Source organism: Enterobacter sp. 186315, assembly GCF_053290175.1.
In genome coordinates, this window is sequence record NZ_JBPTTK010000027.1 from 1 (window position 1) to 43,459 (window position 43,459).

38 protein-coding genes and 1 tRNA gene are annotated in these 43,459 nt (G+C 56.7%); 10 read left to right on the top strand and 29 right to left on the bottom strand.

Features of this window, described 5'->3' with window-relative positions:
• The 5 genes from ACSVHP_RS20915 to mdoG all read right to left on the bottom strand — a co-directional run.
• On the bottom strand, positions 1–2,113 hold a 2,113-nt coding region (locus tag ACSVHP_RS20915; protein WP_447552863.1), incomplete at its 3' end, for a PAAR-like domain-containing protein.
• A complete protein-coding gene (locus tag ACSVHP_RS20920; RefSeq protein ID WP_447552864.1) occupies positions 2,110–3,288 on the bottom strand; it encodes a DUF2169 family type VI secretion system accessory protein in 1,179 nt (392 codons plus the stop codon). The genes ACSVHP_RS20920 and ACSVHP_RS20915, both read right to left, overlap by 4 nt.
• Positions 3,289–3,881: 593 nt before the next feature.
• Positions 3,882–4,109: a YceK/YidQ family lipoprotein gene (locus ACSVHP_RS20925; RefSeq protein ID WP_234675532.1), complete on the bottom strand. Its 228-nt coding sequence runs from the start codon at positions 4,107–4,109 to the stop codon at positions 3,882–3,884.
• 89 nt (positions 4,110–4,198) lie between these two features.
• Positions 4,199–6,727, bottom strand: coding sequence for a glucans biosynthesis glucosyltransferase MdoH (mdoH, locus tag ACSVHP_RS20930; RefSeq protein WP_234675531.1), 2,529 nt, complete (start codon positions 6,725–6,727; stop codon positions 4,199–4,201).
• Complete coding sequence (mdoG, locus tag ACSVHP_RS20935) at positions 6,720–8,273, bottom strand: glucans biosynthesis protein MdoG (protein ID WP_234675530.1); 1,554 nt, start codon at positions 8,271–8,273, stop codon at positions 6,720–6,722. Before mdoG ends, mdoH begins: the two co-directional genes overlap by 8 nt.
• 254 nt (positions 8,274–8,527) lie before the next feature.
• On the opposite strand from mdoG, the gene mdoC reads away from it, so the two are divergent.
• Complete coding sequence (gene mdoC, locus ACSVHP_RS20940) at positions 8,528–9,667, top strand: glucans biosynthesis protein MdoC (RefSeq protein WP_417315334.1); 1,140 nt, start codon at positions 8,528–8,530, stop codon at positions 9,665–9,667.
• 36 nt (positions 9,668–9,703) lie between these two features.
• Here the strand turns inward: mdoC and ymdB are convergent, their stop codons facing one another.
• The 5 genes from ymdB to csgB form a co-directional block, all read right to left on the bottom strand.
• The gene (gene ymdB / locus ACSVHP_RS20945; RefSeq protein WP_447552865.1) at positions 9,704–10,246 is read right to left on the bottom strand and encodes an O-acetyl-ADP-ribose deacetylase; all 543 of its coding nucleotides are present in this window, start codon (positions 10,244–10,246) and stop codon (positions 9,704–9,706) included.
• A gap of 106 nt (positions 10,247–10,352) precedes the next feature.
• Positions 10,353–10,673: a type 1 fimbrial protein gene (locus ACSVHP_RS20950; RefSeq protein WP_447552866.1), complete on the bottom strand. Its 321-nt coding sequence runs from the start codon at positions 10,671–10,673 to the stop codon at positions 10,353–10,355.
• Positions 10,674–10,848: 175 nt separating this feature from the next.
• A complete protein-coding gene (csgC, locus tag ACSVHP_RS20955) occupies positions 10,849–11,181 on the bottom strand; it encodes a curli assembly chaperone CsgC (RefSeq protein ID WP_447552867.1) in 333 nt (110 codons plus the stop codon).
• 62 nt (positions 11,182–11,243) lie between these two features.
• Positions 11,244–11,696: a curli major subunit CsgA gene (gene csgA, locus ACSVHP_RS20960; protein ID WP_234675525.1), complete on the bottom strand. Its 453-nt coding sequence runs from the start codon at positions 11,694–11,696 to the stop codon at positions 11,244–11,246.
• A gap of 41 nt (positions 11,697–11,737) precedes the next feature.
• On the bottom strand, positions 11,738–12,193 hold the full coding sequence (gene csgB, locus ACSVHP_RS20965; RefSeq protein WP_234675524.1) for a curli minor subunit CsgB: 456 nt from the start codon (positions 12,191–12,193) through the stop codon (positions 11,738–11,740).
• A 754-nt stretch (positions 12,194–12,947) separates the two neighbouring features.
• On the opposite strand from csgB, the gene csgD reads away from it, so the two are divergent.
• From csgD to csgG, 4 genes are read left to right on the top strand one after another with little or no spacing between them, the layout of a single operon-like run.
• Entirely contained in the window at positions 12,948–13,598 is a 651-nt protein-coding gene (csgD, locus tag ACSVHP_RS20970; protein ID WP_234675523.1) for a biofilm master transcriptional regulator CsgD, read from the top strand.
• A gap of 4 nt (positions 13,599–13,602) precedes the next feature.
• The gene (gene csgE / locus ACSVHP_RS20975; RefSeq protein ID WP_234675522.1) at positions 13,603–13,992 is read left to right on the top strand and encodes a curli production assembly/transport protein CsgE; all 390 of its coding nucleotides are present in this window, start codon (positions 13,603–13,605) and stop codon (positions 13,990–13,992) included.
• Positions 13,993–14,017: 25 nt separating this feature from the next.
• The gene (gene csgF, locus ACSVHP_RS20980; protein WP_447552868.1) at positions 14,018–14,431 is read left to right on the top strand and encodes a curli production assembly/transport protein CsgF; all 414 of its coding nucleotides are present in this window, start codon (positions 14,018–14,020) and stop codon (positions 14,429–14,431) included.
• 26 nt (positions 14,432–14,457) lie between these two features.
• A complete protein-coding gene (csgG, locus tag ACSVHP_RS20985; RefSeq protein WP_234675520.1) occupies positions 14,458–15,291 on the top strand; it encodes a curli production assembly/transport protein CsgG in 834 nt (277 codons plus the stop codon).
• A 43-nt stretch (positions 15,292–15,334) separates the two neighbouring features.
• Here csgG and ACSVHP_RS20990 read toward each other — a convergent pair whose 3' ends face one another.
• The 4 genes from ACSVHP_RS20990 to ghrA all read right to left on the bottom strand — a co-directional run bounded on the left by ACSVHP_RS20990 (position 15,335) and on the right by ghrA (position 18,249).
• The gene (locus ACSVHP_RS20990; protein ID WP_447552869.1) at positions 15,335–15,817 is read right to left on the bottom strand and encodes a DUF1097 domain-containing protein; all 483 of its coding nucleotides are present in this window, start codon (positions 15,815–15,817) and stop codon (positions 15,335–15,337) included.
• A 96-nt stretch (positions 15,818–15,913) separates the two neighbouring features.
• Positions 15,914–16,468 carry a TorD/DmsD family molecular chaperone gene (locus tag ACSVHP_RS20995; protein ID WP_447552870.1) on the bottom strand — a complete coding sequence of 185 codons (555 nt, stop codon included), beginning with the start codon at positions 16,466–16,468 and terminating at the stop codon, positions 15,914–15,916.
• Positions 16,469–16,488: 20 nt separating this feature from the next.
• Positions 16,489–17,226 carry a PHP domain-containing protein gene (locus ACSVHP_RS21000; RefSeq protein ID WP_447552871.1) on the bottom strand — a complete coding sequence of 246 codons (738 nt, stop codon included), beginning with the start codon at positions 17,224–17,226 and terminating at the stop codon, positions 16,489–16,491.
• Between the two features lie 84 nt (positions 17,227–17,310).
• Positions 17,311–18,249, bottom strand: coding sequence for a glyoxylate/hydroxypyruvate reductase GhrA (gene ghrA, locus ACSVHP_RS21005; RefSeq protein WP_447552872.1), 939 nt, complete (start codon positions 18,247–18,249; stop codon positions 17,311–17,313).
• Between the two features lie 231 nt (positions 18,250–18,480).
• Here ghrA and ACSVHP_RS21010 point away from each other — a divergent pair.
• Both ACSVHP_RS21010 and ACSVHP_RS21015 read left to right on the top strand, forming a co-directional pair.
• A tRNA-Ser gene (locus ACSVHP_RS21010) sits at positions 18,481–18,568 on the top strand.
• Positions 18,569–18,987: 419 nt separating this feature from the next.
• Positions 18,988–19,752, top strand: coding sequence for a hypothetical protein (locus tag ACSVHP_RS21015; protein WP_447552885.1), 765 nt, complete (start codon positions 18,988–18,990; stop codon positions 19,750–19,752).
• A gap of 55 nt (positions 19,753–19,807) precedes the next feature.
• Here ACSVHP_RS21015 and ACSVHP_RS21020 read toward each other — a convergent pair whose 3' ends face one another.
• Genes ACSVHP_RS21020 through tssB form a run of 15 tightly spaced genes read right to left on the bottom strand, consistent with a single transcriptional unit; the run spans position 19,808 to position 38,741 of the window.
• A complete protein-coding gene (locus tag ACSVHP_RS21020; RefSeq protein ID WP_447552873.1) occupies positions 19,808–20,287 on the bottom strand; it encodes an Hcp family type VI secretion system effector in 480 nt (159 codons plus the stop codon).
• Between the two features lie 12 nt (positions 20,288–20,299).
• Positions 20,300–21,400, bottom strand: coding sequence for a type VI secretion system ImpA family N-terminal domain-containing protein (locus tag ACSVHP_RS21025; RefSeq protein WP_447552874.1), 1,101 nt, complete (start codon positions 21,398–21,400; stop codon positions 20,300–20,302).
• Between the two features lie 10 nt (positions 21,401–21,410).
• A complete protein-coding gene (gene tssM, locus ACSVHP_RS21030; RefSeq protein ID WP_447552875.1) occupies positions 21,411–24,935 on the bottom strand; it encodes a type VI secretion system membrane subunit TssM in 3,525 nt (1,174 codons plus the stop codon).
• 12 nt (positions 24,936–24,947) lie between these two features.
• A complete protein-coding gene (tssA, locus tag ACSVHP_RS21035; protein ID WP_447552876.1) occupies positions 24,948–26,306 on the bottom strand; it encodes a type VI secretion system protein TssA in 1,359 nt (452 codons plus the stop codon).
• Positions 26,307–26,310: 4 nt separating this feature from the next.
• Positions 26,311–26,979 (bottom strand): type VI secretion system-associated protein VasI, encoded by a 669-nt coding sequence (vasI, locus tag ACSVHP_RS21040; RefSeq protein WP_447552877.1) that lies wholly within the window; start codon positions 26,977–26,979, stop codon positions 26,311–26,313.
• The gene (gene tssH / locus ACSVHP_RS21045; protein ID WP_447552878.1) at positions 26,976–29,579 is read right to left on the bottom strand and encodes a type VI secretion system ATPase TssH; all 2,604 of its coding nucleotides are present in this window, start codon (positions 29,577–29,579) and stop codon (positions 26,976–26,978) included. Before tssH ends, vasI begins: the two co-directional genes overlap by 4 nt.
• 9 nt (positions 29,580–29,588) lie before the next feature.
• Complete coding sequence (gene icmH / locus ACSVHP_RS21050) at positions 29,589–30,326, bottom strand: type IVB secretion system protein IcmH/DotU (protein ID WP_447552879.1); 738 nt, start codon at positions 30,324–30,326, stop codon at positions 29,589–29,591.
• A 4-nt stretch (positions 30,327–30,330) separates the two neighbouring features.
• Complete coding sequence (gene tssK, locus ACSVHP_RS21055; protein ID WP_234673634.1) at positions 30,331–31,674, bottom strand: type VI secretion system baseplate subunit TssK; 1,344 nt, start codon at positions 31,672–31,674, stop codon at positions 30,331–30,333.
• 2 nt (positions 31,675–31,676) lie between these two features.
• Positions 31,677–32,201: a type VI secretion system lipoprotein TssJ gene (gene tssJ / locus ACSVHP_RS21060; RefSeq protein ID WP_417314907.1), complete on the bottom strand. Its 525-nt coding sequence runs from the start codon at positions 32,199–32,201 to the stop codon at positions 31,677–31,679.
• Entirely contained in the window at positions 32,198–33,493 is a 1,296-nt protein-coding gene (gene tagH, locus ACSVHP_RS21065) for a type VI secretion system-associated FHA domain protein TagH (protein WP_447552880.1), read from the bottom strand. Before tagH ends, tssJ begins: the two co-directional genes overlap by 4 nt.
• 4 nt (positions 33,494–33,497) lie before the next feature.
• Complete coding sequence (gene tssG / locus ACSVHP_RS21070) at positions 33,498–34,532, bottom strand: type VI secretion system baseplate subunit TssG (RefSeq protein ID WP_417314910.1); 1,035 nt, start codon at positions 34,530–34,532, stop codon at positions 33,498–33,500.
• Positions 34,499–36,319: a type VI secretion system baseplate subunit TssF gene (gene tssF, locus ACSVHP_RS21075; RefSeq protein WP_447552881.1), complete on the bottom strand. Its 1,821-nt coding sequence runs from the start codon at positions 36,317–36,319 to the stop codon at positions 34,499–34,501. The genes tssG and tssF overlap by 34 nt, the downstream gene beginning before the upstream one ends.
• A 3-nt stretch (positions 36,320–36,322) precedes the next feature.
• The gene (tssE, locus tag ACSVHP_RS21080; protein WP_417313386.1) at positions 36,323–36,742 is read right to left on the bottom strand and encodes a type VI secretion system baseplate subunit TssE; all 420 of its coding nucleotides are present in this window, start codon (positions 36,740–36,742) and stop codon (positions 36,323–36,325) included.
• A 5-nt stretch (positions 36,743–36,747) separates the two neighbouring features.
• Positions 36,748–38,223 (bottom strand): type VI secretion system contractile sheath large subunit, encoded by a 1,476-nt coding sequence (tssC, locus tag ACSVHP_RS21085; protein WP_447552882.1) that lies wholly within the window; start codon positions 38,221–38,223, stop codon positions 36,748–36,750.
• A gap of 20 nt (positions 38,224–38,243) precedes the next feature.
• On the bottom strand, positions 38,244–38,741 hold the full coding sequence (tssB, locus tag ACSVHP_RS21090) for a type VI secretion system contractile sheath small subunit (protein ID WP_417313384.1): 498 nt from the start codon (positions 38,739–38,741) through the stop codon (positions 38,244–38,246).
• Between the two features lie 248 nt (positions 38,742–38,989).
• On the opposite strand from tssB, the gene ACSVHP_RS21095 reads away from it, so the two are divergent.
• The 3 genes from ACSVHP_RS21095 to tssI form a co-directional block, all read left to right on the top strand.
• Positions 38,990–39,847, top strand: coding sequence for a DUF4225 domain-containing protein (locus ACSVHP_RS21095; RefSeq protein ID WP_447552883.1), 858 nt, complete (start codon positions 38,990–38,992; stop codon positions 39,845–39,847).
• A 1,788-nt stretch (positions 39,848–41,635) separates the two neighbouring features.
• Positions 41,636–42,154, top strand: a complete 519-nt coding sequence (locus ACSVHP_RS21100; RefSeq protein WP_417313383.1) for an Hcp family type VI secretion system effector — start codon at positions 41,636–41,638, stop codon at positions 42,152–42,154.
• 66 nt (positions 42,155–42,220) lie between these two features.
• A partial coding sequence (gene tssI, locus ACSVHP_RS21105; RefSeq protein WP_447552884.1) for a type VI secretion system tip protein TssI/VgrG occupies positions 42,221–43,459 on the top strand: 1,239 nt, incomplete at its 3' end.

A 43,459-nucleotide genomic window follows, 5' to 3' on the forward strand; every position in this document is an offset into this window, starting at 1 on the left:
GGCGGCCGAGGAAATCCAGCTCCGTCTGCGTCACCCCGCCGTCCGGGGCGATGGTTTCCCGCAGGCGGTGCAGGGCGTCGTAATCCCACTGCCAGGCGGCACCGCCCGGCATTATCCGGCGGAGCAGGTCGCCCTGTGCGCTGTAGCTGAACCGCTGCTGGCGGCCCTGCGGGTCGGTCAGGCAGACCATGCTGCCGTGGTCGTCATAGTCCCACTGCCAGACCTGGCTGCCCGGTGTGGTCAGGCGGGTGAGCTGGCCCCGTTCGTTGTAGTCGTACAGCAGGCTGAAGCCGCCGGGCAGGGAGACCTGGCGGATATCGCCGTCGTCGCTGTAGCGGTACTCCGTTTTGCGCCCCAGCGCATCGGTCCGGGACTGAAGCTGCGTGTTTTCCCAGACCGAGAGTTCTTCCCGCCCCAGCGGGTCGAGGCTGCGGGTGACCAGACCGTCGTCGTTATACCAGAAGCGGGACTCCCCGCCTTCCGCATCCAGATAGGTGGTGCACTGCTCTGCTTCGTTATAAAGGAAACGGTCGTTGTAGTAGCCTTCCGTTGACCGGGTTCCGGTTGCCCTGCCCTGCGCGTCATAATGGATATCCACGCAGGTTTTATCCGTGTCCCGCCAGCGGGTCATCAAGCCTTCCGGGGAATATTCATGCCACAGATGGGTGAACTGGAAGGTATTACACTCCGCCAGATAGCCATTATCATCGTACTGACAGGTGACGAGGCGCTGCTGTTGCGGTTCGCTCAGGTCAATGCTCATCAGTTGCTGCTGGTGCCAGCTGAGCGAAAGCGCGTAGCCGTCGCTGTGGCGGACCTCAGTCAGCAGGCCATCCGTGCGCAGGAAATCGATGCGGTTGTGATAGCTGTCGTGAATGGCGGACAGCAGGTACATTCCGTTGCCCGCCGGAGAAAATATCTGCGTCTGCTGCGAGCGGCGTTCAAATAGCGCCAGTCCTTCTCGCATATTGCCCGTCAGCCGGTAATGTGGCTGGCGGAAGTTGACGGCCTCATTAAAAATACCGTCCTGCGGGATCGGGTAATAGAGAACCACGCCTTCGCGATCGATAAAGTGCAGATCCCTGCCCTGTACGATAAGTGAAACGGACCATTCATCGCTCCATTTCGGACCGAATATCCCGCCGCTTTCAGCCTGTGAGCGGTAAAATCGGGAAAGAGTGAAGGGCAGAGTTCCTGGAAGGTGTAGTACGCTCAGCTCCTGGAGAAAATCACCGGTTCCCGCATCTATGGGCTCTCCTATTTTCGTGCATCTCTTGCCCTCCGCTCCTTTACCCACTCCTTTCTTGACGTTATCAAAGCCTTTGACAATCCCACCCTTGAGCCGGGCCGCTGCCTCTCTGGCCGCCTTTGCTGCCGCTTTTGCCGCAGCCTTCGCGGCAGCCCTGGCCGCTTTCGCTGCCTTGCCTGTTTTCGCTGCTTTTGCCGCTTTGGCCCCCTTAGCCAGCATTTTTCCAGCCGCAGCGGCATCGCCTATTCCGGGTATAGATGCCACCAGCGAAATAGCCGCCTCTGCATAATTCCCCCTGGCTACACTGATGCCCGCGTTAACCAGATCAGCAAAAGCACCAAAACCGGGTATAAATCCGGCAATGTCCAGTCCGAGTTGCAACTTATCCAGCCAGCTACTGCCCTCTTCTTCCTCTTCTTCAGTCTCCGGCTCATCCGGCGGATCGGCGTCATCCGCAGATACGTTAGCCGCCGGCGGCTGACCCACTATCAGGCCGATGGTGTTCCGGTTGTTCATCCAGAACTCATCGTTATGCCGCAGCATGGGCTTGCCGCCAAAAAACACGGTCTCACTGTGGCCCAGCGGCTCGCAAACATCACCGACGGTACCGCTACCGATCCCCTTTGCTGCACCCGCTTTGTCGCCAGTCGTCTGTGGGATAGTGCTCTGATCCAGCACAACGGCCGGAAAACCGTTAAGTTTCACCGATGGCACCACCATCACCGCCGCACCCAAATTTGCGGTCACGGGATAAGGGACCGGGGGACAAGAATCTCCGCGGGGGGTTTTACAGACATCCGGTTTGGTACTCACGACTTTCCATTGTCCGCTCTGACGCGCCGTATAGTTATCGGCCATCCTCATACACTCCTTGTTCTGTAACGTGCTTCCATTACCCGTACCGGGGTGCTGCCCGGCAGCAGAAAACGCCAGGTCAGCGCCACGGTCAACGCGTCAGAATTAATTTCCAGAGTGTCCAGCCACATCGGTAGCGGCACACGTTGCCCGGTCGGCACGCGTAACAGAATGCGTCCCTGATGTGCGGGAAGGGTGAAATGAATATCGCCATCTGGACGGAATCCCGTCAGCACACACTCAGGCCCCGGCTCCGGATACAGGATTTGCTGGTCATGCGGGGCACAGTTCCAGTAGCCAAAATCAAAGTCATCCGGCAGATCGGGATATTGCGTGTCGAGCCACTCCCGATCCCAGGTTCCTGCCAGCAGCAACCGTGGCCACCAGGTGCGCCCAATAGCGCCGAAACCCGCAGGCTGAAATGCCGGAGAAAACCAGTCGGCCTGTCCGTCAAGAGTGTGAAGAAAATGCTGAAGGGTGAACGGGCTGTCTGCTGCGGTAATTCGGGGAGCCTCAACCTGCTTTATTTCACAGGACCGCAGATACCAGCGCTGCGCGTAACCGCGTCCCAGCGGATTCACCGGGCAGGTAATGTGCGCCAGTGGAGGGCTGTCTTTATCGGGATGCTCGCCACGCTGTGCATCGCTCAGACGAAATTCATTCGGGATACGTCCAGCAAATTCGCTGTCTTCTTCCACCCGACACTCGCCGCCAAAAGCGTAACGATAATCCAGCGGCAAAGAAGTGAAGGGTTCAGGCTCAGTTTCGTACCACTGTCCGGTTACCCCGTGTTGCCGGTAAAAACGCGGGCCGGTTATCCGCAGCTTCTTGTCGAGTAATACCTCACCGGAAGGGGCACGCATGAAAACACCCGCGGTCATCTCCGTCAGAGCAATACCATCCGGCGTATAAGCCGTGCCATTGACGATGATATCGCAGGCAGGTTTAAGGGGAGCGAGATCGCTTTCACGCAGTACCGGGGAACTGTTCAGTTCTGCGGAAAATTCATCCTCCACGCACAGCGGTAAAACCGGGTTCTCCATCAGCTGTGCTTGCCACCTGCCGCAGGCATCCTTTACCAGTCGGAAACCCGTTTTCATGGCGACCACCCGATGTCGCTCGTTCTGTTTGTCGTCCATTGCATATTCCATCACTGAGAATGGCGTCAGATTACGAAATTCCATTTTTCGCACCTTAGTTGATATGTTGCTTAAGAAGGCGTTTTGCAGCCCGGTACAGAGAGGGGGCCGACGGTCCTCGCAATATATAGACCATCGAAATTAAAACATTGGGAATATTGCTTATTAAAATATAACGCGGCATTGCCAGGTATACTTCCTTTCCCCATGCATTTGTTCCGCATGGAGATCGCTGTCATAAGTAATTGAATCACATAATGATGTCAGATTACGCTTTATCCGCGCTACCGTTCTGGAATTAAAGTCTGGAATCGTATTTTTCAACTTTAATTAATGGAGGGATTTGAAAGAATATTATACTATTTTGTATTGGCTAATTTTTTTGATACTTAATTCCCGTGAATAAAATACTGTCGCGTATTATTTTTTCTTTCACTGGCATTCGTATATTAATATTGTAAACGGGCATAGCGGTTCAGGTTGTGACATTCCGTTATCACAACGTTTTTAACAGTTAAAATTCCGCCATGTATTCAGTTGGTAAACATAAACCTTGAAGAATTCGTTACGGTCTTGCAGGGATATGTTGCTAAGAAGGCCAGACCGCAGCAGATGAGTGGGACGAGCGGTAAGGCCGTTTATTCGTATGGGCCGTGCTGTGCGTCGATGGGCAGCAGGAGCGTGTCGAATACCAGCGAGAAGGGTAAATCGAGCACGGTCAGGTAGCGCCAGGCTGAATCGCGGACATCCCACTTCACCCCGGGGTAGTACTGGTTTCCGTGACCTTGCCCGGGAATGGTGCGACTGATGATGCTGCCGCAGCCGCTAAGCAAACAGGCCATGAGCGCAACGATAATAATTCTCATTAATTACCTCTGAGAAAAAAATACCGGCGATTAAGCCGGTATTTTTATTTATTGGCCCGGGCAAGCGCACTGCCGCCGGGCCAGGGCGCTTATTCCGACTTCAATGCCAGCGGATTCAGCTTCAGCGTTTTATAGTAGTTCACCCACGAAGAGTATTTCTCCGGCGCGGACCACACGCGGTAATGCAGTCTGGACATAGTAACCGGATCGCTTAACAGCACCAGACGGCGGTCTCGGTTAAGTTTTTCCGGCGTTTCGTTCAGCGCCTGCTCAACGTGGCGGTCGCGGGCAATTTCCAGCACCTGACTTGCACGGTGACGGGCGGTTGCCATTGCGGTTGCCAGCGCGTTGAACGACGGGTTAAACACCGCGTGCATAAAGCCATCTTCCAGCGAACGCTTGCGGTTCATCTCCAGGAAGCGATCGGTATCCACCAGCACCTGCGGCGGCGAATACTCTTCCGGGATCAGGAACAGCTTCCAGCGTTTGGTCCGCAGCCCCACCGTTGAACGGCTGGAGATCACGGAGACAAACGGCGACAGGATCAGCGAGAAGACGATCGGTGCCAGCCAGAACAGGAAGCGCAGATCCAGCCACGCCATCCCCGCCGCCCACACCAGGCCCAGCAGCAGCTGAGAACCGTGACGCATAAAAGCCTCGCTCCACGGGGTCGAGTCATCATCACGCTGCGGCGAGTTCCAGACCACTTCCCAGCCGAGGAACGCGCTCACCACAAATACGGTGTGGAAGAGCATACGCACCGGCGCAAGCAGCACGGAGAACAGCACTTCGAGCAGCAGAGAAAGCGTGACGCGCCAGAAACCACCGTACTCTTTCGAGCCTTTGCACCAGATCAGCACGATACTGAGCAGCTTCGGCAGGAACAGCAGCACCATCGTCGAGGCAAACAGCGCAATCGCCAGTTCAGGACGCCACTGCGGCCATACCGGGAACAGCTGGCGCGGTTGCAGGAAGTACTGCGGCTCGGTCAGCGCGTGAACCACCTGCAACGCGGTGGAGAGCGCGAGGAACATAAACCACAGCGGTGCGGACAGGTAAGACATCACCCCCGTCAGGAACACCGCGCGGTGTACCGGGTGCATCCCTTTAACCAGGAACAGACGGAAGTTCATCAGGTTACCGTGACACCAGCGGCGGTCACGCTTAAGCTCGTCCAGCAGGTTCGGCGGCAGCTCTTCATACGATCCCGGCAGGTCGTAGGCGATCCAGACGCCCCACCCTGCACGACGCATCAGCGCGGCTTCCACAAAGTCATGCGACAGAATCGACCCAGCAAATGACCCTTCACCCGGCAGCGGCGCCAGCGCACAGTGCTCAATGAACGGCTTCACGCGGATGATGGCGTTGTGACCCCAGTAGTGGGACTCACCCAGCTGCCAGAAGTGCAGACCGGCGGTAAACAGCGGCCCGTACACGCGGGTCGCGAACTGCTGGCAGCGCGCGTACAGCGTATCCATGCCCGACGCTTTTGGCGAAGACTGGATAATCCCGGCGTTCGGGTTCGCTTCCATCAGGCGCACCAGCCCCGTAAGACAGTCCCCCGTCATCACGGAGTCCGCATCCAGCACCACCATGTAGCTATACTGGTTGCCCCAGCGACGGCAGAAGTCATCAATATTACCGCTTTTACGCTTCACGCGACGACGACGACGACGGTAGAAAATCTGCCCTTCGCCCTGCACTTCGGCAATCAGCTCCATCCAGGCTTTTTGCTCTGCCACGCAGATATCCGGGTTGTAGCTGTCGCTGAGGATATAGACGTCGAAATGCGCAGCGTTACCGGTCGCCTTTACGGACTCCCAGGTGGCGCGCAGACCCGCGAATACGCGGTCAACGTCTTCGTTACAGATAGGCATAATCAGCGCGGTACGGTGCTCGGGATTTAGGGGTTCATCCCCCACCGTCGACGCAGAAATGCTGTATTTGTCACGCCCCATCAGCAGTTGCAGGAAGCCCATCAGCGCCGTCCAGAAACCGGCGGAGACCCAACAGAACAGCACCGCGAACAGCAGCAGGATGCCGCTTTGCAGAATATACGGCAGCAGCTGCATGAAGGAGACCCACAGATCCTGGCCCACCATGTCAGCCGGGTTGATCAGCGCCCAGCCCTGATAGGGCAGGATGGTCTTCATGTACCAGGTTGCCACCACGGTCTGTGCCAGCGTCAGCAGCAAAAGGATGTAACGACGAATGGTGCCGACGGTACGCCATTTTTGCTCGGAGGCCTGCTGCTCTTTCGTCAGACGAGAGAGGTAGCGCGGTGCGACTTCGCGTCCGCGCAGACGATCCCAGAAGCGACCCACCGGGTTGGTGCGCCACGGATCCGGGAACATCGACGAACGCGTGGCTTTCGGCATCGCCTGAAGCTGATCGCGCCCTTCGTCGTCTTTAACCAGTTGACCTTCCGCCAGCGCGTCTGGCCATGCTCGCTCCAGGCGCGCCTTCACTGACCCGAGCGGGGTGTCATCATCACGGGTAAAGTGACGATGTTCCCCATCCAGCGCGGTTTGCACCGCGCGGATGTCGCTCTTGGGCAGTGCCGCTTTTTCGATATCCGTCAGCGGCATGGCATCAATGTATTCAGTTGTATTATTCATTAGCAGGTAACTGATAGCTCCAGGTTTCGCTTAGCGGCTGATCGTTACTGACCAGCGCAGCGCGCATTTCCGTCGTCTGTTTCGGATCTTTCACCTTCACGCGCAGGGTTAAACGCCACCCTTTGGTTACCGGATTGTAGCGCACGGCATTTTCGACGATTTCGCCGTTGTCACCGATGCTCGCCTGCGCGGTTACCGCCGTGTCCGGCGCCAGTTTTTTCATGTCCTGACCGGTGAAGTCCACCACAAACGCCACCGTACCATCCGGCTGACGGATAAGGTTCGACTGCTTCACGTCGCCCGTTGAGCGTCGCGTCTGCATGACGTAAGCGTTATCCGGCGCGTGAAGTTTGTCTTCATCGCGGCTGAAGGTAATGGTGTACTTGAAGTTCATCTCTTTACCCGCGTCCGGCAGCTGATCCGGCGTCCAGTAAGCGACGATGTTATCGTTGGTTTCATCGTTGGTCGGAATTTCAACCAGCTCAACCTTGCCTTTACCCCAGTCCCCTTTCGGCGTTACCCACGCGCTTGGACGCAGATCGTAACGGTCGTCGAGATCCTCAAAGCGAGAGAACTGACGGCCGCGCTGCAACAGGCCAAAGCCCTGCGGGTTTTCCATGGCGAAGCTGCTGACCGCCAGGTGTTTCGGGTTATTCAGCGGACGCCAGATCCACTCGCCGTTACCGGCATGAATCGAAAGACCGTTGGAGTCGTGCAGTTCCGGACGGAAGTTGGTCGCCGGAGAAGGCTGGTTAGGCCCGAAGAGGAACATACTGGTTAACGGTGCCACACCCAGTTTGCCTACTTTGTCGCGCAGGTAAACTTTGGACTGCACGTCAACCACCGTGTCACGTCCAGGCATGATGACGAAGCGGTACGCGCCCGTCGCACGTGGGGAATCCAGCAATGCATAAATAGTCAGACGTTTGTCCGCAGGTTTTGGACGTTCAATCCAGAACTCGCGAAAACGCGGGAACTCTTCGCCGGAAGGCAGCGCGGTATCAATTGCCAGACCACGGGCAGACAGGCCATACACCTGACCCGCACCGATGACGCGGAAATAGCTCGCGCCGAGCATACTGACGATTTCGTCGTTTTTGTCTTTGCTGTTGATCGGGTAAAGGACCTTGAAGCCTGCAAAGCCTAAATCTTTAACCGTATCTTTATCGTGCTGCACATCGCCAAAATTAAAGTAATCCGGGCTGTACTTGATTTTACGCACCGCGCTTGCCGTCACTTCGTTGATGGCAACAGGCGTATCGAAGTACATACCCTGATGATAAAACTCAAGCTTGAATGGGGTTTTAATGTTGTTCCAGTACGCTTTGTCATGGTTGAACTGGATCTGTTGATAGTCCGCGTACTTCATGTCGCGGAAAACGGAGGGCAGGTTACTTTTTGGCGCTTCGTAGCTCTTGCCAGCCATCGATTTCGCCTGTTTTGCGACATCATCGATGTTAAAGGACCAGGCCGATGAGGTATACAGGGATAACAACACCGCAGCACCCAACCAACGCATTTTCATCATTTGTGGTTTATGTTTCATAATAAGTAAGCACTTCCCCCTTTGTGTGCTTATATCGATCCGATCCATTTTAATGGAAACTCAGGCAATCCGACAACATAATCACCGCTTTGTTCGCTCGCTGGCTCAGGTATTAAGCAAGTGAAAGAACCCGCTTTTCACTTTGCGTGCTTATCCTGGAGACAGGGTGTCGGTCTTCGTGTAGGGTTGGCTCCGAATGTAACCATTATGAGTCTTAGGGATAAGGCGAAAAGTCTGAGAATGCACAAAGTTATATGAGCACAACGATACCCGCACAACGTGAATATTTCCTCGACTCGATCCGGGCATGGCTGATGCTATTGGGGATCCCCTTTCACATTTCACTGATTTACTCCAGCCACACCTGGCACGTTAACAGCCTTGAGCCCTCCTGGTGGCTGACGCTATTTAACGACTTTATTCATGCCTTCCGGATGCAGGTCTTTTTTGTCATCTCCGGCTATTTCTCCTACATGCTGTTTTTGCGCTATCCGCTTAAACGCTGGTGGAAGGTACGCGTGGAGCGCGTCGGTATTCCGATGCTAACCGCCATCCCGCTGCTGACGCTGCCGCAATTCATCATGCTGCAATACGTCAAAGGAAAAGCCGAAAACTGGCCGAACCTGTCGCTGTATGAAAAATACAATACCCTGGCCTGGGAGCTTATCTCGCACCTGTGGTTCCTGCTGGTGCTGGTGGTGCTGACTACCGTAAGCCTGTTCCTCTTTAGCCGCCTGCGTCGCCATCTCAGTGAAAAATCAGACACCTACTTTGCCAACATTACCTTAGGCAAACTGTCGCTGCTCTTCCTGGGTCTGGGGATCCTGTATGCGGCCATCAGACGCACGCTCTTTATCGTCTACCCGCCCATTCTGAGCGACGGGTTGTTCAACTTCGTGGTGATGCAGACGCTGTTCTATATTCCTTTCTTTATGATTGGCGCGCTGGCGTTTGTCTATCCGAAGCTTAAAGATCTGTTCACCACCCCTTCTCTCGGGTGCGCGGTTGGCTCAGCGCTGGCCTTTATCGCCTATCTGCTGAACCAGCGTTACGGCAGCGGCGAGGCGTGGATGTATGAAACCGAAAGCGTGATTACCATGCTGATGGGGCTGTGGATGGTGAACGTGGTGTTTGCCCTCGGCCACCGCCTGCTGAACTTCAAATCCAGCCGCGTGACCTATTTCGTGAATGCCTCATTATTCATCTATCTGGTGCATCACCCGCTGACGCTGTTCTTCGGGGCGTACATTACGCCGCATATCGCCTCTAATACGCTGGGCTTCTTTACCGGGCTGGTGTTTGTGGTGGGTCTGGCGATTATTCTCTACGAGATCCATCTGCGGATCCCGCTTCTGCGCTTCCTGTTCTCCGGCAAGCCGCAGACGAAAGCCTGACGATTCAGCGGCGCATTATCTGCGCCGCTGCTCTCTTCAGACGTCAAATTCCTGCTCGCGTACCGTCAGCCGCTGGCGATAGAGCTGCGCGGTTTCCTCATCAAAGCAGACAAAAATGACCTGCTCAGGCATCGGCTTCAGGGAGAGATACCGGTAGACGGTATCCACCGCAATCGCCGCGGCTTCTGCCTTCGGATAGCCATACACGCCCGTACTGATAGCCGGAAATGCCATCGTTTTATAGCCGTTGTCCGCCGCCAGGCGCAGGCAGTTACGATAGGCGTCTTCCAGGATCCGGGCTTCGTGATGCTCCCCGCCGTGCCACACCGGGCCAACGGTATGGATCACCGCTTTGGCAGGCAGGTTGCCCGCGATGGTAATCACCGCGTGCCCCGGCGGGCACTCGCCCTGCTGCTGGCGCACAACCTTACACGCCTCAAGTAACTGTGGCCCGGCCGCACGATGGATCGCGCCATCCACGCCGCCGCCCCCCATTAAGGAAGAGTTTGCGGCGTTAACGATGACGTCAACGTGAAGGGTCGTGATATCGCCCTGAAAGATGTCGATTTGCGGTTTCATAAATACCCTCTGCTACCCGCCTTTTTGTTAAGTGTATCGCAGAGGGAATGGGAGAAAAAACTATTGCGAGGAAACCTCTCCCGCCGGATGACGGGAGAGCGTCTGTTTAGCGGTAATCAACCTGCACTACGGCCAGCGATTTTTCGGGATTCATATACTTCATGCTGACGGATGCGAGGTTCGGATAGGCGCTACGGCCGTTCAGCGCATCGTTGTAACTGACCGTACGTGCCTGCATTCGGTTATTTTCCGGACATGACATCACCAGATGATTCGCACCGGAAGAGATCTCGCAGGGATCGGAAACAATCGCACCGCGAAAGTGGATGACGCCGCCCGGGACGGTGGTTGCGGCAAAAGCAGGCGTAAACGCAACCGCGAAAACGAAGCCCAGACCCGAAATGAATTGAACGGTGGATTTGCTCATTATAGGTACTCCTCAATGAAAATCGTCCTTGAGGGGTAAAAGCGCTGCGTGGAGCCCGGCAACGTATAAATCAGTTTATGTGCAACACCAATTCATCTTTAATAACATCATAGTGCTAAGTTTTACGTGTTGCCACATGTTTCAACACATTTCAACATATTGATTTCATGAATGTTTATAGCACACTGTCGGACGGGGTCCACTGCCGTGAAAGGTGGAGCGATTTGCCGTCTGACACCGTTACCACCACCTTTACGTTGTCCCCGTTTCCGATATTTAAACTGAGCCGCGCAATATCAATCGTCTGATTAGCGGGCAAAGTGAGGCTGTTTTGCTGCTGTGAGGTACTTTGGCCGCCCTGCCCTTCCCGAATGGACAGCACGCGCACCTGGCAATCACAGGGTTCACTTAGGGTGACCTGCGGAATAAGGGTGGTCATATTGCCTTCACGGGAGGTGTGAAACGTAATCTGTCCGGAGAGCGCGGCGAGGAGTATTAAGGTATTCATGATGAACCCCCGAAAAAAAACAGGGCTTATGCCCTGTTTTTTCGTAGCACAGATAATCGGTATCAATACTGATGCGCGGTCGCGTGGTTGCCGAAGCCAACCTGCTGAACGGTAACAGTTGAGCCGGATGCAGTCTGGTCAACAGACGCGCCGTTACCGCCACCGAACTGGCTAACGTTCATAGTGGAGTTTTTACCGTTCCACTGATCAAGTGTTGCACTGTTGCCAAAACCGTTCTGAGACAGGGTAATTGTGCTGTCGTCGGAACCTTGTCCTACATCTGCGCCGTTACCGCCACCGCTCTGCGAAATACTCAGACTTGATTCTCTGGCATCCGATTGCAGGGCAACAGCAGAGTTACCGCCACCGTACTGATAAATACTCAGCGTTGAATTTGGACCGCTGTTATTACCGCCATGACCCCAACCGAGAGAACTGCTTTGATCAATAAGACCGGCCATAGCACTACCAGAAACGACGATTGCTGCAAGCGCTGCCACTTTGATAAATTTCATGGTAAAACCCCCATCGGATTGATTAAAGTCGCCGCGAATAACTAGCGTTGAATAACGCGAATGGCCATTTGCGACTGTTTTTGCACTACAACTGCGGTTTTCTGCGTACCGTACTGCGTAATACTGGCCCTGTTACCCGACCCTTTCTGAATAATCATTGCCGTATTACCAAAAGCCCCTTGCGAAATACTCGCATCATTCGCGCTTCCGCTTTGAGCGATATAAGCAAAGTTATAAGTCCCTGATTGATCAACTCTGGCTCGGTTCCCGACGCCTTCCTGGGACACCACGGACAGTAATTTAGAACCGCCCTGCCGAACCTGAGCGTCATTATTTACGCCCTGTTGACCAATAATGGCTGCCTGATTTAATGAGGAACGACTTAATTCATTAACCGCGAGGTTATATTCGGTATGTGCCATATCTGGCCCCGTCGCGGTTACAAACCCAGGCGCACCCAGTAATGTAAACATCATAAATAACGATCTGTTTTTCATGTTGTCACCCTGGACCTGGTTAAATACCTTTTGTCATGTGACTCCGTGTTAACTTTGCTGATTTCGTGTTAACGCGTCGTTACGGTGAAGAGTATGTCCGCCGACACATTTTAAATATCTCACCCGCGAGACTTATTTTTATTTTTTGTTTCACCTCAAAGTATTAATTAATGCCAAAAAACGCTGAAATCAGCGCGGTTTAGTTTTTTAAAAAATTATTTCCTTCACCGAGGTTGAACAGCGAAGCGAGGGCTTGCCCAGCCTTTTCCGTCGCGATTTTTAGAGGGAATGAAATGCCTGCCTTTCACAACGCGTGACACGCGGCGTGTTTTCTTAAGAAAGCGATGGAGTGAGTGAGAGGCTTAGTTTTTTTGTACGACTCATACTTGAAAAGGCCCCCAAAGAAATAATAAATACACTATAAAATCATGCTGATATAATTATTTGTATGATTTTTAAAATGTGTGCACGGTTATTACCCTGTACAACTTTATTATCAAAATCCCGCTATAGAAATCGATGATTTACACAAATTAATATTGATTTTTACATCTTGTTACACGATTAACACTTGCTTTAAAATTCGTAATAGCTAGATTGAAATCAGATGTACGAAATTCGTTTTATATTCACCTCCTCCTGGAGGTTATGGTCTGATTCTACACACAGCAGTGCAACATCTGTCAGTACTTCTGGTGCCCCTTATCTTATTAAGGGGCAGCTGCCGGGTGTTATAAAAAAGTGGGGTTTCATCATGTTTAATGAAGTCCATAGTTTACATGGTCATACATTATTGTTGATCACCAAACCTTCTTTACAAGCGACGGCGTTATTACAGCATTTAAAGCAATCATTATCACTGAACGGGAAACTGCATAATATTCAACGTTCTTTTGATGATATTGCACCTGGCAGTATCATTCTTCTCGATATGATGGAAGCGGATAAAAAGCTTATTCATTACTGGCAGGACACTTTAAGCAGGAAAAACAATAATATCCGCGTGTTATTATTGAATACGCCTGACGAGTATCCCTTCAGGGATATCGAGAGCTGGCCGCATATCAATGGCGTGTTCTACGTCACGGAAGAAGAAGAGCGCGTAGTGGAAGGGTTGCAGGGCATTCTGCGCGGCGAGTGTTATTTCTCGCAGAAGCTGGCCAGCTACCTCATCACGCACTCCGGAAATTATCGCTACAACAGTTCAGAGTCCGCCCTGCTAACGCATCGCGAGAAAGAGATCCTGAACAAGTTGCGCATCGGTGCTTCAAATATTGAAATCGCCCGTTCGTTATTTATCAGCGAAAATACGGTCAAGACGCACCTGTATAATCTTTTCAAGAAAATCGCTGTTAAAAATCGCACTCAGGCGGTTTCATGGGCAAACGATAACCTCAGGCGTTAACACCATGAAACGCACGTTGAGTTGGATTGCCGCAGCAGGCTTTGCGCTTGCTGCCGGGAGTCTCCACGCCGTTGAGGTGGAAGTTCCCGGATTGTTAACCGACCATACGGTGTCATCTGTCGGCCACAATTTTTACCGTGCCTTCAGTGACAAGTGGGAAAGCACTTACCCAGGTAATATAACAATCAATGAACGTCCCAGCGCACGGTGGGGAAGTTGGATAACCATAACGGCCAATCAGGACGTTATTTATCAAACGTTTTTATTCCCCACGAAAATAGACTTCGATAAAAACGTAGCCTTAGCACTGGCACAAACTGAAGATGCGATAAATCGCCTGCAAATAGATAAAGCGCTATTAAGCACCAGCGATTTAGCCAAAGACGAATTCTAGCGACCCTATATCCGGAGGCTGTGCCATGCGTATCGCACATGCAGTTATATCCATTATGCTCATAACGCCATTAAGCTGGGCCGGGAATATGACCTTCCAGTTCCGTAACCCTAATTTTGGCGGCAATCCGAATAACGGGGCATTCATGCTCAATGAAGCCCAGGCCCAAAACTCTTATAAAGATCCCAGCTATGAAGACTACAGCGTTGACACGCCATCCGCGCTGGATAATTTCACCCAGGCGATCCAGTCGCAAATATTAGGTGGCTTATTAACCAATATTAATACCGGTAAACCTGGCCGAATGGTGACTAACGACTTTATTGTCGATATCGCCAATAAGGACGGGCAGCTTCAGCTTAACGTTACCGACCGTAAAACGGGTAAAACCTCGACGATTCAGGTTTCCGGTTTGCAAAGTAACTCCACTGACTTCTAGACAACCACGAAATAAGGACCACGATCATGCAGCGCTTCCTCGTACTTGTTGCAGTGTGCTTATTGAGCGGTTGTTTAACCGCTCCCCCTAAAGAAGCGGCAAAACCGACATTAATGCCCCGGGCCCAGAGCTATCGCGATTTAACCCATCTGCCGATGCCAACCGGTAAGATATTTGTCTCGGTTTATAATATTCAGGACGAAACCGGGCAGTTTAAACCCTACCCGGCCAGTAACTTCTCCACCGCCGTTCCGCAAAGCGCCACCGCGATGCTGGTCACCGCGCTCAAGGATTCCCGCTGGTTTATTCCTCTGGAGCGCCAGGGGCTGCAAAACCTGCTGAACGAGCGAAAAATCATCCGTGCCGCCCAGGAAAACGGCACCGTCGCGATGAATAACCGCATGCCGCTGCAATCGCTGGCCGCGGCAAACGTGATGATTGAAGGGTCGATTATCGGCTACGAAAGCAACGTGAAGTCGGGCGGCGTAGGGGCGCGTTACTTCGGTATTGGCGCAGATACCCAGTACCAGCTCGACCAGATAGCGGTCAACCTGCGCGTGGTCAACGTCAGTACCGGTGAGGTGCTCTCTTCGGTGAACACCAGTAAAACGATTCTGTCCTATGAAGTGCAGGCCGGGGTGTTCCGCTTTATCGACTACCAGCGGTTACTGGAGGGGGAAATTGGTTATACCTCTAATGAACCGGTGATGATGTGCCTGATGTCGGCGATTGAAACCGGGGTGATCTTCCTGATCAACGACGGTATTGACCGCGGCCTGTGGGATCTGCAAAACAAATCCGAGATGCAGAATCCAGTCCTGGTGAAATACCGCGATATGTCGGTGCCGCCGGAATCCTGATCGTACGCGCATAAAAAAGGCGAGATGATTATCTCGCCTTTTTTTATTCGCTCACCGGGGTGATGTTTTGCGCTTTCTCTCGTCGGGCAGCCAGCCACAGACCGCTATTCTTCATGACATAGCCAAACAGCAGGCCCAGCGCCAGCGACGGCACCACCAGCTTCCAGTCGGCCTGCCCCGCGAAGGTTGCGCAGGCGCCGATAAAGGTGCCGGGAACAAACGAAAGCAGCATCTGTTTTGCCTGGATGCACATTAAAAACGCCACCACGCCGGTCATGACGTAGCTCAGGATCTCAACGTGCGGCGCCAGCGCGCTGCCTTTGATAATCACCAGCGCCCAAATCACCCCGCTCATCAGCGTGCAGGCGGAGATAAACAGCCCTTTCAGACCGCCCTGAGGACAGGCGAAATAGGCGGTGCAGCCGAGGAATCCGGCCCAGCCTAACAGCCCGAGAGAAACCGCCACCCATCCCCAGATCCCGGAGAGGATGCCCGTTGTGATAGCAATGCAAAGGAGTATGTTCATGGCGCGCATCTTAGCAGATACGCGCCGGAGAAATGCGATCAGAAGCACATTATGTGCAAGATGAAATATTTCATTGCAGAAATTATGTGACCTAAATCACTCTTCGTTCTCTTCCTGCAATTCATCCCACATGGCGGCAATAGCGTCGCGAGTCAGCGGAGCCAGGGTGCGCCAGAACGGCGAGGTGGCGTGCGCTTCCACTTTGCCAAGGAAGGTGCCGCACCACGGCAGCAGAAACGCGTCAAACAGCGTTTCGATCGCTTCGTTTTCGTCGTCGCCCGCCTGATCTTCAATCCATGACGCGGCAAGCAGCAGCGTGCCGATGTGATCGGCAGGGGTATCCGCCAGCGGCATTCCGCGCTCGGTCAAGAATGCACGGACCTCAATTTCCGTCGCCCCTTCCACCCACGCGGAGCGATACGGCGACACGCGGCACTCGTCGCCCACGAACAGCGCGTTGTAATCCGTCGCGATCTGCTGCATGTCGCAGCTTTTTTGCAGACGCTCCAGCAGCTCATCCTGTTCCAGCGGCCAGTTCTGCGCCAGCTTGCCTTCACGGATCAGCGTAAAGAGCGGAACCAACAGCGGATCTTGCGGCTGGCGATAAAACAGCGTACCCAGCACGCGACAAAGGATGGAGAACTCATTCATTTTATTATTCCATTACTCAATTAAAGGTCAGCAAATTCATCAATGTGCGGCACCCCGCGCGATTCCAGGAAATCGAGCATCCGACGCGGCGTCACGTTAAGCACGCGCTCTTCCGGGAAGTTCACATCATTAAGCACTTTCAGGCACTCGCTAAAATCGCCCAGCGTAAAGGCCGTGTGCGAATCCGATCCCAACGCCACCATCCCGCCAGCGTCGCGCACGGCGGCCGCCACTTCGCGACAGTTCGCCTCGCTGCCCTTGCGCGAGTGAACGAAGGAGGAGTTGTTGATTTCCAGCGCCACGCGGTGTTTTGCGGCCGCCTGCGCCACCGCCTGAATGTCGATCGGGAACTTAGGGTTGCCCGGATGGCTGATGATGTGCACATTGCCGCTGGCAATGGTCGCAATCATCGCCCGGGTGTTGGTCTCTTTATCCTGAGGGGCAAAAACAGGCTCGTGGAAGCCCGCAATAATCAGATCCAGCGAGGTCAGCATCGGGCCGGTGCAGTCGATTTCACCGTCGGTATTTTTGATATTCGCTTCGATGCCGCGCAGTATCCCGACGCCGTCCACCAGCCGAGGCCAGATGCGCATATTCACAAAATGCCAGTAGTGCGGCGCATCAGCCATGTCCGGGCCATGATCGGTGATCGCAAAGAGCTTAATGCCTTTCAGCTTTGCCTGGGCGATGTAGTCATGGAGGGTGCTATAGGCGTGGGTGCTGGCGACGGTGTGCATGTGCAGGTCAACGGGATACATCTTTCTCTCCTTCGCGGTTTTTGCAAAGGATAGCAGTAAACCGCTGCGAATATTAGCAAAAACCCGGCCAACGCCGGGTTTCTCTCAGTAACCGCGCTGTCTGTCGACCTGCCCGGTAACGGGATTTCCCTTCTCCATCTCGCTGATGGTGTGGGAGATATAGGCCACGGCTTCCGCCGGACGGGTGACGGCGGCAACGTGCGGGGTCATCGCCACGCGCGGATGCGCCCAGAGCGGGCTCTCTGCCGGCAGCGGCTCGCGGCTGTAGACGTCCAGCATCGCGCCTTTGAGTTTTCCGCTGTCGAGCGCCTGAAGCAGATCGCTTTCAACCAGATGCACGCCGCGCGCGAGGTTCATAACGTAGCTCTCATCCGCCAGCTGGTTCAGCAGCGTGCTATTGACGATCCCGACGGTTTCGGCGGTATTCGGCAGCAGGTTTATCAGCACGCGGGTGCCTTTCAGGAACGCCGGGAGTTCGTCCGTTCCGGCAAAGCTCTCAACGCCGGGATAGTTTTTACGGCTGCGGCTCCAGCAGCGCAGCGGGAATCCCCACGGCGCAAGGGCTTCGGCAACTTTTGACCCCAGCACGCCCGCCCCCAGAATGCCGATGGTGAACTCTTCGCGGTGATAATCAGGCAGCGGCTCCCAGCGGGACTGCTGTTTGAGGGCCTGATAATCGTCAAAGCGGCGGAACCAGTGCAGCACCTGGCTCACGGCATATTCCTGCATTTGCTGGCCCATACCGGTATCTTCGAGGCGAAACAGCGGAACGGACTCCGGCAGCATTTCCGGGTGGGCCTTGAGCTTACTGAGAATGGAATCCACTCCCGCACCCAGCGCAAAGACGGCTTTGAGCGTGCGGCCCTGGAGCATTTCGACCGGAGGATGCCATACCAGCGCGTAGTCAGCCGGTTCATAATCCCCCCGCTTCCACTCGCGAACGCGCGCGCCCGGCAATGCGGCAGAAAGCGCCTTGATCCAGTAAGCGGTATCAAATGTAGGGTGATAGAAGAGAATATCCATAGTCATTCCTGCCTTTTATTGCACTGTTTTGTTTGTGTTTTCAGGTGGATTGCCAGCATAGCAAATTTATCAGCAAACCGCGTTGTTGATAAAAAAGCCGCTTTCAGCACATTTAGGAATCATGTTGTTTGAAGTTTGGCTAAACGGGCGAATTAACTGAAAAAGTGAGTTGACGTTAGTACGGCTTTTACTTACATTAGCGCCCGTCCCGCAGCAACGGGACGACAATATGGTGAGGTGTCCGAGTGGCTGAAGGAGCACGCCTGGAAAGTGTGTATACGGCAACGTATCGGGGGTTCGAATCCCCCCCTCACCGCCATATTTTAAGAAGAGCTCGCATGAAAATGCGGGCTTTTTTTCGCATATTGCACGCCTGCGGGGGGGAATGAGAACCCACGACCGGGGTTCGACAACTGGCGACAGCCAGTTGGACAGACTGAGAGCGCAGCGAGCAGGCTGCCCATCGGGCGAGCGCAAGCGAGTCAATCCCCCCCTCACCGCCATATTTAAGATGAGAGCTCGTACGAAAGTACGGGCTTTTTTCTTTATATATTCCCCGAAAAGGGGGGGGATGAGAACCCCCGACCGGGATTCGACAACCCTGTGCCAATAAAAATATCCCCTTTAATACGTTTCCGGAGTTATTCGCATCAGCGTTTGTTACCGCCCTTCCCCTCATGTGAAAATCAGCGCCCGCCTCTCTACTTTTTTATTTCAACACCCACGCTGATGAAAAAACTGAAAACCCAATCGCTACTTATTTCTTGCGCAGCCCTGTTATTTCTCAATGGCTGCTCGCACTCCTCTATTGATGAAAAAAAGAAAGCGACGCCCAGAGGCGATAGCCCGTCCCGCTCCGCGCCCTCCGCCCAGCTCACCGATAAAGATATTTTTGGCAATGAAACCACGCTTGCGGTTTCGGAAGAGGATATTCAGGCGGCGCTTGAAGGCGATGGGTTTCGGGTGCCGCTCCATTCGCCGGTTATTCTGGTGCAGTCCGGCAACCGCGCACCGGACGCATTTATGCAGCAGGAGATGAGCAAGTATTATTCCGTTGCGACCTTCTCCGGTATTCCGGATCGGCAAAAACCCGTCAGCTGTAACCGAAATAGCGACGAGGAAAATAGCATCGTCGAAAACATGAACTGGATGCAGGCGCTGCGCTACGTGGCGGCGAAAGGACACCAGAAGGCGATTATTGTCTATCACGACACCCTGCAAGCGGGCCGCTATCACAGCGCCAGCAAAAGCATCGTCTGGTCAGATTATAAAAATGAAAAACTCACCGACGGCACCTCGCTGCGCTATCTGGTGCGTTTCTCGCTGATTGACGTCGCCACGGGAGAATGGGCCACCTGGACGCCCGCCAACGGCGAGTTTACAATCCTGCCTCCAGATGCCGAGGGCAATCAGCCTGCCGACATGACGGAACAGCACCTGGCAGAACTCAAACAGCACGCCTGGGCGTCGGTGGTAAAAGACCTGGTGCAGCGCTACCAGTAACCGCTTGCTGACTACCGCCCGTCACGGAGTAGTCAGCAGTTCCCTTATCTCCCCGTTAAAAAATACGCGTATTCCACAGGCTGAACGCGCTGGTGCCCGCCACGCTGTGATCCTGGGTGATGCTCTCATAGGTAAACGAAATCGCCTCTTCCGGCTGCCCGCCGCTGTTCTGGACGGTGTGAGGCACCTGGAGCGAAATGCGCGCGATGCGGGCGTTGATCAGTTTGACCTTATAATAGATCTCGTTAATGCCGAAGCGGTTGGTGCGGTAAAACTCAAAATCGCACAGCAGACACTCGTTTTCGTTGATTGCCTTGCTCAACAGCGGTGAGGATTTATCCACCGGCTTGGTGATATCCAGCGTCTGATGATTCACGTTTTGCGCCCGGCTCAGGCCGTGCGTGAGGCTGGTGACCATAATCTGATCCAGATGCGATATCTGCGCCTTATTGCCAATCGAGGCCAGCGAGGAACACCCGGCTGAAATCAGCCCCTGGGACTGGCCGTTCAGCGTCAGATAGACAAGATTTGCCATTGTACTACTCCTTTACTCATTCCCTGTTATCCCCGGCGCGTCCGGCTGCGGGGTTTGCGTCAGCAACTGCCAGCGGCTTTGTACGCCGTCCAGCCGTTCGTTAATCTGTTTTTCCAGCAGGTCGGTGCTTTTTCCGCCCGCCCGCGCCTGCTGATACTGCGTCAGCAGATACTCCAGCGGTATCTCCCGATCCAGCGTACGTTCGGCCTCATAAATCACCGTTTTAATATGCGAGAGCGTGAATCCGGACTTTGCCTTCTCACGCTCCACCAGCAGTTCGGCAAAGGCGCGCAGATCCTCGCGCGTCTGCTGCCAGCCCAGCATCTGCGGGCTGTTTGCCGCCCGCGCCGCCAGCGTCATCCGATCCTGCGTGCTGACCCGCTGCTGGGGCAGATAGACCTGCCACCACCAGCCGAGCGCCAGCACCGCCCCGGAACAGAGCGCGCCGAGCGCAAACCCCACCCGCCCGCTTCCCGGCTTTATTTTCTGCACAGGCGGCGCAGAAGGCTCGGGCGGCGCCTCCCCTTCCGGCTGATAGACCAGTGTGCGTACCGCTGTTTTCACGGGCGCTTCCGGGGTCGCCGCCGCCGGAGGCTCCTCGTGGCGCCTGCGCGTGTTCTGCACAAAATAGAGCAGGTTTTCTACCCGCGGCGGGCGTTTCACCCCTGCCTGCTGGATCGTGTCGCAGATTACCTGTAGCGCCCGCTCCACCCGCATCAGCAGCGGCTGATCGGCCTTCGAAAAGGCCAGCTGCTGGCGCAGGATGCTGCCGGTGCGGGTGTTAAACCAGTCGAGCATTTCACGCCGCGCCGCCTCGTCCTGCGGCCAGAAGTTATCCCACTCCCGGCTAATGAGCGCCGCCAGCAGCTCCGTCCCTTCACAAAACCCCGCCAGCCCCTGCGTGCGGGTGCGGGCCAGGGTGTAGTAGGTGGCGGTATGGAGATCCACGCCGTTGCGCTCAAAGACGGTCAGCGCCAGCGCCTCGACCCGCTTCCAGTCCATCATCGGCTGGGCCGGATGGCTGGCCTTGTTGATCTCCTCGCGCATCTCGCTGAACGCCGCCAGGCCGCGCGGATCCTGTCCGGTGACGATCGTCAAAGTCTGTCCACTCATGGCTGGCCCCTCAGTAGAGCGTTTCCGGCAGGTGGAACTGGCTAAAAAGCCCGCCGGCGAACGGGTTATCCTGCGCGTCCGTGTGGATACGGTAGGTCATGGTGCCGTCGTCAACGCTGAAGCGGGCGGTAAAGCTCCCCTCCTGCACGCTGGTTAACTGCCCGGCGCCAAACAGGCGGAACTGCGCCCACGGCCCGCTAAAGGCGATGCTGCGCGGCGCTTTGCCGTTCGCGCCAATCAGCGTCAGCTTGCTTTCGTTACCTTCACGCATGGTATTCGGCCACACCAGATGCGCCCTGAAGTTGCGCCCCTGGGCGTAATCCACCAGCTGGCCGTCAAGGTTCAGCACGCTGCGCCGCTTATTGCCCGACAGCGAAACGGTCTCAACGGCAAACTGCGTGCCCAGCCCGTTCTGGCGGCTAAAGAAGGTGTCGCGAATGTTCTGCGCCATCTCCAGCTGCCGGAGGACGTCTTCGCGTATCATCACGTTGTCATCCCCGTTCATCCCCCGGCGGTTTTCCACGAACAGCTTCAGGTTCTGCTGATAGAAGGTATCCAGCACGCCGTCCGGCTTAAAGAAGCGCTCGAAGGCGTCCAGCGAGGCGTCCTCTTTGGCCTGCGGGTTAAACGGATATTTATTCGCTAGCTGGGCGTTGAAGATCTTCACCACGTTCTCGTTCCAGTCCAGCTCCATGTAGTGAACCGCTTCAATCATCACCACATGCCAGGCCTCATCCGCCAGTTTCTCCACCCAGCGGTTCAGCGGCGCAGGCAGGGTTTTCGCCATCTGTCGGGTAGTGAAAATCGGATCGCTGCTGTTCTGGTCAAGCCTGAGCTGTACCGCCTTCAGGGCCGATTTCCCGCTGACCGGCGCGTTCTGGATCGCCAGAAGGTAGCGGTGAAGCTCGGTCAGCTGCTGATAGACCGCCTGCAACGTGCTGGCCTTGTCTTTCTGCTCCTCCAGGGTGCTGTTTTCCGGGGCGAACTCATGCCCCAGACGATTGAGCAGCCGCCAGTCTGGCTCGCGCTGCGCCTCCGCCCGCTCTTTATCATCCAGTTTCTCGGAGAGCACCGGCGGGCGCGTATTGTCGCGCAGCGCGGTCAGCACCCGCAGGAAAGGCTGATCGCCGCTGACGATCTGCTCCAGCGCCCCGGTCAGCGCGGTCAGCGACTCAAACTCGCGGATGGTAATGTTGTCCATCCCCGCCCGCCAGGTGGCGGTGTAGTCGCTGATGTACTGCTCGGTCAGCTGGCGCTGGATCTCCGTGCGGTCGGCGTCGCTGTAGGAGACGTTGCGCGTCAGGGCCAGCACCCAGGAGTCCATCGCCGTCAGCGTGACCAGCTCGTCGCGCTGCTTCACAAAATAGCTTTGCAGTCCGTAGCGGGTAAGGAACTGATGGACAATCAGCCGATCGTCATCGGCGGACACGAAGATCCGATCGAAGGTCGGCCCGGTCACATCGCGCAGGCTGAGATCCGCAGGAAGCACGCCAAGCGCGCGGGTTTTCAGGCTCTGGTAGACGCGCTGATAGACCGGCAGCTTGCTCAGATCTTTTTGCGCCGCCGCCACCGGCCTGTCGTATGGCGTCCACAGGTGAATAGCGTCCCCGTCGCCCTTCTGGCGCTTGCCGTACCAGTCCGTATGGCGCAGGGCGTAGTCGAGATGGGACATCAGCTGGGTCTGCACCCCCTGCTTCCCGTGAAACGCCTCGCTCCAGCGCCTGGCCATAAACTGCTTCACCACTTCCGGGTTACGCCCGCTCTTGTCCTCCAGCATTCGGATCACGCGCAGGATGGCGAGCTTATCTTCCGAGCCCGGCGGCGCGTTGTTGAGATCGTCGATCAGGCCGTTCATCAGCGCGGGCAGGTAGCGCTGTTCCAGCAGGTGCAGATAGGTCTGCTCGACGTAAGGCCCCACGCGCGTCCCCTGATACAGCCCCATATCGGCAAACCAGCTTTTGTCGCCCCAGTGGCCGTAGGCCAGGGTGGCGTCGCGAACGGGGTTGAGCAGCGGCAGCTGGAGCTGCCCGGTGTTATCGATACCCTGCGGCGGCGGAACGTCCATGAACGATTTCGCCTGTGCCAGCACCTTCAGCCCGGCGCGGTAGTTTTCGTTATACCCGTGATGCCAGCCGCCAGCCAGCAACAGTGCAGCCACCGCGCCACAGCCGCCCACGATGCTCATCCGACGACGCGATCCCGCCAGCCACAGGCGGTTCTCCCCGGCCATGTTCGGCTCGGCCAGCAGCACCTGCGGGAACAGCGCGCGGGAAAAATAGGGGCTGGAATCCACCAGCGGCCAGGCGCTCAGGGAGCCGCTTTCAAGGCCGTACTGGCGGGCGGCGGACTGGGTAAAGATATCGTCCATCTGGCCCCGTTGCAGCGAGGAGGTCAGCCAGACGCCGCGCAGCAGCACGTCCTGATGCTCCCCGTCCAGCAGCGCCTCCAGCAGCGAGGCAATCACCTCTCCTGCCCCCTGCATCTGGCGCGAGAAGCTAAAGGCCGCGCTGCGCGACGCGGCAGACTGGGTCAGCATCTGCGAGGCCAGCGCCCGGTTCATCCGGTCGCCCCACGCCTGCCAGAAGCTCTCCAGCTCCATGCGCCAGTCGTCGCTTTCATGCGCCTGACGGGTGAAGGTTACGCCCAAAATCCGATCGCGCTCGCGCCTGTCCAGCGCGCCAAACCAGGCGCCAAACCCGGTCAGCAAATCGAGATGGGTCAGCACCACGTAGACCGGCAGCCGGGTATGCAGGGACTGGCGCACCTCCTGCAAGCGGCTGCGCAGCATCTGCACCAGCCGTTCGTGGCGGCGCTTGTCGGCGGTCAGCAGGTCCGGCAGATCCAGGGTCAGGATCAGGCCGTTCAGCGGCTGGCGGGTGCGCTTTTGCAGCAGCCAGCCGAGCCAGTGCTCACGCAGGCGGCGGTGCAGCACGTCGCCCTCCTCCGTTTGCGTCAGCACGCCGTCGGTATCGAAGATCACCGCCTGTTTGCCGACGTACGGCGTAATAAAGAGGCGCTGCTCCGCGCCGCGCAGGGCATCCGGGGTATAAATCACGTCCGCCGGGAAACCTTCACGCAGCAGCGCGGTTTTGCCGCTGCCCGCCGGGCCGATGACGGCATACCACGGCAGTTGCCACAGGTAGCTGCGAGTGTCGAGATGGCGCTGAAGGCGCAGCAGCCAGCGGTCGAGATAGCGCTGCTGGCGGTTAATGGCGACAGACAGCGGATCCTGCTCTTCCTGGCGCTGCTGCTTCTGCTGTTTTTCCATCAGTTGCAGGCGCTTCACCACCCTGACGGTCAGCCAGATCAGCGCCAGCAGCCCCCACAGGGTCGTAGCCAGCCAGCGGTGGGTCAGCGGTTTTAGCCACTGTTGCCCGTACAGCGTCCACGCCGGGCCTTTCCACCAGATCCACACCAGCAGAAAAATCCACGCCAGGGCCAGCAGCCAGACCGCTGACACCTTAAGCCGGGGCATAGCGGGTTTAAGCATGGTGCTCAGTCCGCTAAACATCCGGGGGGTAGGTATTTTGAACACAAACGCTCCTTGTTATTTTCTGACCCGGTCTTCCAGCTGTTGCAACAGGTCTGGCTCCCAGTCTGCCAGCGCGATGTGCCGCGCGGCCTGGTTGAGGGTGTGATAATGCTGACGGGCAAGGGCTACCATGCCGGATGCCTCAAGCAGCTGCGCCGTCAGGTATTCCCGATAAAAATGGGTGCGGGGGCCGCCCGGCGGCAGCTGTTCCAGCCACGCCAGCGCCGCGTCCAGCCCGCTGGCCTGATAGCACTCCCACACCTGCTCAGCGTCATCGGATGAGGCGGCGGGTTGCTGCGGCGCGTCGCGTAACCACTCGCGGGTGGCGTCGCCGATAAAGGCGGTTCTGTCGTTAAACAGCAGGCCATCCAGGGCGGGCAAACGCGCAAGCAGCTGGCGGGCCTCGTCGCGGATCGCCTGCGCCACCTCGCCATAGCCGAGGCGCAGGGCAATGCTGGCCGAAAGATGGTGGCCGTCCAGCCAGTACGGGGCCAGCAGCAGGCTCTGCTCCACCTGCTGCCAGAGCGCCGCATCCGCACGAACCGCCCGCGCCTGGTAATCCGCCACCATATCGGCAGACACGGCGGCAAGCGGCGTGCGTCCGTCGCTGTCGGCCTGCGGGGCGCTGGTGATGTTTTGCCACAGCGCCTGACGACGCAGGCGATACCCCTGCGCCTGGGCGGGCTGTCGTTCACAGAGGATCGCCGCCACCTTCAGCAGCGTATCGCGCCAGGCTTTTTCATCATGGCTGTCGACCGATACCGTCGGCGCACTTCGGACGGGCGCAGCTGGCGCACGAGCAGGGGTATCAGCCACGCCCTGCGGCGCTGGCGACGCGTCGCGAAACGCCCGCTGATAGCCTGCGGACAAATCATCCACCGCGCCTGCCAGATCCGGCACGCCGGACGCCTGCCAGCCGAGCGCCAGCCGGGCCAGTTCACCCAGCAGGGCATCCCGCTCCTCAGGCGTGGAGGCGCTGGCAAAGCCCGCCATCCCCGGCTCGAAGCGCTTAAGAATTTGGCTGGCAAAACGCTTTTTATTGGCGGCATTCTGCGGCCAGGCGATGTCCCAGTACTGGCTGACGTACTGCGCCAGCATCCGCAGCGCCAGCAGGTGATCCCCCGCGTGTTGCAGGGTGCGCAGCAGGTGCGACACCAGCCGAATATCTTTACTTTCGCTGGCAAGCAGCTTCAGCCCGCGACGTTGCAGCTCGGGGAGATCGAGCTGCGCGTGGTTGAGCGAGCCGAGCTTGACGATCTCCCCGTCGATGTACTCCCAGTCCGGGTGGTCGTCGGCAATGCGCGCGGCGCGCTTCGCCTCCGGCAGGCTCTCCAGCAGATGCGCAAGCCAGATTTCCGGGTTTTGTCTGTCCATAGTGTTACTCTCCCGCCCAGTGGCAGGCGTCACGCAGCGGCGCGATGGTCTGCGCCAGCCCGTCGATGTTAAAGGTCATTTTCCCCGCGTCGCTGCCGGTGTGGGTGTCTACCGTCAGGGTTTTCGCGCCAAACAGCGCTTTGATCTCCTCGATCCCCGTCAGCCCCCGGCTGGACTCCAGCAGCGCGCCGTTTTCGCGCACAAACCAGCGGGAGCGGAGCTGCCCTTTCTCGGTGGTCAGCACCACGGGAATATCATGCTCCTCGCGGGGAGCGCTCAGCGCCAGCTGCATCCGGGTGATGTTATCCACGCAGCTGAACATCAGGACCGGGCGCGGCGGCAGGCTGCCGATAGCGGGTGCGGTAATAATCACCGCCGGGCGCTCGCCCCCGGAGCGGCTGACCCGCAGCCCGGTCGTGTTATCCGTACGCTGCCGCTCCTGGGCCAGCGCGCGCGTCCAGGCCTCGCCGTCGTAGCGCGCTTTTACCAGCGCCCCGGCAAAGCCTTTGCTTTGAACCGGCGCCAGAAGCTGGTCATAGCAGTCCAGCCGCTCCAGCGCGGCGGGCACCTCGCGACAGCGCTGCATGGCCGTCAGCGTATCCGGTATCTCAGCGGCAAACGCCGATGCGCCCCCCATCAGCAGCGGCACAAGCCCGCAGATAAAACGCTTCATACCGCCCCGGCTTCCGCAACCGGCGCATCTTCAACCACCGCGCTGAACGCTCCGTCCCGCGCGTCAAGGGTGATGCAGGCGATAGCAACGCTTGCGCTCATTTTCTGCAACAGCAGCAGCGAGAGCGGCGGCAGCATGTCGCCGTCGATGACCGACTCCAGCATTCGCGCGCCGTTCTCCGCCCGGGTGACGCGCTGCATGATCTCCTCGCTCACCGCAGGGGTTATCACCACCTGCGCGCCAAAACGGGTGTGCAGCACGCTCTCCAGCCGGGCCAGTTTTGCGGCAATGATGGTGGTCAGCGTGTCCCGCGATAAAGGCAGGTACGGCACCACCTCCATGCGCGCCAGCAGCGCCGGTTTGAAGAACTCCGCCAGCACCGGCCAGAGCGCGTCGTGCATCGCTTCCGGGCTGTCGGCGCGATCCACAATCACCTGATAGCCGAGGTTCGAGGTGAGGAAAAAGAGGATATTTTTGCAGTCGATCAGCCGCCCTTCCCCGTCGGCCATTTCGCCCTTGTCGAACGCCTGATAGAAGAGGTTCAGCACGTCCGGATGGGCTTTTTCCACCTCGTCCAGCAGCACCACTGAATACGGTTTCTGGCGAATCGCCTCGGTCAACACCCCGCCCTCGCCGTAGCCGACATAGCCCGGCGGCGAGCCGATCAGGCGCGACACGGTATGTTTCTCCTGGAACTCGGACATGTTGATGGTGGTGAGATACTGACGCCCGCCGTAGAGCAGCTCCGCCAGTTGCAGGACGGTTTCCGTTTTGCCCACCCCGCTCGGCCCCGCCAGCAGGAACGCCCCGAGCGGACGCCCCGGACGGCGCAGGTCGGCGCGCGCCGTCAGCAGGTGTTTATGCAGATGGGCAATCGCCAGTTCCTGCCCTTTAATGCTTTCACCCAGCCACTGCGGCAGGTCGGTAATGACCGACATCTCGTTCTGCGACAGGCGGTTCAGCGGCACGCCCGTCCACTCGGCGATCACCGAGGCAATCTGTTTGCTGTCGACGTGCGGGGAAACCAGCCGCTGCGTCTGGTGCAGCGCCTCAAGCTCTGCCCCCAGCGCCGTAAGACGCGCCGGGCAGCCCTCCTGCTCCGCCAGCAGCGCCTGGCGCAGGGCGATAATCTCCTGCACCAGCGCCTGCTGCTGTTGCCACGCCGCCTCCAGCGCCCGAAGCGCCGCCTGCGCCGCGTCGTGCTGTTCGTGCAGTTCATCGAGCCTGCCGCCGTCGGTGCGCAGGCCGATCCGCACCTCGCGCTGAAGCTGGCGGATCTCCGCGTCAAGCTGGTGGCATTGGGTGGTCAGCGCCGAGACCTGCTTAGGCGGCGACGACAGGTTGATCGCCACGCGGGCGCAGGCGGTATCCAGCACGTCGATGGCCTTGTCCGGCAGCTGACGCCCGGAGAGGTAGCGGTCGCTGAGGCTGGCCGCCGCCTGAAGCGCGTCATCGTCAATCAACACGCCGTGGGACTGCTCATACACCGCCGCCAGCCCGCGCAGAATAACGGTGGCCTCGGCCACATTCGGCTCGCTCACCTTCACCAGCTGGAAGCGGCGCGACAGGGCGGCATCTTTTTCAAAATACTTTTTGTACTCGCTCCAGGTGGTGGCGGCGATGGTTTTCAGCTCGCCGCGCGCCAGGGCCGGCTTCAGCAGGTTCGAGATATCCAGCCCGCCCTGCTGGTTGCCCGCGCCGATCAGCGTGTGGGCTTCGTCGATAAACAGGATCACCGGCACCGGAGAGTGCGTCACCTCCGCCATCAGCCCCTTAAAGCGCTTTTCAAACTCGCCCTTCACCGACGCCCCGGCCTGTAACGCACCGAGATCCAGCATCATGATGGCGGTATGCTTCAGCTTGTCCGGCACCTGGCCGGCCACAATACGCAGCGCCAGCCCCTCAATTAGCGCGCTTTTCCCGACCCCGGCTTCGCCCACCACCACCGGGTTGTTTTTGCGGCGACGGCAGAGAATGTCGATCATCAGGTCGATTTCACGATCGCGGCACAGCACCGGATCCAGCCTGCCGCTGCGGGCCTCTTCGGTCATGTTCTTCGCGTAGCGGGCCAGCAGGCTGTCGTCCGGGCGCACGGGCGCAGTCTCGCCCTCACTCAGCGCCACCGACTCCGCGGAATCTCGCGTCCAGTCGGCAAAATCCTGCTGCAACCGATCGCGGTTGATCCCGGTGAGCAATCGGGCAGCCGCTGGCGGCACGTAGCGCGGGGCCGCGTGCAGCAGGGCCAGCAGCAATATCCCGCCGCGCAGCTCGCTGGCCTGCATTTCCGCCGAGGCCAGCAGCCAGCCGTCGCGCAGCCAGTCCACCAGCAGCGGGGAGAACGCCGGATAGCTGTCCGCATGGCGCAGCGTCGCGTAATGCTCTACCGTCAGCGCCTGCTCCAGCTCCGCCACGCCAATATCGGCTTTCTCAATTATCACCCGCAGGTCGCTGCGCGGGATCGCCAGCATCTGTTGCAGCACGTGGCTGACCGAAATTTCCGTTGCCTGCTGGCTCATGCAGGCGGTGGCCGCCATTTCCAGCGCCTGGCGGGAAAAGGCGTTCAGCCGTTTTACCAGCGTGGAGATATCAATCTGAATCATGTGGTGTCCTTACCTGGCAAGCAGCCGGTTTAACTGGTGAAGAATGTCCTGGGTCTGCGCGTCCAGACGCAGCAGGTAAAACAGATAGACCAGCGCCAGAACCACGCTGCCGCCCAGCAAAATGTGTTTGATGGTCAGGCGTTTCATCAGCCGGTAGCGCCCGCCCGGCGTTTTTTTATCCTGATGCAGCAGCGGGAACGGCACGTCGCCGCGCTGCCCGTGCAGGACGTGGTGCAGGCGACGGTAAATCTGCTCGAACTCATCCTGCCCCTGGTTTGCCACCTTGTAGCGGCCGCGAAATCCCAGCGAGAAGCAGAGGTATAAAAATTCCAGTAAATCCTGGTAACGCACCGGCTCGCGCATCAGGCGTTCGAGCAGAATAAAGACCTTCTCCCCGCCCCAGGATTCGTTGTGGAAATGGACCAGCAGCGACTGCCTGATCCACTCGTTTTTATTCGACCAGCCGTTGCCGAGCGCCGCTTCATCAATAAAGGTGCAGAGGATGTAGCGAAACGACACAATCACGCCCGGCTCGTAGCCCTGCTCCTGCAACAGCTGTTCTACCGCCTGCACGTCCGTCACCACCTGAGCAAACAGGTGCTCCGGCATGGTCTGGCTGTTCATGCCCGACAGGCGCATCACCATGCCCAGCAGCGGCGTGGCGGCGTCGATCATCGGGTTGAGGCTGTTTCCGCGCAGCGTCAGGCGGTACTGACGTCCGGACGCAGCGCTAACGGATTCACTCATCGCCTTAACCCCTTATTGCCCACAGCTGCATATCCAGCTCCGGGAAGGTGCCGGAGATGTGCATCGCCAGCGCCCCCGCTTTCACCACGTCCTGCCAGGCAGCGGTGCCTTTTTCCAGCTCGAAATAGACGTAGCCGTCGTGATACGGCAGCTGGCGAGGCGCGGCGGGCAGCGTGCGCAGCGGAATGCCCGGCACCTGCACGCTGACCATATTGCGGATTTTGTCGGTGGCGGCGATTTTCGACTGCTGCGTAAACTGGAGGATCAGCTGGCTGTGCGGCATCCGCGCGCGAACCGCCAGCACGAAGGCACCGGACTGGAGCAGGCCCGGATCGTTGACCGTCGCCAGATAGACCCCTTCGGTGAAGATCAGCGGCAGATTCTGGGCGCGCGGTTGCAGGACGATATTGAGCGCCCGGCGCAGCTCCGGGATCACCGTTTTAAACGAGCGCGTCAGGTTTCGGTGGTCGTAAGGCTCCACCTCGCAGGGCAGACGGCTGTTCTCGGTGAAGGTCATCAGCTCACCCAGCAGCCGCACCAGATCGAGATAGAAGCTCTCCGGGTGCAGGGTGTGCAGGCGCGCGCGGTGGGAAAAATGCATCTGGCTGCGGTTAAGCAGTTGCAGCATCATAAATTCCGCCACGTCCGCAATCCCGCTCTGCTCCGGCGAGCCGATCCGCTTCGCCAGATCCGTCGCGCGGGTGGCGATCATCCCCTGCACGTCGCCCACAAAACGGTTGAGCAGCGGGCTGACGCGCAGGGTCTGGCAGGTCGGGATAAACTCCTCGTCCAGCACCAGCGCCCCGCCGGGCTGATAGCTGCGGATACGGCACAGCGGCAGCACCACCATCGCGCTGAGATCGTCCGCCCCGCTGACGATTTTCAGCGCCAGCTGGCCGAGGGTCAGCGACTGTACGTCGCCCTCGTCGCTGTGGACGTCACGCACGTCGGTGCGCGTCACGCTGTAGCGCTCCGAGCTTTGTCCGGCGCTGCGTACCCCCTGCACTTCGCTGATGTTGTGCGTCGCCACGGGCAGCGCAAGGTAGATATCGCGGCTTTCCGGCGTGGTCAGCTCGCGCGGCTGAAACGGCAGCGGCAGCAGATCCTGGTCGGGGATGCGGAACAGGGTGCCGTCCGGCATACAGCCTGCGGCGCGGTCAATCATCACCTTCCCCTGCGCCAGCAGTTCGATGTTCAGCGACAGCGCCGTGAATCCCCAGGCATAATCTCCCAGCGCCTCCAGCCGTTCGCACAGCATGGCGTCGTTATGGCGCTGCTGCTGCTGAAAGTGCTGCGGCAGGGCAAACATCCCCTCCTGCCAGAGCACCCGGTTTTTCATTGTGGCCATCGTCAGTTGTCCTCTGTTTTTATTTCAATACTGTTCTGTCGCACGTGGACCAGCAGCCGGTACGTTTGCCCGCTGCCCTCCACGGGCTTGAGTTGTTTCCATTCGCTGGCCTGGTCGTCGGAAAAGTAGGCGACGATGCCGATAAACCGCGTTTTGGGATCCAGCTTCACCGCCGCCAGCGTTTTCAGGGCGTCCGGCAACAGGGTGAAGTCCTGATGGTCGAGATAGTTTTTCCCGAGCGCCTCCGGCAGCGGCGTGGAGGCCAGCAGGTCGTAATCCGCCGCCAGCAGCTTTGAGTCATCGCTCAGGTACACCAGCTGCACGTCAACGGGGGCGGCTTCCCCCTCGCCGTTCAGGTTGCTTTCCGGCTCGGTCAGCAGCGTGACGATCAGCTCAGAGGGCTGATCCTTGTTATCGCCGACCTGAATATCCGGATCGGCAATCACCTGGCCTATCTTTTTGGTCATGGTGCAGCCGCACAGCGCGCTCGCCAGCAGCAACACCAGCAGGGCGACAACCCGTTTCATGCTTCCGGCTCCCGCTGTTTTTCACGCAGCACCCGGTCATACACCTGGGCGTAGACCTCGTTAAACAGCATGGCGAACCCCTGCTGCCGATCCGAGGCCAGCTCGTCGTAATAGTGGCGGTACATGCTCCAGGCCCCGGCGTCATCCAGCTCGCGGCGCAGCTCGTGGCTGCGGCGATACTGCACAAAGCGGCGGGTCAGGCTTTGGGGCGAGAAGGCGTCGAGCATCACCCGCAGCGCTTCGGATATCGCCGCGCGGTTGGCCTCTTCGTGGTGGCGGATATTGCGCAGGCTCTCGCCGATGGCCGCAGGCGCCGCGAGATGCACCGGGCTTTTGCCCCCGGCAAACATCACGTCCAGCGCGGCGTCGTAGTTCAGCCCCAGGCGCAGCGGGTTATCCTCCAGCGGACGCAGGTGTTTATCCGACAGGCTGTTCTGGCTGTGCTGTAGCTCAAGCAGCCCCTGCACCGCCGCCCGCAGCGCACGCCCGGCCTCTTCGAGAAAGGCGTCGGCCTCCTGTGAGTTATGCACCACCAGCGAAGTGCCCAGCCCGCGCAGCAGCGGCGATAGCGCCAGATGTCTGGGGGCCATATCGGCGTGGGAAAATTCGTCTTCGTCGCGCGGGGTGGCGTACACCGGGGGCAGATCCATGAAGGACATGTCGATCCCGCCGTTGGCCTTCAGATCCGAGAGCGGCACCGTGCGCGGCCCGTGCTCCGCGCTGGAGGTCATGGTCGTCAGATTTTCACTCTGCAATACCTGGAGCGGATCCGAGGAAAAGCTGTTTACCACGGTGGCGGTCATCTGATGACGCATCTGCATGCCGGGGTATTCCGGCTGCCCGTCGGTGGACATAAGAGCGTCTACCAGGCCGTCGCGCTGGGTAACGATGCTTTCCGGCGTCGCCATCTGCTCGTCGTAGCTGACGCGCTTGCCCTCATGCAGAAACACCTTCAGCGCCAGCGCGCCCAGGCTTATCTCATCGCCCTGATGCAGGCGCACCAGCCCGGCATCCGTTGACACGGGCGCAAGGTTGATCATCAGCCCCGGCATCAGGCTGCGCAGGCAAAATGCCCCGTCGTGGCGGACGATGGCGCAGGCGCGCCCGGCAATCGAGCCCGCGCGATCCTGCACCGGCCAGTGGCAGGCCTCCGCATGACCAATGTCGCCGCCGTCACCGGAAAACAGGCAGCGCGCGGCGCGCCCGCTCTCCAGCTCATTGCCGTTCATGACCTGTAGGGTCAGTGATACCTTGCCGCGTGGGTGTTGTTCCGCAACCACAGACTGCTCCATAAAATTACTCCCTGATGTGGAGGGTGACGTAAGGCGGCGTCTGCGGCTGACCGATAAACGCGGTTCGGCCCAGACGGGTATTTGTTTTATCGCCGAGCTGCATCCCCTGCGCCTGCGCGGGGGCCAGACAGAGCTGGAGATCCCAGGCAAGCTGGTCGCGCAGGAGGAACGAGACAAACATCTGCAATGCCTGGTGGTGTTCGCCGTCGGGCAAAAACGACAGATAACGCTCCATCGACAGACTGCCTATCCGCAGCAGAAACTTGCCGCTGCGATCCGGCACGCGCGCCCCGAGGGTGAAATTAACGCCCAGCACCGAGCGTCCGGCCACGTACCCGGCGGTGCGGGTCTTGGGATTGCGCTCCCCCAGACGGTTCTGCTGCGCGGGGGCAATCGCCACCTTACGCAGCTGCCAGCCTTCCACCGTGACGTCCGGCAGGTCAAAACAGTGGGAAACCAGATTGCATACCACGTCCGGCGCGCGTCCCGGCGTCGCCAGCACGCTGGCGTAGGCCAGCATTTTGCTGTGGTTGATCGCCAGCTTGTCGCGCACCGCCGGGTTCCCCAGCCCCACCAGGGCGTACATGCGCTGCGAAAACCGGTCCGTGCCGCCGTTGCGAAAGCAGGCGTAGTAGCGGTATTTGCGCCAGGCGTGGTAGGCAAACTGCGTCCAGCGGTGGCTGAACAGATCGAGAAAGGCGTTCAGCCCCTCTTCGTTTTGCGCCGACTCCCGCGCCATCCGGTCGAGGTAATAGCCCGGCAGCGGCGACTGGCTGCCGGAAAAGCCGAGAAAGCGGGTGGTTAAGCGGAACTGGCCGCGCGCGTCGCGGGTGAGCGAGGTTAAATCGCTCCCCGGAAAGGCAATGCTGGCGTCCGAGCTGAACAGCACTACCTCGCTGTCCGGCTCCGTGCGCAGGGAAGGCTCCTCACCGGGTGCGCCGTGGCGACGGTAGAGCGACTCCAGCAGCGCATAAAAGTTGATGCCCCGCACGTCCGTCGGAAACGCTACATCAGGTCGTGCTGGCCGCTGCTCTGCCATTCCCAGGCCTCCTGACTTTCCGTGTTGATGATTTTCAGACAGTGAAACGCGTTGATGCTCGCGTACAGCGAGAAGAACTGCGACAGCACCGTGCCGAGCAGGTAGACCTCCCCTTCGCAGACAAAGGGCGCCGGATCGATCCACAGGGTCGTGGCGAGCCCCCGGATCGGCACGCCTTTAAACAGCCGGTCGACGGGCCGGGTTTCCATCGTCTTGATGGCGTCGAGCTTCTGGCGGGAGAGCCGCGCCTGCTGCGGGTGGTGAATGCCCGGCAGATCGAAGGTGCGCAGGATCTGCACCAGCACGTCCCGGTCCAGCAGGGAGAGATAGTTGAGGTTCATACTGGAAATCAGCGACCAGTGCATGTCCCCGTCCGTCACCGGATAAAGCGGACGCGTCGGGCGCGTGATGTTGCTGAACGAGGCCACCGCCGGGTTTTTGCCGATAGCCACGCAGATATCGCCGGCGTGCAGCCGTGCGGGCAGCATCCGGTTGGTGCAGACCAGCGCGGCGGTGATCACCTCGCCTTTCATCTTTGCGGCCTCCGGCACTTCGCCATCGGCGTGGACAAAGGCAATCGCGTGGTCGAGGCCGCGATGGAACAACGAGGTTTTGGTCCGGTGATGCCAGTAGACCACCTCGCGCTGGCGGCTGTACTCAATCTGGTGGTTGAAGCTTTCAAACTCCGGCCACAGGCGATGCGCTTTAGAGGTATCAGACCCGGCGGTTTTACTGGAAACCGACTTCACGCGGAAAATGTCATAGGCGTCCGGCTGCTGATGGCTGGCGCGCAGCGGATACTGCGCCGCGCTGCCGTCCGGCCTGACCGGTTCGGCATGGTGGACAAACAGGTTCACGGCGGGGGTGCAGTGCAGGCGCAGCGAACTGCGGCGCAGCTTGATATCCACCGGCAGCGGCTGGTTAAAGCGCAGGCGCAGCGTGAACGCGCCCGCCGGGAAATCGTCCGGCAGCGGCGCCACATCGCACAGATGAAAGAAAAACAGCCCCTCCGGGTAGCAGAAATACTCCTGCAATACGCGGTAGCCGTTGTGGACGTTCTTCGGCCAGGGCAGCAGCGCATCGTCACGGGCAAAACCGGCGGCCTTCAGCCACAGGTCCGGCAGGGGAACAGAGCGCTCGCCCGCGACCAGCTCCGCGTCCATCAGGCGTTCGCTGAACCAGAGATAGAGCTGATGGCGGGTGTAGTCGTCGTCATTGCCGAGCCAGAAGGTGATTTTATTGAGATCCAGCGACCCTGGCGACACGCCCGCGTCGATAACAAAATCGACGTCGATAATGCCCTCTTTGAGGGTGCTGTTGTTGCGCACGTCGACCAGTTGCAGCGGTTGCAGCCAGGTATCGCGCGCCAGCGTGAAGTGGCAGGCCGGAACGCTTTCCCGGCCCGCGTCGGTTAACGCCCCTTTATGCACCGAGGCACCGGACAGGTTCGACCGGGTGGCAATCAGCTCATCTCGGGAGACCTTGACCGGCGTCTTGAGCGTGTTTTCGGGGGTGTGTTCAATCACGGTCATCGACGGCACCGGGCGCAGGTAGTTCGGCCAGAGCATGCGGATGATCCCGTGGGTAAATTCCGGGAATTCGTCTTCCAGCTTTTGACGCAGGCCACCGGAGAGAAAGGCGAAGGCTTCCAGCAGACGCTCGACGTCGGGATCGCCCTCTTTCTCCGCCAGAAAACGGGCCAGATAGGGCTTTTCCTGCGCCAGCAGTTTTCCCAGCTGACGCAGGTAATCAAGCTCTTCGCGATAATAACGTTCTTCAAAAGCCATGTATTACTCAACCCGATAGCGCTGGTGGTTATCCAGCAGGATGTCAAACTCAAGGACATCTGCGGCGTCGGTGAAATTCACCTGCGCCACAATATGAAAACGCAGCTCCATAGGGGCGTAGCCGTGCGCGGAGGCGGCGGTGACCGTCACCTCCGCGATCCGCGGTTCATAGCGCAGGATGCAGTCACGAATACCGCGCCCAATCTCCTTGCGGAAATCGCTGGAGGCCAGCGCGTCATCGTTTAGATCGTCGATCCCAAGCTCCGGGGAGCCATAACAGCTGCCGGAACGGGTATTGAGGATGTTGTGCAGGTTGTGCCTGATGGAAGACAGCAGCGCCGTCTTCGGCTTACGCTGCGGGGACATCGCCGCCGCATCGCCGATACGCTCGAACAAACTTCCTCCGATACGCCGTTCCGTCACCGTGCTTACTCCTTGTCCAGACGGCCAACCAGAGACAGTTCGAAGCTTGCGCCCATGTATTTGAAGTGCGGACGCACGGAGAGCGCGACCTGATACCAGCCCGGCTCGCCCGCCACGTCCAGCACCTCAATTTTGGCCTGGCGCAGCGGCTTACGGCTGCGCACGTCTGCCGGCGGGTTCTCCTGATCGGCCACGTACTGGCGGATCCAGGTATTCAGCTGGTTTTCCAGATCGCCGCGCTCTTTCCACGACCCAATCTGCTCGCGCTGCAACACTTTGATGTAGTGCGCCAGGCGGTTGATGATGAACAGATACGGCAGCTGGGTGCCGAGGCGATAGTTGGTTTCCGCCTCTTTGCCTTCCGGGGTGTTCGGGAAGTTCTTCGGCTTTTGCACCGAGTTGGCGGAGAAGAATGCCGCGCTGTCGCTGCCTTTGCGCATGGTCAGGGTGATGAAGCCCTCTTCCGCCAGCTCGTATTCACGACGGTCGGTGATGAGCACTTCAGTCGGGATTTTCGCCTGAAGCTGGCCCATCGCCTCGTACAGGTGAACCGGCAGATCCTTCACCGCCCCGCCGTTCTGCGGGCCGATGATATTCGGGCACCAGCGATATTTTGCGAAGCTTTCGGCCATATTCGCCGCCAGCAGGAACGCGGTGTTGCCCCAGAGATAGTCATCGTGGTTGCGGCTGACGTCCTCGCGATAGTTAAAGCTTTTCACCGGATTGTCGCCCGGCGCATACGGCTGGCGCAGCAGGAAGCGCGGCACGGTCAGACCCAGATAGCGGGAGTCTTCGTTTTCACGCAGGGAGCGCCATTTGGTGTAGGCCGGGCCTTCGAAAATCGCGCTGATGTCTTTGATGCCCGGCAGCTCCGTCCAGGAGTCCAGACCCAGGAACTCCGGTGCAACTGAAGAAAGGAACGGCGCGTGCGCCATCGCGCCCACCGCGCTGACGTATTGCAGCAGCTTCATGTCGGCGGCGTTATTGGCAAACGCGTAGTTACCGACCACCGCCGCGACGGGTTCGCCGCCGAACTGGCCGTACCCGGTGGAATAGACGTGTTTGTAGTAGCCAGACTGGGTGATTTCCGGTGCGAACTCGAAGTCATCGAGCAGCTCTTCTTTGGTAACGTGCAGCAGGTGGATTTTGATGTTTTCCCGCGTATCCGCACGGCTCACCAGCAGCTTAAGGGAGCGCAGGAACGACTCCAGCTCCTGAAACTCCGGGGAGTGGCAGATCAGATCCATCTGACGACCGAGGCGCTCGTCGATATCGGCAATCATGGCGTTGACCGCCAGAATGTCCACGGACTCCGCCTGATGCTTCAGCAGCGCAGCGATAAAGGCGGTTACCCCCTGGCGGGCAATATCGTAGCTTTCCGACTCGGGCTGAAAACGGCTCTGCGCCATGATGTTATCGAGCAGAGATCCGGTCGCGAGCGGTGCTGCGCTGACCGGCGTCACTTCTTCCTGTAAAGACATTGTGCAATCCTTATGCAAATTTATTTCTGACTGGCGATGCCCAGTTCCTGAATCAGCTGTTCGCGGGTTTCTTCATTCGCCAGCAGCGCCTGAAGCTGAGCACGAAACGCGGGGATATTGCCCATCGGCCCTTTCAGCGCCACCAGCGCCTCGCGCAGCTCCAGCAGTTTTTTAAGCTCGGGCACGCTGGCCGCCACGTTGTCCGGAGAGAGATCGGCCAGAGAGTTGACCTTCAGGTTGATCTCCATGCGGGCATCCGGCGCCTCGCTGAGCGCTGACGGCACGGAGAACTCGCGCGCGATCCCCGATTCGGCGATCACCGCATCGAAGTTGTTCTTATTGATTGAGACCGGCTGGCGTTCGTCCAGCGGCGTGTCGTCGGCCTTACCTTTCAGATCGCCCGTAATCAGCAAATTAAGCGGTAATTCCACTTCTGCAATCTGACCATCCGTTTTCGGAAGGTAGCGAATATTAATACGTTCTTTCGGGGCGATACTGCCGTCTTTATTGTTGCTCATCAGGAGTTATCCATCTGGTTATCGGTGAATTCCCTTTGGGCCATAAGAAATTAAAAAATCCGCACAGCAAAACATCCCGGATTGTTTTCTCAGGGCAGTAAACAGGGGTGGCACTTTTTTAAAGCGTGCATGATACGGTTAAAGGCGGGGGTAAAAAATGTCCGTTTGCGTACGTTGAATTATGCTCGTGTGGGAAGTATTTACTTCACGCCTGAGTTTTGGTTATTAATAAGGATAGGATTAAAGGTATGGATGGATATATTCAGGGTAGGAATGGTAATAATGGGTCATTAAGCCATATTCTCAGAACGCAGGCTAAAATTCAGGCAGAGGCATTAAGGCAAATCTCAATTAAAGCTTCTGGTTTCATCAACCATGATGAAGTGCGTTATTCTTTTTTAACGAATGTCGAAGCCTTTACCGAAGCTCAGCTTGAATGCATTGAGAGCGGTCGTTCACATGCGGAGAAAACGCAGGCGCTGGCCTATTTAAGAGAAGAGCAGGATTACCTTGAGAAACAAATAGGCTGGCTTGAATCTAAACAGGTACAACCCGCAGCGTCTGTAGAAGTACGAATTATAAATGGGGTGTTATCTTATGTTGTAAAAAGTATTGGACTATTAGGAGGGGTATTGCAAATGGTCTCAGGAGGCGTTCTTCTCTTTGCAGGGACACCTACAATAGTGGGATCAGCAATGGGTGCCATGCTCGTTATGCATGGAATAAATAACATAATTGAAAATGGTAGCAGTTTATTTTTCGATGATGATACCGCCATAGGCCCTATGACTTATCTATATGGCGAAACAGCCCATTTTTTTGGCTATGACCGAAATTATGGCAAGTTGGTTTTTGCCGGGATGGATCTGGGTTTATCTGCAACAGCTCTGCTAGGAACTAAACTCGTACCCCATGCATGGAGACTGTTTGACTATATACCTTCTGATTACGAGAGAGGATTCAGAACAATGAGTTCCCTGGAGTTGGCTTTTGAAGCATTTCCTGACATAGCCACACTTTACTCAGGAACGCAGACCTACTATTCGTTAACCGATTCCGCACCTAAAGACCCTCTTCAACCACTTATTCCGTATCATGATTATTAGTTGCGGCCACGTCAAACTGTGGTATATTTTTTAATATATTTCATCATAAGTATTGAGAGTTTCAATGAGTGAAAATGAATTAATCAAAATAATGTATGAAGCAAACTTTACAAAAAAACAGATAGACAAATTAAAAATTTATTCTAATAGACACAGAATGTCTCTGTACTCTACAGTACATGAGAATTCCCAGCGCTTTATTAGATCGTTATTCATGCACATCTTAACCTTTTTCTTTATCTTGTTAGGACACTCTTTAATTAAAGAGAGCAATGGAACTGAATTCACAAGAGCTTTATTCTCGCTTAGCATATTGGGTTTAACATACATAATTTTTTATATACTTGCCCCATTACCTCTTGGATATAAATCCAGGAAAGTCATTAAAATCACACAAAAAAGACATCTTAACTATTAATACTGTTGAATACAAAACCCTCTTTTCATATATACAGCATTTTAAAATATAGGTGTTCCAAATGAATGAAGATGAATTAATAAAACTGATGTATATGAATGATTTTTCCACAAAACAAATACATACATTGAAAAAAGTTTCAGAGAAATATTCCACATCGTTATATGACACAGTTTCAAAACTGTCGCAGCTTTTTTTTAAATCCTTATTTCTACATATATTAGCATTCGTTATGTTGTTTCATACATACTTACGTTATAGCGAACAACAAGGGCATAATATTACGATGCTCATTGGATGCCTTGGCACCCTAGTTGTTACCTATATCATTCTTGATTTTGTTGCGCCATTATTCAGAGGGTATAAAGCTAGAAAAGTCATGAAGGATATTAAGAAAAGGACCCAATCCTTATCTTAACATGGTCTTTTTATAATCGATATTGCATTGTTATAGATTTTTAGATCTCAAGTATCAATTAGAGTTAATTTGTAATGAATATCACCATAAAAAATTGGGCATAAACATGAGTGAAGCCAAACTTATCGAAATAATGTATATGTGCAAATTTTCAACCAAACAGATATCACGTTTAAAGGGATTTTCGGCACGACGTAGCACAACGCTATACGATACTGTTTACGAACTTTCACGGCATTTCTTTAGATCCTTATTCCTGCATGTGTTAATGTTTTTCTTTGTACTGCAATCACATTTCCTTCTCAGCGAAAATCACGGAACGCCAATGGGACGGGCGTTATTTTCACTTAGTTTTCTGTGCCTGATCTATTTAGTTTTCAATATAGTCTTGCCGATAACCCAGGCATACAAAGCCAGAAAAGTAATTAAGGAAATTCACAAAAAAGGGATATTCAGATGATGGGCTAAAAATAGCATCCAGCCATAAAACAAGAGTCAATATTATAGTTAATATGTTGCTTCAGAGATCTAAGGGCGGCTGGAACAAAAAATATAAAAACACAGAAAAAGGCGGCGAAATCGTTTAGCACACAAAATATTACCCCACCTCAACTTTAACTCCGCGTTCCGCCCGCAAAACCGCATTCAATAATCACTAAAACTGATGACAAACGCCTTCTCATACGTTTATTTTACTGTAAAATAAATAAACATTCATTTAAAAAATGAATGCCACCGATATATATAAACCCCATATATCCAATAATATCTATTAATTCTTTTCTCGACGATAAATCTTCCCTGAACTGACACATCAAACTCGATGTCCGTTTGCGTACGTTGAGTTCCTTAATCAAAAAACGTATTAAATACGGCCTTCTGTATTAGATGCTATGAAAATAGCCTCGAACACGGAAGTTCATATCACGTAAATTAAGGAAAGGATTTTTACATGCCAACACCGTGTTATATCTCTATCAAAGGACAAACCCAGGGTCTGATTACTGACGGCGCGTTTACCGCAGAATCTGTGGGCAACATTTACGTCCAGGGTCACGAAAACGAGATGCTGGTGCAGGAATTCAGCCATAACGTTACCGTCCCGACCGATCCTCAGTCTGGACAACCTTCAGGCCAGCGTGCGCACAAGCCGTTCATCTTTACCGTGGCGCTGAACAAAGCCGTTCCGCTGATGTACAACGCACTGGCCTCTGGCGAAATGCTGCCAGAAACAGAGCTGCACTGGTATCGCACCTCTATTGAAGGCAAGCAGGAGCATTTCTTCACCACTCGCCTGACCGACTCCACCATTGTGAATATCGACTGCACGATGCCGCACTGCCAGGACGACACCAAACGCGAATTTACGCAGCTGGTTAAAGTCTCTTTAGCGTATCGCAAAATCGAGTGGGAACACGTTTCAGCAGGCACTTCAGGTGCTGACGACTGGCGTGCACCGCTGGAAGCATAAGGTTTTATCCACAGCATTCCTCCCTGACGGGCGGAATGCTTTTTTTTTGAAAATCGGGAGGGTCAAATGTCTTTAAAAGGTTTGCGTTTTACGCTGGATGTTGATGGTCAAGAGTCAGACACCTTTGCTGTCGTCAGTTTTCAGCTGAATCAAAGTCTTTCTTTCCCGTTTTTCATGACGGTTACCGCTGCCAGCCGGTCATTTGATCTGGAAGCAAAAAATCTGCTCGAAAAGAGTGCCACGCTGACCATCTGGCAAGGACTTAACGCCTTGCGTGAGGTGAAAGGCGTCGTCGCCAGCTTCGCCATGAAAGAAAACAGCGACTGGCAAATCCAGTACCAGTTTAAAATCCAGCCGCCGTTGTGGCGCTGTGGGCTACGTAAAAATTTCCGCATCTTTCAGCAGCAAGATATCAAAACCATTTCCGCTACCCTCCTCGATGAAAACGGCGTCACCGAATGGCTTCCTGCGTTCAATGAAACCCACCCTGCCCGGGAATTTTGCGTTCAGTACGGCGAATCTGACCTGGTATTTTTATCGCGCCTGTGGGCTGAAGAAGGGATTTTCTTTTACGACAAGATTTTGCCAGAGGGCGATGAGCAGAAACTGGCGCTGTGTGATGATGTATCCGGCCTGACAGCGATAGCGGATGCCTTCCCGTTTAATCCGAATACCAGCACCCAGACGATAAATGAATGCATTAACGCATTCCATTACGAAGCTAACGTTCGTCCTTCATCCCTCATCAGCCAGGATTACACCTTCAAAATGCCGGGATGGCAGGGGCAGTACGCCCAGCAGGGCGCAAATCTGAATAATCAGTTCACTCAATACGAGATTTTTGATTATCCGGGCCGCTTTAAGGATGAATCACACGGTGAGGCCTTTAGCCGCTACCAGATGGACGGCCTGCGCAACAATGCGGAGAAAGCCAGCGGTTGCAGCAACTCCCCGCAGCTATATCCGGGCACACGCTTCACGCTACAAAACCACCCGCAGGAAACGCTTAACCGCGAGTGGCAGGTCGTGAGCAGCCTGCTTTCCGGCGAACAGCCCCAGGCGCTGCACGGCAGTAAGGGGGCCGGGACCACACTGCGTAACCAGTTCACCGCCATCCCTGCCGACCGAACTTGGCGCTCTCAACCGCTGGCAAAACCTAAAGTCGATGGCCCGCAAAGCGCCGTCGTCACCGGGCCAGCGGGTGAAGAAATTTTCTGCGACGAACATGGCCGGGTGCGGGTGAAGTTCCACTGGGATCGCAACAGCCCGAAAAGCCCTGAAGACACCTCCTGCTGGGTGCGCGTA

What these genes read in the sequence shown, in the direction of transcription:
- csgG (WP_234675520.1), top strand. Translation starts at nt 14,458, where the DNA reads ATGCAGCGCTTCCTCGTACTTGTTGCAGTGTGCTTATTGAGCGGTTGT.
- ymdB (WP_447552865.1), bottom strand. Translation starts at nt 10,246, where the DNA reads ATGAAACCGCAAATCGACATCTTTCAGGGCGATATCACGACCCTTCAC.
- ACSVHP_RS20990 (WP_447552869.1), bottom strand. Translation starts at nt 15,817, where the DNA reads ATGAACATACTCCTTTGCATTGCTATCACAACGGGCATCCTCTCCGGG.
- tssJ (WP_417314907.1), bottom strand. Translation starts at nt 32,201, where the DNA reads ATGAAACGGGTTGTCGCCCTGCTGGTGTTGCTGCTGGCGAGCGCGCTG.
- mdoG (WP_234675530.1), bottom strand. Translation starts at nt 8,273, where the DNA reads ATGAAACATAAACCACAAATGATGAAAATGCGTTGGTTGGGTGCTGCG.
- ACSVHP_RS20995 (WP_447552870.1), bottom strand. Translation starts at nt 16,468, where the DNA reads ATGAATGAGTTCTCCATCCTTTGTCGCGTGCTGGGTACGCTGTTTTAT.
- ACSVHP_RS20925 (WP_234675532.1), bottom strand. Translation starts at nt 4,109, where the DNA reads ATGAGAATTATTATCGTTGCGCTCATGGCCTGTTTGCTTAGCGGCTGC.
- csgF (WP_447552868.1), top strand. Translation starts at nt 14,018, where the DNA reads ATGCGTATCGCACATGCAGTTATATCCATTATGCTCATAACGCCATTA.
- ACSVHP_RS21000 (WP_447552871.1), bottom strand. Translation starts at nt 17,226, where the DNA reads ATGTATCCCGTTGACCTGCACATGCACACCGTCGCCAGCACCCACGCC.
- csgE (WP_234675522.1), top strand. Translation starts at nt 13,603, where the DNA reads ATGAAACGCACGTTGAGTTGGATTGCCGCAGCAGGCTTTGCGCTTGCT.
- csgA (WP_234675525.1), bottom strand. Translation starts at nt 11,696, where the DNA reads ATGAAATTTATCAAAGTGGCAGCGCTTGCAGCAATCGTCGTTTCTGGT.
- csgB (WP_234675524.1), bottom strand. Translation starts at nt 12,193, where the DNA reads ATGAAAAACAGATCGTTATTTATGATGTTTACATTACTGGGTGCGCCT.
- ACSVHP_RS20950 (WP_447552866.1), bottom strand. Translation starts at nt 10,673, where the DNA reads ATGAGCAAATCCACCGTTCAATTCATTTCGGGTCTGGGCTTCGTTTTC.
- tssF (WP_447552881.1), bottom strand. Translation starts at nt 36,319, where the DNA reads ATGGCTTTTGAAGAACGTTATTATCGCGAAGAGCTTGATTACCTGCGT.
- ghrA (WP_447552872.1), bottom strand. Translation starts at nt 18,249, where the DNA reads ATGGATATTCTCTTCTATCACCCTACATTTGATACCGCTTACTGGATC.
- tssC (WP_447552882.1), bottom strand. Translation starts at nt 38,223, where the DNA reads ATGTCTTTACAGGAAGAAGTGACGCCGGTCAGCGCAGCACCGCTCGCG.
- tssB (WP_417313384.1), bottom strand. Translation starts at nt 38,741, where the DNA reads ATGAGCAACAATAAAGACGGCAGTATCGCCCCGAAAGAACGTATTAAT.
- tagH (WP_447552880.1), bottom strand. Translation starts at nt 33,493, where the DNA reads ATGGAGCAGTCTGTGGTTGCGGAACAACACCCACGCGGCAAGGTATCA.
- ACSVHP_RS21025 (WP_447552874.1), bottom strand. Translation starts at nt 21,400, where the DNA reads ATGAGTGGACAGACTTTGACGATCGTCACCGGACAGGATCCGCGCGGC.
- ACSVHP_RS21020 (WP_447552873.1), bottom strand. Translation starts at nt 20,287, where the DNA reads ATGGCAAATCTTGTCTATCTGACGCTGAACGGCCAGTCCCAGGGGCTG.
- tssH (WP_447552878.1), bottom strand. Translation starts at nt 29,579, where the DNA reads ATGATTCAGATTGATATCTCCACGCTGGTAAAACGGCTGAACGCCTTT.
- csgD (WP_234675523.1), top strand. Translation starts at nt 12,948, where the DNA reads ATGTTTAATGAAGTCCATAGTTTACATGGTCATACATTATTGTTGATC.
- vasI (WP_447552877.1), bottom strand. Translation starts at nt 26,979, where the DNA reads ATGAAGCGTTTTATCTGCGGGCTTGTGCCGCTGCTGATGGGGGGCGCA.
- ACSVHP_RS21100 (WP_417313383.1), top strand. Translation starts at nt 41,636, where the DNA reads ATGCCAACACCGTGTTATATCTCTATCAAAGGACAAACCCAGGGTCTG.
- tssA (WP_447552876.1), bottom strand. Translation starts at nt 26,306, where the DNA reads ATGGACAGACAAAACCCGGAAATCTGGCTTGCGCATCTGCTGGAGAGC.
- csgC (WP_447552867.1), bottom strand. Translation starts at nt 11,181, where the DNA reads ATGAATACCTTAATACTCCTCGCCGCGCTCTCCGGACAGATTACGTTT.
- tssG (WP_417314910.1), bottom strand. Translation starts at nt 34,532, where the DNA reads ATGGCAGAGCAGCGGCCAGCACGACCTGATGTAGCGTTTCCGACGGAC.
- ACSVHP_RS20920 (WP_447552864.1), bottom strand. Translation starts at nt 3,288, where the DNA reads ATGGAATTTCGTAATCTGACGCCATTCTCAGTGATGGAATATGCAATG.
- mdoC (WP_417315334.1), top strand. Translation starts at nt 8,528, where the DNA reads ATGAGCACAACGATACCCGCACAACGTGAATATTTCCTCGACTCGATC.
- icmH (WP_447552879.1), bottom strand. Translation starts at nt 30,326, where the DNA reads ATGAGTGAATCCGTTAGCGCTGCGTCCGGACGTCAGTACCGCCTGACG.
- mdoH (WP_234675531.1), bottom strand. Translation starts at nt 6,727, where the DNA reads ATGAATAATACAACTGAATACATTGATGCCATGCCGCTGACGGATATC.
- tssK (WP_234673634.1), bottom strand. Translation starts at nt 31,674, where the DNA reads ATGGCCACAATGAAAAACCGGGTGCTCTGGCAGGAGGGGATGTTTGCC.
- ACSVHP_RS21095 (WP_447552883.1), top strand. Translation starts at nt 38,990, where the DNA reads ATGGATGGATATATTCAGGGTAGGAATGGTAATAATGGGTCATTAAGC.